We start from the raw sequence: 46,653 nt of genomic DNA, 5'->3' as shown, positions 1-46,653 counted from the left end.
GTGGTCGCGGCGTTGGCGGTGTTGCCGCGAGCCAGGTTGCGGTTGTCGGCGTTGATGTAGAAGTTGCGCAGACCCAGAGTGGCCTTGCTGTCTTCAACGAAACCGGCGGCGCCAGCTTGCTGAGCGATCAGGCCCAGAAGTACGGCGGCGGCCAAAGGAGATTTGGTCATGGTGCTTGCTCCAGATGCAGTTCTTTTAGTTTTCCGACACTGCAAGGGAGACCACGAGCGGGGGACGCGGATCGAGGATTCAGCTGCCTTGGTGCGGGTCGTCCCGGGGGGCCCGTTTACGACCGCGCAACAGTAATAAAAAAGGCATAAATCTAAAAAGACTTATTAGTTTGTTTTTAATGCTTTTTAAGAATATTAGACACATTTCGCAAAACAAGGCCCCGGTGCCGGTCACGCGCAACACCAGATTGCGCGCGCGGCACCGCTTCGTGACCTCAAAAAGCCCTGATGGTCACGCCAGAAAGTCCGCCGTAGACACCACCGGCGTGTAACCGAAGGCCAGCGCGGCCATAAATGCAGCATGCACGTGAGCGGCCGGTACCTTCACCCCGTTGAACTCCAGATCCAGGGTGGCACAGGCATCGTGGATAACCGTGGTGTCGTAACCCAGATCCACGGCGGCGCGGGCAATGCCATGGGTGCACATGTGGCTCATGCTGCCGACGATGATCAGCTTGTCGATGCCATGTTGGTCGAGCACGGCTTTCAGTTCGGTATCGCGGAACGAGTTGATGTGGTGTTTGACGATTACCGGCTCGTCGCCACGGTTGGCGACACTCGGGTGGATCTGCGCGCCTTCGGAACCGGCGACGAAAAATGGCGCGTCCTTGTCGGTGGCTTCGTGGCGGATGTGCACGACCAGGTCACCAGCATCACGAAACGCCTTGATCACCTGCGCGGCTTTTTCAGCGGCGGCTTCGGCGCCAACCAACGGCCACTTGCCGGCGGCGAAGTAGTCGTTCTGAATGTCGACGACGATAAGTGCTTGCTTGGACATGGTGTGTTCCTCGTTTCAGGTAGGTAATGTTCGGTTGCTTGCGTGGGGTGCAGTATTGGCCGACACCACACGGCCGAGGATTAGCCGGAACGACAATAGCGGTGGAAAAAATGACAAAGCTTGCAAACAGACCGGTGCTGGAAATTGGTCTGCTGGTTTACCCCGGCGCGCAAACCGCTGCCGTGCATGGCCTGACCGATCTGTTCGCGCTGGCCAACCGGATTGCCGGCGAGCAACAGTCCGAGCAGTTGCCGCAGCTGCGCATCAGCCACTGGAGCGCCGAGCGCCCGGACGCGGCGCCGCAACGTGGTTTTGACAGCCTGCCCAACAGCACCAGCCGACTTGGCGCCATTGTCATTCCACCCTCGCTGGCCGACATGCCCAGCGCCGAGGAGGCGCAGCAACTCGCCGCCTGGATCAAGCGTAGCCATGAACAGGGCGCCATCGTCGGCTCGATCTGCCTGGGCGCGTTTCTGCTGGCCATCACCGGCTTGCTCGACGGGCGTAAAGCCACCACCCACTGGACCCATGGCGAGGAGCTGGCCAGCCAGTTCCCCAAGCTGAAGGTGGATGTGGACAAACCCATCATCGATGACGGCGACATCATTACCACCGGCGGCCTGATGGCCTGGGCGGAAATCGGCCTGCGCCTGGTCGACCGCCTGCTTGGCCCGAGCATTGCCACCCGCACGGCGCGTTACCTGATGATCGAACACAGCGACAGTGCCCGCGAATGCGGCAGCAATTTCGCCCCGATCCTCGCCCATGGCGACCCGGCGGTGCTCAAGGTGCAGCACTGGTTGCAGGGCAATGGCGCGGTGGATGTCAGCCTGGCCGCGATGGCCGACTGTGCCGGCCTGGAAGCGCGGACGTTTCTGCGTCGGTTCCGTGCTGCCACCGGGCTGAAACCGACCGAGTACTGCCAGCATGTGAAAGTCGGCAAGGCGCGGGAACTGCTCGAATTCACCAATGGCACGGTCGACCATATCGCCTGGACCGTGGGCTATCAGGACCCCGGCGCGTTCCGCAGCGCGTTCAAGAAGATCACCAATCTGTCGCCGAGCGAGTACCGCAACAAGTTTGGGGTTAAACCCAAAGCCTTCGCCGTCTCGTAGGAGCGGCTTCAGCCGCGATGCTCTTGAAGATAAGAAGCATCGCGGCTAACCGGAGCGCCGGACCGGCCGCTCCTACCGATAATGGTCATCCTTCACGAAACCCTTAAGCCGCCATGCCCCTATCCCCCGAGCAACTCACCCAGATCACCGCCCTCACCCTGCAGCACTACAACCAGAGTGCCGACAGCTTTCGCGAGGGCACCCGCGACCACGACGTCAGCCAGAACATTGCCGCCCTGCTGCGCCATATCCAGGCGCCAGCGCCGTTGCAGATTCTCGATTTCGGCTGCGGCCCGGGCCGCGATCTGAAGGTGTTCCGCGATATGGGCCACGTACCGGTGGGCCTCGATGGCTCGGCGAGCTTTGCCCGGATGGCTCGCGACGACAGCGGCTGTGAGGTGTGGCAGCAAGATTTCCTGAGCCTGGACTTACCCACCGAACGCTTCGACGGGGTGTTCGCCAATGCCGTGCTGTTCCATGTTCCGAGCCAGGAATTACCGCGGGTGTTAAGCGAGCTGCACGCCACCCTGAAACCCGGCGGCGTGCTGTTCAGTTCCAACCCGCGTGGTGATAACCAGGAAGGCTGGAACGGCCCGCGTTATGGCAGTTACCACGACCTGGCGGCCTGGCAGCAGTTTCTAACCGCGACCGGTTTCATCGAACTGGAGCACTACTACCGCCCCACTGGCCTGCCCCGCGAGCAACAGCCATGGCTGGCCAGCGTGTGGCGCAAAGCCTAGCCAATCACCCGCGAAACCAGTTGCTGCAGCTGCACGGCACCATCGGCACCCGCACGCGCTAACCACTGGCGCAGCTGCTGTTCGATGGCCGGCAACGGCGCGCGTACGCCGGCCAGCTCCAGATGCTCGGGCAGAATCTCCTCGCCGCTGCTGACCAGCAGGGCAAAGTGAATGACATTTTCCAGCTCACGCGTATTGCCCGGCCACGGGTGCCACTCCAGCACCTGCTGGGCCGCCGCGCCAATCAGCGGCATCGGCAGGCCCAGGCGCTGGGTGTAGATGCCAAGAAAATATTCGGCCATCGGCAGGATGTCGCCGATTCGCTCACGCAGCGGCGGCAGTGCCAGGCGCCCTTCATTCAGGTACAGGTACAGGCGCGGGTGAAACTTGCCGGCCTCCACTGCCTGGCCAAGGTCGATGCTGGTGGCGGCCACCAGGCGCACGTCCACCGGGCTGGCCTGGCCGGCACCGACGCGGGTGACTTCGCGGTTTTCCAGGGCGGCCAGCAGCTTGTCCTGCAGCGCCAGCGGCAGGTCACCGATTTCATCCAGGTACAGGGTGCCGCCATTGGCCGAGCCGAACCAGCCGGCGCGGCTGCTGGCAGCGCCGCTGTGGGCGCCGGCGGCATAGCCGAACAATTCCGCCTCGGCGTGGTTCTGGCTCAGGCTGCTGCAACTCAGGGCGACGAACAGCCCGGCGCGGTCGCTTTCGCGGTGAATGTGGCGCGCCAACAATTCCTTACCGGTGCCCATTTCGCCCTGAATCAACACCGGCAAATGGCTCGGCGCCAGCTGGCTGACGTCCGCGCGCAACTGCCGCGAGCGGGCGTCAATAAACACCAGCGCCTTGGCGCGGATGCTCAGCGGGCTTTTATCGGCGTCGGGAAAGGTCAGCAACGGCTGGCCGGGGTGTTCGGTGCGGGACATGACGACTCCAGACCAAGCCGGCTGCTGATACAGCGGCTTGGGTAACGAAAAAATCAGCGGGGTGCGACGAATCAGGCGCTGCGGCGGGCGTGCTGTTCGATGCGGTTCTGCAGGCGGTAGAGGTAGGAAAAACCGCGTTCCCAACGCTGGTGGCCGGACTTCACGTTGATATGCCCGACGCCGCTGAGAATCGCCGCCTCGGCGCCCCAGTCACGGGCCAGCTCGATAGCCCGAGCGGCGCTGGCCGCGTGGTCGTTATCGGAGCCCACCAGTTGCGCTGGAAACGGCAGCAGCTCTCGGGGAATCGGTGCAAACCCTTGCAGCGCCTCCGGGCAGGCCGGACGTTCGACGTCGGCCGGCGCCACCAACAATGCACCTTGCACCCGACGCAGCAATTCCACCGGCGCGCTGGCCGCCCAATGGGCAACGGTGACGCAACCCAGGCTGTGGGCGATCAGGATTACCGGGGTTGTCTGCGCGGCCACGGCGCGGTTGAGTTCGCTGACCCAGGCCGCGCGGTCGGGATTCAGCCAATCGGCCTGCTCGACGCGCTGGCTGTTGGGCAGGCTGCGTTGCCAATGGCTTTGCCAATGCTCGTCGGCCGAGCCTTGCCAGCCCGGCACTATCAGATAGCGGATGGATTCGCTGCGCATGGGAAACGCCTCCTGCGAAATACGTGTGGAGGCCAGTATAGGGAGGGGTCATATACTCGTTAAGGAATAAGAAATTATTTACTTATGCTTTTAAAGCAATTTCTATCATGGCAAAAAGCCGCCTCCGGTTTGCCTCGAACGCCCTTGCAGCCCTCTATTTCCAGGCCCTGCAGGCATTTATGCACAGCCCCCGCGCCCGCGCGCGTCGCGATATAGAGATGGCTCGCCGCCATAAATCAAAATGGTTATATAAAAATTCTTAAATAGTATTTTTAAGAATATTAGGCACCCCCTACTATCCGCTCCACGCCCACTGACCACGCCCACTTTCCCCAAACAGGCCAGGGCATTTTTTCAAGGAGCAGATAGATGAGCGCACCCCTTCGTAGCGTTGAGGGCCAGGACGAAGCCGGCATCCTCCGCGAAATTTCCGCTGCCCTGCAGGGCCTGCGTTTTGGCTCGGTGGAGATCACCGTGCACAACGGCCAGGTCGTACAGATCGAGCGCAAAGAGAAATTCCGCCTGCAGCCACCGGCTGCCGGTAAGCAGGCCTGAGCCGAGCGACAACCGAATTGAACCACCGCCTACTGGACGACCGGAGGGCAACCCAGATGAACACCCAGCAGCAACGTAATACCCGCCAGCCACGACCACGCTGGCAGCCGCGAATGCGGCCAACCTCATAAGAAACTCAGCCATAACACTTGAACAAAATTTGAAATCTTAGGAGTTACACCATGTCCATTCGCCGTTTCGCTTTGGCAGCTTTGACCAGCGCCCTCTTCGCCGGTACCGCCGTCGCCAAGGATTACGAGCTGCTGAACGTTTCGTACGACCCGACTCGCGAGCTGTACCAGGAGTACAACGCCGAGTTCATCAAATTCTGGCAACAAAGCCACAAAGACGACAAAGTCGTTATTCAGCAATCCCACGGTGGCTCGGGCAAACAAGGCCGCGCCGTGATCGACGGCCTGCGTGCCGACGTCGTGACCCTGGCCCTGGCCGGTGACATCGACGAAATCGCCAAGCTGGGCAAAACCCTGCCGGAAAACTGGCAGACCCGCCTGCCGCAATCGAGCACCCCTTACACCTCGACCATCGTGTTCCTGGTGCGCAAGGGCAACCCCAAAGGCATCAAGGATTGGGGCGACCTGATCAAGAAAGACGTTTCAGTCATCACCCCGAACCCGAAAACCTCCGGCGGTGCGCGCTGGAACTTCCTCGCCGCCTGGGCCTATGGCCTGAAAGCCGGTGGCAGCGAAGCCAAAGCCAAAGACTACGTTGAGCAGCTGTACAAGCACGTGCCGATTCTGGACACCGGCGCCCGTGGCTCAACCATCACCTTCGTCAACAACGGTCAGGGCGACGTGCTGCTGGCGTGGGAAAACGAAGCCTTCCTGGCGCTGAAAGAAGATGGCGGCGCCGACAAGTTCGACATCATCGTGCCGTCCCTGTCGATCCTGGCCGAACCGCCGGTGGCTGTAGTCGACAAGAACGCCGAGAAAAAAGGCACTACCGAAATCGCTACCGAGTACCTGAAACACCTGTACAGCCCGGCGGGTCAGGAAATCGCCGCGAAGAACTTCTACCGCCCACGTGACGAGAAGGTCGCGGCCAAGTACGCCAGCCAATTCCCGAAACTGGACTTGGTCACTATCGACAAGGACTTCGGCGGCTGGAAAACTGCGCAACCGAAATTCTTTAACGATGGCGGCGTGTTCGACCAGATCTACCAAGCCCAGTAATCGTCAAAGCACTACGTAGGATGGGTAGAGGCACAGCCGAAACCCATCAATACGCGTAACGATGGGTTTCGCTAACGCTCTACCCATCCTACGAAGCCAAAAGCCCGGAGTTACATCCGGGCTTTCGTGCGTCAAACAAAGGATACCTATGTCACGCAAGATCTCCCCCGTCATACCCGGCTTCGGGCTGACGCTGGGCTACACCTTGGTGTACCTCAGTCTGATTGTGCTGATTCCGCTGGCGGCCATGTTCGTCCACGCCGCTCAACTGACCTGGGACCAATTCTGGGCCATCATCACCGCTCCCCGCGTGATCGCCGCGCTCAAGTTGAGCTTTGGCACGGCGCTGTATGCCGCGCTGATCAATGGCGTGATCGGTACGCTGCTGGCCTGGGTGCTGGTGCGGTACACCTTTCCCGGGCGCAAGGTCATCGACGCGATGATCGACCTGCCGTTCGCCCTGCCCACCGCCGTCGCCGGTATTGCCCTGACCGCGCTGTACACGCCCACCGGGCTGGTCGGCCAGTTTGCCGCTGACCTCGGTTTCAAAATTGCCTACACCCCGCTGGGGATCACCCTGGCGCTCACCTTCGTGACCCTGCCCTTCGTGGTGCGCACGGTGCAGCCGGTGTTGGCCGATATCCCCCGCGAGATCGAAGAAGCTGCCGCGTGCCTTGGCGCCAAGCCGTTTCAGGTGTTCCGCTACATTCTTGCCCCGGCGCTGCTACCGGCCTGGCTGACCGGCTTTGCCCTGGCCTTTGCCCGTGGCGTCGGCGAGTACGGCTCGGTGATTTTCATCGCCGGCAACATGCCGATGAAAACCGAGATTCTGCCGCTGCTGATCATGGTCAAGCTCGACCAGTACGACTACCGCGGCGCTACGTCCATTGGCGTGTTGATGCTGGTGGTGTCTTTCATTCTGCTGCTGCTGATCAACTTGCTGCAGCGGCGCATCGAAAAACCTTAAGGAGCGCGCCATGTCTTCACCAACGCTAAGCGCGGCCGCTTCCGCCAACGCCGCCCGCCGCGGCAGCGTCAACGCCCGCCGCGTGTTGATCGGCCTGTGCTGGCTGGTCTTCGCCCTGTTTTTGCTGTTGCCGTTGTTCATCGTGGTCTCACAGGGTTTGAAGAACGGCCTGGGTGCCTTCTTCACCGCGATCTTCGAACCCGATGCACTGTCAGCCCTCAAGCTGACGGTATTTGCCGTGTTGATTTCGGTGCCGCTCAACCTGGTGTTTGGCGTCAGCGCCGCCTGGTGCGTGAGCAAGTACTCGTTCAAGGGCAAAAGCATTCTGGTGACCCTGATCGACCTGCCGTTCTCGGTGTCGCCCGTGATCGCCGGTTTGGTCTACGTGCTGATGTTCGGCGCCCAGGGCCTGTTCGGGCCGTGGCTGCAGGAGCATGACATCCAGATCGTTTTCGCCCTGCCGGGCATCGTGCTGGCGACCATCTTCGTCACCGTGCCGTTCGTGGCCCGTGAGCTGATTCCGCTGATGCAGGAGCAAGGTACTCAGGAAGAAGAAGCTGCGCGCCTGCTGGGCGCCAACGGCTGGCAGATGTTCTGGCACGTGACCGTGCCGAACATCAAATGGGGCCTGATCTATGGCGTGGTGCTGTGTACCGCACGGGCCATGGGCGAGTTCGGCGCGGTGTCGGTGGTGTCCGGGCATATCCGTGGCGTAACCAACACCTTGCCGCTGCACGTTGAAATTCTCTACAACGAATACAACCACGTCGCTGCCTTTGCTGTGGCCAGCCTGTTGCTGATCCTGGCGCTGTTCATCCTTCTGCTCAAGCAGTGGAGCGAGTCCCGTATCAACCGCCTTAAAGCCAAAGCGGACGAGGAATAAACCATGAGTATCGAAGTCCGTAACGTCAGCAAGAACTTCAACGCCTTCAAGGCGCTCAACCAGATCAACCTGGATATCCACAGCGGCGAACTGGTGGCCCTGCTCGGCCCGTCGGGCTGCGGCAAGACCACCCTGCTGCGCATTATTGCCGGTCTGGAAACCCCGGATGCCGGCAGCATCGTGTTCCATGGCGAAGACGTATCCGGCCACGACGTGCGCGATCGCAACGTCGGTTTTGTGTTCCAGCACTACGCCCTGTTCCGTCACATGACGGTGTTCGACAACGTCGCCTTCGGCCTGCGCATGAAGCCCAAAGGCGAGCGCCCGACCGAAACCCGCATCGCCGAGAAAGTCCACGAACTGCTGAACATGGTGCAGCTCGACTGGCTCGCCGACCGCTACCCGGAGCAACTCTCCGGTGGCCAGCGCCAGCGTATCGCCCTGGCCCGCGCCCTGGCGGTAGAACCGAAAGTGCTGCTGCTCGACGAACCCTTCGGCGCCCTCGATGCCAAGGTGCGTAAAGAACTGCGCCGCTGGCTGGCGCGCCTGCACGAAGACATCAACCTGACCTCGGTGTTCGTGACCCACGACCAGGAAGAAGCCATGGAAGTGGCCGACCGTATCGTGGTGATGAACAAGGGCGTGATCGAGCAGATCGGCTCGCCAGGCGAGGTGTACGAAAACCCGGCCAGCGATTTCGTCTATCACTTCCTCGGCGACTCCAACCGCCTGCACCTGGGTGGCGAAGAGCACGTGCTGTTCCGCCCGCACGAAATCTCCCTGTCGCGCCATGAAACCGAAGGCCACCAGGCCGCCGAAGTGCGCGACATCCGCCCACTCGGCGCGATCACCCGGGTGACCCTGAAGGTGCCCGCACAGGACGAGCTGATCGAAGCCGAAGTGGTCAAAGACCACGACAGCCTGACCGGCCTGGCCAAAGGCGAAACCCTGTTCTTCAAACCCAAGGTTTGGCAAAAGCAGCTCTAGCCACACCCCCGCCCCCACGCCGAACCTCGACGTAGGGTGTGCTCCGCGCACCAGGCGATTGACCTGATATCGCTCGGTGCGCGTAGCACACCCTACCGGTCAGCGCTCGTGGCTCATATGCCGGGTGGCCGCAAACCGGTTGAATAATCGGTGCAGGGCAAACACCGCCAGCAGCGTGATAAACACCGAAACGCACACCGAACTCAGGCGGTAGGCCAGGCTGAACATCATGTCCTGGCTGGGCGTCAGGTACTGGCCAAAGACGATGGCGATGGTGGTCAATGCGCCAAAGCCCACTCCCTGAGCGCCTTCGCGGGTATGAATGCGCGCGCAGCAAAAGGTCGCGATCCAGTACAGCAGGGTCACCAGCGGCAGCACGTCATAGTGGTCATACAGCACCAGCTGCAACAGCAGCCCCACCGCACAACCGAGCAAGGTACCCAGCGCGCGAATGCGTCCGGCGAAACGGATGCCGGTCCAGTGCATGGGGAACAGCACCAGAATCGAGGCGATCTGCGCCGACAGTGAGTCTTTTAAATCGAAGGTCTGGAACAGCATGAACGACAGGGTCGCGATGCACGCACCAAGCAGCGCTTCATGGCGTTGGCTGGGCAGGTCTTTGATCACCGGCGGCCGCGCCGGGCGCGGTTCGGCATCGGGGAACAGGTAGAACATCAGCCAGGCGATCAGCACAGTCTGCACGGCGGCCACCAGGTTACTGGTGACCAGGTCGTACAGGTGGGTTTCCGGGTAGCTGGCGAAGTGCAGCAGCATCGACAGAAACACGCAGCCCAGGGCGCCGAACATAAACAGCGGCCCCTGCGCCATCAGGCGAAACCGCCAGAAGAACGAGGCGAACACTAGCGGCACGATCAGCAGCGGCCGGTCACCGAACAGGCCATAGATCAGCAGCACTTCCAGGCAGGCCAGCAGCGCCTGGGCAAGGAACTGGCGAATCACATGGGCGTTGATCACCGGCGTCAGGCCGAGTAGCAGCATCGGGTAGACGGCGAAAAACGAGCCGTTGTCCCAGTCCATCAATTTGCAGATGAACAGCCCCAGGGTGCCGCCCGTGGCGATGCGCAGGCACTGGCGCAGGCCGTTGTCGGTGAGGGCGGGCAGGCTCATGACAGGCCTAGTAGATGTAGTGCAGCAAGCTGATCAGACGGATCTGCACGCGGCCGAAAAACGCCGCCAGCGGCGCATCGTGCGGGTACAGCTGCACGGTCGCCTTGGCGCCGCTGGGCAGCGCTTGCGGCAGTGCCTGGTCCAGCACCACATGCAAACGCTGGCGCTGAGCATCGCGCACCCAGCGGTCGGACGTAGCCGGCGCGGCGAGGTCACCATTGGCTTCCAACTGCCCCTCTTTCACCCCGGCATCGATGGCGCTGACGGTGGCGGCAAACACCTGCCCGGGCAGACCGTCGAACACCACCGAGGCGGGGTCTTGCAGGCTGACATAACGCAGGGCTTTTTCGCGGAAGTCGGCGCTGATATCCGCCTCGTCCGCCACCAACGCCGCCACCGCACTGCCGGCCGCCACATAGGCGCCTGGGGATAACTGCAGGTTGCTCAGGGTGCCGCTGCGTTCGGCGCGCACTTCGCTATAGGCCAGTTGCAGCGTGGCCTGCTCCAGCGCATTGCGGGCCAGGCGCAGGGCCAGGTTGCCGTTACCTGATTCACCACGCTCCACCAACAGCTCGCGGATACGAGCATTGGCCGACGAAACCTTGGCCTGGGCCGCCGCCGTTTGCGCAGTGGTTTGCTCGTACAACTGACGCGACACATGCTCAGTGGCCAACAGCTTGGCCAGGCGCGCGCCTTCACGTTGCAGCTCGGAGGCAGTGGCCAACGCAGCCTGGTGATCGGCGCGGGCGGCGGCGAGGGTGGCGTCCAGTTGCTGATTGTTTTGCTCGGCCTGTTCCTCGGCAAGCTCGGCGGCATGCACGGCCAAGCGGAACGGCTGCGGGTCGAGGCGGAACAGCACCTGCCCGGCTTGAACATGGGCGTTGTTGGTTACCGCAATTTCCAGCACCTGGCCACTCACCCGCGGGGCGATGCGCAGCACCGGGCGGGTCAGTTGCGCCTGTGGGGTGATCGGCATCCACAGATCGGCCGCCAGAAAGTAGCCAAACAACAGCACGAAGGCCGCAATCGCGACCCGCACGCGGCGAGCAAAGCGCTGCTCCGCAGTCATGCGCACCTCGAAAAATTGAGTAGAAAAGACAAAAGGACCGGCAACGGCGAAGCCTGCGCGGTGACAGCTCAGGGCAGGCAGTATATTTTGCCGCCAGGGCCAGATAATCAGCGCCTGGCGTTAAGCAGCCTTACGCCGCGTGCAACAATTGCCAGGCAGATATGGGAGTTGCGATGGACACCTTACAAAGCATGCGGGTGTTCGCCCGGGTGATCGACACCGGTAGCTTCACCGCCGCCGCGCAGGCCCTGGGTCTGTCTACCGCGCAGGTGTCGCGGCTGGTCTCGGAGCTTGAGCAGCAACTGCAGGCGCGCCTGCTGCACCGCACCACCCGCCGCCTGGCGCTGACCGAAACCGGCGAGCGCTACCTGCAGCGTTGCCGGCAGATTCTCAGTGAAGTCGACGAAGCCGCCGCCGAAGCACGCGGCGCCCACCTGATTCCCAGCGGTCGCCTGCGGGTGCATACGATGACCGGCCTGGGCCTGCAGCACATCACTGGCTTGGTGGCGAAATACGCCGAGCGTTACCCGCAGGTGGTGGTCGACCTGACCCTGTCGCAACGCAACCCCGACCCGATCGAAGACGGCCACGACGTGATCATCGCCTTCGCCCGCGAGCTGCCGGACTCGCAGCTGGTGGCGCAGAACCTCGGCACCATGTACAGCGTGCTCTGTGCCGCGCCGAGCTACCTGGCCAGACACGGCACCCCGCAAGGCCCGGCCGACCTGCGCCAGCACCGTTACCTGCGCCTGCTCGACCCGCTGTATGTGGATAACTGGTTGCTCGACGATGCCAACGGCAGCTACGAAGTGCTGCCCAGCGAAGCCTTTCAGGTGAACATTGCCGAGTCGCTGGCCAAGGCCGCACAGGCCGGCATGGGCTTTTGCCTGCTGCCTTCGTTTGTTGCCTGCCCTTCCCTGCTCGACGGCAGCCTGGTGCGCCTGTTGCCGCAATACCGCCTGCGCGAGCGCAATATCTATGCGCTGTATCCGTCGCGGCGCTTCCTCGATGCCAAGATCAAAACCTGGGTGGAATTCCTCAAGGCCGAGCTGCCGCCGTTGTTTGCCCAGGACGAGGCAATTCTCGACAACCCGGCGCACTGGGCGCCCTGACTACTGTTGCATTTCAGGTAATAGCTCATCTCCAAAACCGTGGTTTTTCCGGGTTTTGCTCCTCATTAGACTGGCCAGGCTTTCACCGATGAGCCCAGATGAGGATCACACCATGCAACGCACTTTGATGTTTACTGCCCTGTTCGCCACCAGTTCGCTGTTTTTCTCCCAAGTTAGCCTGGCTGAAGAGTCGCCAGCCTTTGTTGCGCGTAATGCGGCCATTGCCCAGCAGCAACACAGCACCATCGCCGAATCCGTCGCCGCCCAGAAGGCTGCCGAGAAGGCCGCGCAAGACAGTTAATGTTCCCGCACGCCCCCGCTCCGGGCGCGTGCTGCAGTTCTCCTGACGTTGATGGCGGTAGCTCCTCAGTCAACGTTACTTCCCGACCGCTCCGCCTCTGGTTGAGCGGTTTTTTTTCACCTGCGATTTGTCGATTCGTCACCCCGGGTACTGCGCTGCAGCCTACGCATTGCAACGGCGGTAGCACTTTTGAGCCACGGCAGCGGCAAAAAACGACCACTTGGTCACGCATCGCCGCATAAATCACTCTTTGGGGCTAATTTCCATATCGCAGCGGTGCAGTACCCTACTGCGCGGGGAAGAACACAAAAATAATAAGGAGCACCTCGGTATGCGTTGTACGTCCATGCTTCATGTTCTGCTCGCCTGTCTGTTGACCGGGCTGGCGACACTCTCGACGGCGGCGGTGCAAGCCCAGACGCCACAGGAGCAAATGCAGGTGCAGGCCTGCCGCGCCGTGGGCAGCTTGCTGCTGTACCGCGGTGAAGGTTTCCAGGCCAGCTACGCCGAACGGGTCGACAGTGACCTCGCTGCCCTCGCCGCAGCCGTACAAAGCAGCCCGCAAGCCAACAGCGAGTTGCGCGCCGCTCAACAGAACCTTGTTACCCAGATCAAACGCGGTGTTTCCTTCGGCCCCAACGAAGAGGATGTGCCGTGGGGTTACCAGAAGGAGTTGAGCAAAGCCCTGCGCGACTTCCTCATCAGTGCCCACGGCCTGGCACAGGCCACTCCGGTGGACGAGCTGCCGGTAAAGCTCGAGTACCTGTCAGTGCAGTACCTGTTCCGCTCCTACGTCGGCAGCCTGGAACTGGCGCGCGAACATGCGGACCAGTACATCGGCCAGGACGAGCGTTTGCTGGTGCCGGACATCGATGGCGAGATGAACAAGCTGCCGCAGCAGGACGCGGCAGTGAAGAAGAAGCTCGATACCCGCTGGAGCTACTTGCGAGTGGCGCTGGCAGACATGAACAGCGGCGTGACGGCGATGACCAGCCTGTCCGGCCGGCCCTTCGCGCCGACCATCGTCGACCGCCACGCGCGGGCGATGAGTGACCAGTTGATGAGTTCGAACTGAGAGCAGAAGGCAGCTACCGCTTGGGCGGCATTCGCCCTAGGCCAACTCGTCGTCGCGTTGCGCCACAAACAATAGGATCAACCCCAGGCAGCCGGCAAAACGGAACGCCGCCTGCTGCCCATTCCAGGTGGGCGATTGCCACATCTGGAACCACTCGCCGCCCACCACCATGAAACCGAAAAACCACAGCGTAAAGCCCGTCAGCAGCCCAAGCAGAGCAATGCTCTTGGCGGCGTTGAAGCGCCGTGCCAGCTCGCCGCGAGCACTCGCCAGGCGTAACGCGCCGACCATACAGAGCATCCCGGCGGCCAGCTCCAAGGCGATGATCAGCGCATAAGCCAGGTGGTGCACAGCGGGGTTGCTGATCGCCCGCCAGCCGAGCGCCGATGGTGCACGCAATGTGTCCATCGCCAGCACATGCTGCACGTAGGCGAAGTTGGTGCCGTAGTCGAGCAAGTTATCCACCCCGACCAACAACGAAAACAGACCGGTCATGGCCACCAACGCGGCCTTGGCGATACGCACGAGCATGTTCATCTCCCTGGCAAAAAGAGATGAGTGTCTGGCGCAAAGGGACGTTGGGCTGCCAGCTACGGCTCAGGACCTGGCAGCCATTGCTGCCAGGTGAGCCTGAAGGGGAACGGTTGGTTGTGGGAAACCGAGCGGTTTTTTCTGCAAACCGGAAAACTCAAACCAACGCGTCTTTACCGCGAATGTGCGTCGGGCCGGCGCGTTCTTCGATGGCTACCCGCACGTCATCACGAATGCCCACCAGGAACAGCAGCTCGGCGACCACGAACAGCGGGCCGACGATCAACCCGGAGAGGTCATCGACAAAGGCCGGCTTGCGCCCTTCGTAGTAGTGGCCGATGAACTGGATGATCCAGCCCACCACAAACAGACCCAGACCGGCGCTGAGCCAGACCATGGTGCCTTGTGCGGCGAGGTTGGCGGCGCCCCACAGACTCAGGCCGAGCAAGGCGCTCATCAACAGGCCCAGGCGCAGATCCAGACGCAGGTAGAACACGGCCGAGGCCAACGCGCAAAGCGTGGCCGGCGACAGCCACAGGCCGAAGGCGCTGAAGCCAGGACGCGACAACAGCACCGTGACGGCGAAGGCAATCATCGGCACGCCAATGAAGTGGGTGAAGATATTGCGCCGGTCACGGTGGTAGGTGGCGTATTGGGCAAGGTGATCAATCAGGGTTTTCATCTTATGTCCTCAGAGGCTGCCTCTATTCGGGCTGGATGAATCATGCAGGTTGGGTAAGCTGCAACTCTGTCAGGTAGCTGACAAACCTTAGAGCGCACCCGGAAACACCCATGGACCATTCTCTGCCCTACCTCCCCCTGCTGCGCACCGGCCATTGGTTCAGCACCCTGCCCGCGACGCTGCAGGAAGTATTGCTGAACAGCGCCAGCCTGCGCCGTCTGCAAGGTGGCGAGCGCTTGTTCCACCGGGGCGATCAACCCTGCGGCCTATATGCAGTGGTCGAAGGCGCGATGCGCGTCGGCGCGGTCAGTGTAAGCGGCAAGGAAGCCTTGCTGACGCTGGTGGAGCCGCCCTACTGGTTTGGCGAGATTTCCCTGTTCGACGGCCAGCCACGCACCCATGACGCCTTTGCCGAAGGCCCGACCGTGTTGCTGCACGTGTCGCAAAGCGCACTGACCAGCCTGCTGGATCAGCACCCCACCTACTGGCGCGACTTCGCCCTGCTGATGAGCCAGAAACTGCGCCTGGCGTTTATCGCCCTGGAGCAGATCAGCCTGCTGCCCGCCGCGCCACGCCTGGCCCAGCGGCTGCTGATGATTGCCGACAACTATGGCGAAGGTGACCCGCGGCGAGTGCTGCACTTGGCACAGGAGCAACTGGCGTTGATGCTGGCGATCTCGCGGCAGACCACCAACCAGATCCTCAAGGAGCTGCAGGCCCAGGGCATCGTGCGCCTGACCTATGGGGAGATTGAGATTGTGGATTTGCAGCGGTTGCGGGAAGTCGCGCAGGTACCTTGAACAACGCTGGACGTAGGAGCGGCTTTAGCCGCGATTTCCTGCAAACGGCAAGATCAAAAGCATCGCGGCTGAAGCCGCTCCTACAGATTCAGGCCCTAGCGCCGTCAAGCCTGCGGCCGATACCCCAGCCGCAACCCACCCCAATGCCGCCCCTGCACGGTGATCGGCACCGACAGGTCATGCATCAGCTCACCGGTGTCACGGCTGTAGGTCTGCAACAACAACGCCTGCTGATGACTGCCACAGCGAATGCCGGTGGGGTCGTTGAACAGGCGTTTGCTGCGGCTCTTCAGGGTGTCGACGGCGCGGTCGCCGGTTTGCGCATGGTTGAACGCCCGGTTGTGGGTCGGCACATAGCCTTCCGGGGTGCTGGCGATAGCGAACACCAGGCCTTCATGGCGGGCCAGTAACGGCTCCTGAATCGCCGGCAGCACCTGATCGGCGTAGGCGTCGAAACGGGTGCGGTACTTCGCTGGATAGCTGTTGGCGATCGGCTGGTAGCTGCGGTCGAACAGGTCACTGAGGCTGACACGGCCGGCCTGGATATCAGCGTCGAACTGCGCGCCAATGGCGGCGGCGCCTTCACGGGCAAGGTCGTAGATGCGTTGGTGATAGTCGTCCAGGCCCACTTCAGCCAGTTGCTCACTGACGCTTTCGGCCTGGCCCACCAAGCGCTGCGCCGCCTGCGCCAGCTCGCGGGTTTGCGCTTCGCTGCCATGCACGTCGCTGCGCAATTGCTCGAGGGCGACGAACAGCGCCGACAGTTGCTGATGATTGCTCTCGGTGCCGCGGTTGATCGCGTCCACTTGGCTTTCCACTTCGCTGGCCAGCTCGGTGATGCCCTGCAGTTGCCCGCCACTGGCTTCGACCTGGGCCGCAGCCTGGTCGAGTTCGCTGGCTTGCTGCTGGATATGGCTGACCACCGCGCTGCTCTGCTGGCGGATGTCGGTGACGATCTGCGCCACCTCTTCGGTGGCCTCGGCGGTGCGCCCGGCGAGCTTGCGCACCTCGTCGGCGACCACGGCAAAACCGCGGCCCTGATCACCCGCGCGGGCGGCCTCGATGGCAGCGTTGAGGGCGAGCAGATTGGTCTGGCTGGCGATGGACTGGATTACCTGGGTAACTTGCTGGATCTGTTCGGTACGGCTGCTCAGGCCATCCATCAGCTCGCGGCTGTCGGCGGCCTGCACGCTCAGTTGCTGCATACGGGCGATGGCCTGTTGCAGCGCCTTTTGGCCCTCGTCGCTGCGCTCGCGCACGGCATGGGCGGCGCTCAGGGTTTGTTCGGCGCGTTGGGCACTGGCCTGCTCGGTGTCAGTCATCGCCTGGGCGCCGACGCTGACCTGCTCGACCACCTGCAACTGCGATTGCAGCTTGTCGGCCATCTGCTTCACGCCAAACGCCACCTGCGCCGCTGACAGGGCGTTATGGCAAGTGCTGCGCGACAGGTTCTGGCTAAGTTCGTTGAAAGCGGCTGGCGTCTGCGCCGGGCCGATGGCCGCCAACTCGGGGGTTTCCCAGGGGCCCAACCAGGGCCACAACGCCAGCAGCAAATACGCCGGAATGCTCAGGTACAGCGGCAGCTGCATCTGCTGGTAAACCACCATCAGCACAGCGAGCCCGGCAGCGTGCAGCAGGCAGACCCAAGGGCGGCGGGAGTAGGCGGGGCGCATCGGCAAACCTCTTGTTCTTATGGTGCGGCGTGGCGGCATAACGGTCGGGTAGGAGCGGCTTCAGCCGCGATGCTCCCGGCCTGAAAACATCGCGGCTAAAGCCGCTCCTACGGGACGAGTAAGCGTCACGGTCGCGTATTCGAGCATGTCATCGGCCGCGCTGCCAGTGCGCTTTAGTCCTATGTGGCCTATCCCTTGGACAGCAGGCTGTCGCGGTATTGGCTGGGGGCCTGGCCGGTCCAGCGTTTGAACGCGCGGCTGAAGCTGCTGCTGTCGGCAAAGCCTAGCAAATAGGCGATCTCGCTGATCGAGCAATGCGGGTCGCGCATGTGTTGCAGAGCGAGGTTCTGGCGGGTTTCGCTGAGCAGGTTTTCATAGCTGCAGCCCTCGTCTGCCAGGTGCCGCTGCAAACTGCGCAGGCTCAGGTGCAAGCTGCTGGCGATGCGCTCGGCCGACGGCTCGCCGTTGGGCAACTGGCTTTCCAGGCAGGTGCACACACGGCGGCGCCAGGTCAGCGGGTGCAGTTGTTCGAGGGTGCGTTTGAGCACGGTTTCGTTGTGTTCGGCGAGCTCCTGGTTACCGTCTTCGAGGGTGCTGTCGAAGGCCTCGCGAGGGAACTGCAGCAGGTCTTCGGCGGCGCCGAAATGGATCGGTGCGCGCAGGGCATCGTGCCAGGGTGCAGGGTCGGCCGGCTGCGGGCGACGCAGGTGCACGGCCAGTGGTGCGAAGTCGCGACCGAGGCGATTGCGGCAGGTGCGCACGTAGATGGCGATAAACGCGTCCACCGCTTCCGCCGCCGGCGCCGGGCTGTCCAGCGGCACTTTCAGGCGAAACTCGTAGCGGTCCGGCAGGGCTTTCAATTCCAGGCTCAGGGCGTCGCTGACCACCTGGTGGTAACGCACGATGCGCTCGAACACTTCGCGCAGGCTGCTGCTGGCCACCAGCGCATAACCCAGGGCATGGAAGCTGGTGGGGCTGACGTATTGCGAGGTCTTCAGGCCCAGCGCCGGGTCACCGCTGGCTTCGACCGCCAGGCGCCACAAGCGGGTGGTGGCCGACAGCGGGTAGCGGGCATTGGGGTGCTCCATCAGCGTCGGGTCGAGGCCGGCATCCAGGCACAGCTGCGCGCTGTCCAGGCCCAGTGCATCGAGCTGCTTGCGCAGGGCACGGGTCCAGCTGGCGAGCGAAGTGGGTTCAGCAGTCATGCAGATTGGCGCATCCGGTCAACAGGTTGGCGTTCGAGGTCAGGCCGGCGCGCGTCCGGCCCGGCACAGTAGCGTCACGTTAAATAGAGGATGTAAGCATGTCCCACTCTCCTGCAAGCCCCGTGAGCCAGAATGCGCAACAGCGTGCTGCACATATTCGCGAAGTGGTGATGGCGCATGGCGTCGAACTGCGCCAGCGTTTCCCCATTCTCAAGCATCAGGACGCCCTCGGCGCCGGCATCCTCGCCTTCGCCCTGGCCGGCATGATCGGCAGCGCCGCGCTGTACATCGAAGGCTACATGGCCTGGTGGGCGTGCCTGCTGCTCAACGCCTTCTTCGCCTCGCTGACCCACGAGCTGGAGCATGACCTGATCCACTCGATGTACTTTCGCAAAAAGCGCGTGCCGCACAACCTGATGATGGCCTTGGTCTGGCTGGCCCGCCCGAGCACCATCAACCCCTGGGTACGTCGCCACCTGCACCTCAATCACCACAAGGTATCGGGCACCGAAACCGATATGGAAGAGCGCGCCATCACCAATGGCGAGCCGTGGGGTATCGCGCGCCTGCTGATGGTGGGCGACAACATGATGTCCTCGTTTATCCGCTTTCTGCGCGCCAAGACCTGGAGCCACAAGTGGATGATCGTCAGCCGCACCGTGAAGGTTTACTCGCCGCTGGGTCTGATGAACTGGGGCACTTGGTACGTGTTCCTCGGTTTCCATATCAGCACCTTCGTCAGCACCCTGCTGGGCTCGCCGATCGAGTGGTCGGCCAGCACTCTGGAAGTGATGAACCTGGTCAACATTGCGGTGGTGGTGCTGGTCGGCCCCAACGTGCTGCGCACCTTCAGCCTGCACTTTGTCAGCTCGAACATGCACTACTACGGCGACATCGAGCCGGGCAACGTGATCCAACAGTGCCAGGTGCTGAACCCGGTGTGGCTGTGGCCGCTGCAGGCGTTCTGCTTCAACTTCGGCAGCAGCCATGCGATCCACCACTTTGTGGTGAAAGAACCCTTCTACATTCGCCAGCTCACCGTGCCGTTCGCCCACAAGGTGATGCGCGAAGCCGGTGTGCGCTTCAACGACTTCGGCACCTTTACCCGTGCCAATCGCTGGACCCGCACCACCGAGAGCAAGCCCGTGGAGCAACAAACACAAACGGCCTGACAGGTTTTTAGACCCACAAAAAACGGCGCTTGGGCGCCGTTTTTTTTACTGTTAGTTACCGGCGCCGGGCGCCATTTGACGCATAGCCGTGCAAAACCAGCGGGCAAAAAAAGACCCGCCGAAGCGGGTCTCAAACTTGCCGAGCTGGTGAGCCCTAGGCGAGTTCGTCGAAGCACTCAGCGACAATGGCCAGGCCTTTGTCCAGTTGTGCCTCAGGAATGGTAACCGGCATCAGGAAGCGGATGACGTTGTAGTAGGTGCCGCAAGACAGCAGGATCAGGCCTTTCTCGCGAGCACGAGCGACGATCTTGCCAACCAGCTCAGCCGCCGGCTTGTGGGTGTCGCCGCCTTCGAACAGCTCGATGGCGATCATCGAGCCCAGGCCACGCACGTCACCAATCACGTTGTGCTTGGCTTGAATGTCACGCAGACCAGCCTTCAGGCGTTCGCCCAGGGCTTGCGAGCGTTCCAGCAGTTTCTCTTCGTCGAACACTTTCAGCACGGCCAGGGCCGCGGCGCAGGCGATCGGGCTACCGGCGTAGGTGCCGCCCAGGCCACCCGGAGCGATGGCGTCCATGATTTCGGCTTTACCGCTGACGCCGGAAATCGGGAAACCGCCGCCGACGGATTTGGCGAAGGTGGTCAGGTCCGGGATCACACCCAACTGCTCGGTGGCGAAGAAGGTGCCGGTACGGCCAGCGCCGGTTTGCACTTCGTCAGCGATCAGCAAGATGCCGTGCTGGTCGCACAGGGCGCGCAGACGCTGCATGAAAGCTTTGGAGTTGGTGTAGAAACCACCTTCGCCCTGCACCGGCTCGATGATGATGGCGGCGATGTCCGACGGCTGTGCGTCGTTCTTGAAGATGCGCTCGATGCTGGCGATCGACTCGTCTTCGCTCACCCCGTGCAGCTCGCACGGCGACTGGGCGCGGTATACACCGGCAGGCATCAGGCCCATGCCAGCGGAGTACGGCACCACTTTGCCGGTGAGACTGAGGGTCATCATGGTGCGGCCGTGGTAAGCGCCAGTGAAGGCGATTACGCCGACACGGCCAGTGGCAGCGCGGGCAATTTTCACGGCGTTTTCTACGGCTTCGGAACCGGAGGTCACCAGCAGGGTTTTCTTGGCGAAGTTACCCGGCACGCGCTTGGCGATTTCTTCGCACAGCTCGACATAGGGTTCATAGGCCAGCACCTGGAAGCAGGTGTGCGACAGCTTGGTCAGTTGCTCTTGCACCGCGGCAACCACTTTCGGGTGCAGGTGACCTGTGTTGAGCACGGCGATACCGCCGGCGAAGTCGATGAACTCACGGCCTTCGACGTCCCACACGGTGGCGTTCTCGGCACGCTCAGCGAAAATCGGGTGGATCTGGCCCACACCGCGCGGTACAGCGGCCATGCGGCGTTGCATCAGGGATTCGTTAGTCTTGCTCATGGTGCAGTCCTCATTCGCCGCTCATCGGGCGGCGCAGCTCAAGGATGAACGCAACCGGGGAAAGGCGCGTGCAGCATTCGATGATCGACTGCCACGCCCTGCCGGTTGCTCAGGTTCTTTATTACGGTGCTGCATGCCCGGGTGGGCCGGCTCGTGGGTTCCACCCCGGGGTACTACAAAGCTGCATTAGACGCCTAAGCACAAATACTTAATTTCGAGGTAATCCTCGATGCCGTATTTCGAGCCTTCGCGGCCAAGACCAGAAGCCTTGATACCACCAAACGGCGCTACCTCGTTGGAGATCAGACCGGTGTTGATACCCACCATGCCGTATTCCAGGGCTTCAGCCACACGGAACACACGACCCAGGTCGCGAGCATAGAAGTACGAAGCCAGACCGAACTCGGTGTCGTTCGCCTGGGCGATAACATCGGCTTCGTCTTTAAAGCGGAACAGCGGCGCCAGCGGGCCGAAGGTTTCTTCTTTGGCAACTGCAGCGTTTTTCGGCACGTCGACCAGAATGGTCGGTTCGAAGAAGCTGCCGCCCAGGCTGTGGGCCTTGCCGCCGAACACAATTTTCGCGCCTTTGCTCAGGGCGTCGGCAATGTGCTCTTCAACTTTGGCCACGGCCTTGTTGTCGATCAGCGGGCCGGTGGTGGTGCCGTCTTCCAGACCGTTACCGATCTTGAGTTTGGCGACGGCCACTTTCAGTTTCTCCACAAACGCGTCGTACACGCTGTCTTGAATGTACAGACGGTTGGCGCAAACGCAGGTCTGGCCATTGTTGCGGTACTTGGAGATCAGCGCGCCTTCGACGGCGGCGTCCAGATCAGCATCGTCGAACACAATGAACGGCGCGTTGCCGCCCAGTTCCAGCGAGACTTTCTTGATGTCGTGGGCGCATTCAGCCATCAGCTGACGACCGATTTCGGTCGAGCCGGTGAACGACAGCTTGCGCACGATCGGGTTGCTGGTCAGCTCGCTGCCGATGTCGCCGGCGCTACCGGTAACCACGCTGAACACGCCTTTCGGAATGCCGGCACGCTGCGCCAGTTCGGCCAGGGCCAGAGCGGAATAAGGGGTTTGGCTGGCAGGCTTGAGCACCATGGTGCAGCCAGCGGCCAGGGCCGGGCCGGCTTTACGGGTGATCATCGCGGCCGGGAAGTTCCACGGGGTGATCGCGGCGGTTACCCCGATTGGCTGCTTGAGCACCAGCAGGCGTTTGTCTGGCTGGTGGCCCGGAATCACGTCGCCGTAAACACGCTTGGCTTCTTCCGCGAACCACTCCAGGAAGGAAGCGGCGTAAGCGATTTCGCCCTTGGCTTCGGCCAATGGCTTGCCCTGCTCGAGGGTCATCAGGCGACCGAGGTCGTCCTGGTTTTCGATCATCAACTCAAACCAGCGACGCAGCTTGTTCGCGCGCTCTTTAGCGGTCAGCGAACGCCAGCCCGGCAGGGCCTTTTCAGCAGCTTCGATGGCACGCTTGGTTTCAGCGCCGCCCATTTTCGGCACGGTGCCGAGAATCTCGTTGGTGGCCGGGTTGTTGACCTTGATGGTCTGGCCACTGTCTGCGTCCACCCAGGCGCCGTCGATAAAGGCTTGCTGGCGAAACAATTGAGCGTCTTTGAGTTGCATAGCCGTCTCCTTTAGCCCACCGCCATGGCGGCAGGCAAAATTGTTGTAAGCCGCCGCAGCGGTTAAAGGCTGCAGCGAAGAATAGTGGATGACACGTAGAACGGATTGAGCGCTGATGACGGGCTTTTTGAACAGCCTCAGATCGCTTGGTTCGGTCTGTGGCTATGAGCGTCGAGGGCGTTTGAAATCTCAAACGAATCCTAGGGAGGTCACCGCTAAAGGGCAATAGCCTGTTCGAAAAAATGTACGAAAACCCACAAAAGTTGCTGCTTTTCTGATCAGCCACCCTCAGGGATTAGTACTTTCGTTTGATAAAGCGAACAAAACGCCCCGCCATGGACGCCCGCGAGCGACATGCGTATCATGGCGCCGCGCTGCACCAGTAGCTCAGCTGGATAGAGTACTGCCCTCCGAAGGCAGGGGTCGTGGGTTCGAATCCCGCCTGGTGCACCATATAAATGAGAAAGCCCCGGGTGAATGCCTGGGGCTTTTTCGTTTCTGGCGCACAAGCAGCGCTCAACTTGCCATTTCCTATGGCTTATCCAACGGGTCCGGAATGAAACCTTGGTCACGGAGCGCTTTGATCACGCCGCGAATCAGGAAATTGCTGGAAAAGCCGATGGTGTACTGACGGGCGCCTGGGGCGATGGGCAGCAGCATGCCCTGATCCACTAGCTTGCGGATCTGATAGGTGCGCTGCCCGGCGCTCAGCGTCGGTAAAACGGCAGCGATATCGCCAGACTTCACCACCTTCGCGTCGATAGCCGCCCCTAACACCAATCGCTCTGCATCCGTGATCCACTCCCGCTCTCTGGCCATGGTGACGGCCGGGCCGAGAATGTGCTTGGTCAGGTAGCTGTAGTGAGTCAACCTGTCGACCTTTTCCAGCTCTACGCGAATGCCATCGAGTACGTAGGTACACCAGGCCTCCAGACCGGTATGGGTGCCTTGATCGGCAGTTGCCAGCATGGCGTAGTAACGCTCGCGGTCATTGCAAAAAATTGCCGTCGGGTTGAGCACCCGGCCACCCGTGCTGACATTAAAACCGTACTTGATCATCAGCGCATAAGTAAGCAGCCGCACAACGCGACCGTTGCCATTGCTAAATGGGTGGATCCAGCCGAAGCGATGGTGCGCAAGCGCGACCTTCATCAGGTCGTATTTGGGCGGATCCTTTTTATTCACAAACGCGACCAGTTCCTCCATATAGCCGGGAACCATCATGGCTTCTGGTGGCAGATGGTCTGATTGGGCGATACGCACCCCAGCAGTCCGATAGGCGCCCGGCGTACGATCACCCTCTCGCTCCAACCCTTGCACAGCAACGCTGTGCAGCTCCCGAATGGTTCGCTCAGTCAATGGTTCGCCGGGGGCCATGACGGTCTCGACGAAATCCATGGCTTTTTCAATATTGGCTACTTCGCGCAGTTGATCAGTTCCCTCGGCTTCGCCTTCAACCTTGCTATCGATGTAATCGGCCAGTGTGGTGTGGTTTCCCTCGATTCGGGCAGAACCGAGACTTTCCAAGGTATGGAATAGCGACTTCAACTGAAAGAAAACCGCAGGCGGTGTATCACCTTCAAGACGCAGTCGACGAAGTTGCTCAAGCTCCATCAGCACATCAGCCAGCTCGGAATCGAACGACGGATTCAGCAGTTCAAGCTGGTGATGAGAAAATTCAGCCATCGTTAAATATCTCGAAAGGGCTTAGACGTTATCTTAAAAAAATTGAGTGAGACCTCGATAAATAGGGGCTGTAGCAAGACTCACGAAATCAAACATCTCAAAAACACAGTTAAACTAAGTTAAAAGAACCAAATGGGGAAGTGGAAATAGGCGGGTTACTGCCTCCCTCGCCTGGCTCTGCACTGCCCCCATCGCAAAAAAGCCGCCCACACCCTTCAACCACAACGCTCACACATCATGGCCAGCAGGCTGGGGCGGCAAAAAACGCCTCTCGCGTGGCGTTCTACAGGCGACTGGCACGGGGAGCGCAAGCCGCAAGAGTCGGTCAGGGTTTCAACCCGTCGAACAGGGTCTGGGTGAGTTGGCGGATGCGTTGCGCGTGGCCGTCGAAGTCGGGGACGTCGGCTTGCACCAGACGCATGAACAGCATGGAGCTGTAGTCGTTGAGGAAGTAGGCGACGAAGTCGACGTCCACTGTGGTGCTGAGCATTTTTCGGTCTTGCAGTTCGCGCAGCAGGCTGGCGATTTCGCCGACCAGGCCGGCGTTGAGGGTGGAGACTTGTTCCGGTGGCGCGGTGAGCATGCTCAGGGGCAGCAGCTCGCGCCAGATCGCGGGGGGCAGCACGCTGAGTTCGTGGCGCACGATCAGCGATTCGAGGTGGCACATGGCGTCCACGGCGTTATCGAAGTCGGGGATCTGCGAGCGTGCGTCGATGATGGCTTGTTTGTCGGCGTGCTCCACCAGGGCCAGGAGAATCTCCTGTTTGTTGCCGAAGTAGTTGAACACCGTGGGCGTCGACACCCCGGCCTGCACGGCGATCTGCTCCACGGTGGTGGCGGCGAAGCCCTGTGTTTCGAAGAGCCCCAGCGCTGCCGCGACTATGGCTTCCCTGCGCTGTTCCTTTTGCCGCTGGCGTAAACCGGTCACGCGATGCCTCCTCAAACCGCTTTTATAAGTGGCTGATTCTAGGCAAATTTAGATTACGGTCAATATTTTTAGTTGACCATAAGTTTTTATATGAATAAAACATGTCATCGCCAACGACGAGACATGCCCATGACCAGCGATTTCGCCCAGGCCCTGCTGGGTGCCTATGAAGAAGGTGCAGCACCCACCCCGCCGTTGATGCAGGGTTTCCCGCCTGCCTCTGAGCACCGGGTGACCTGGCACAACTTCATGAGCCCGCCGCACAACCGCTGGGCCTTTCATAACCTGGGGCGCATTCGCCCGAGCATCAGCGTGGAACGCGGCGCCAAGCCGAGCTCGCCTTTGGCCAGCGCCAGCCAATCGCTGACTGACTTCAGTTTCGAGAGCGCCGCTGGCCACACCGTCACGCTGCAACAGCATCTGCAGGCCAGCTACACCGATGGCTGGCTGGTGATGAAAAACGGCGCGGTGGTGCAGGAGGACTACTTCAACGGCCACCAGGCGCACAAACGTCACATCATGTTTTCAGTGACCAAATCGCTGATTGGTGTGCTGGCCGAAGCCATGCTCGGCAGCGGCCAACTGCGTGCGGAGGCACTGGCTAGTGAGTATGTCGCCGAGCTCAGTGGCAGTGCCTTTGGCGATGCCACTGTGCGCCAGTTGCTGGATATGGCGGTGGCTATCGATTACGACGAGGTCTACGACGACCCGCTCTCCGGCAGCTCCCAGTTCGGCTATGCCTGCGGTCTGACCGTGCCGCCACCTGGCATCAGCGCCAGCCAGTCGCTGTACGAATACCTGCCGGCCACTCGCAAGAATGGCGAACACGGCGGTTTCTTCCATTACGTGACGGCCACCACCGAAGCGCTGGCCTGGGTGATGGAGCGCGCCAGCGGCCGCAGCTGCGCCGAGCACCTGCGTGAGGTGTGGCAGGGCCTGGGTTGCGAGCGCGATGGCTTTTTTGTTGCCGACCCCTGGGGCCGCAACGTCGCCGGCGCCGGCTTCAATGCCACGCTGCGCGACATGGCGCGCTTCGGCTCACTGCTGTTGGCCAAGGGCGACGCCCACGGCCAGCAACTGATTCCGGCGGCGGCCATCGATTCGGTGCTGCAAGGCGGCGACCCGGCCATCTACGCCGCCAACGAAAACTTTGCCCTGTGGAGCCCCGGCGCCACCTACAAAAGCCAATGGTATGTGTACCCGGGCGAGGCGCTGCTGGCGGTGGGTATCCACGGCCAGATTCTGTATATCGACTTCGCTCAGCAGGTGGTGATCGTCAAACAGTCGTCCCTGCCGATTGCCGAAAGTGTGCTGGATATCGATACCTTGCGGTTGGTGCGTTCCCTGGCCAGCGCGATCTGACTACCTCTTTCAGGAGCTGTTATGAAACACGTGCTGAAACACTGCTTGCTCGGGCTGCTGATCGGTAGCGCCAGCCTGGCCGCGCACGCCGAAAAAATCGGCGGCGAGCTGCGCATTTACAACTGGATCGAGTACCTGCCCAAAGACGTGCTGGACGACTTCAAAGCGCAGACCGGCATCAACCTGGTCTACGACGTGTTCGACAGCCCACAGACCCTCGAAGCCAAGTTGCTGACCGGTTCGGCCGGCTATGACGTGGCGTTCCCCAGCAGCAGCCAGGTGCCCAACCTGGTAGCCGCCAAAGCCTTGCAGCCGCTGGACCGCGAGCAATTGCCGCACTGGAACCAGCTCGACCCGGCCTTCATGGCCCAGCGTCAGCAACTGGACCCGGGCAACCGCTATGCCGTGCCGTACCTGTGGGGCAGCACCTTGCTGGGCTACAACAAAGCCAAGGTGGAAGCGGTGTTGGGCAAGGACGTCGACATGCGCGACTACGACCTGCTGTTCAAGCCCGAGAACATCGCCAAGCTCAGCCAGTGCGGGGTGGCGATTCTCGACAGCCCGGATGAAGTGGTGCCCATCGCCCTGCACTACCTGGGCCTGAACCCCAGCAGCGCCAAAACCGAGGACTACGCCAAGGCCGAAGCACTGATCAAATCCATCCGCCCCTACGTGCGTTACTTCAACTCGGCCAAGTACCCGCAGGACCTCGCCAACGGCGACATCTGCGTGGCCCTGGGTTGGTCCGGCGGCATGCTGGCGGCGCGCAACATGGCGCTGGCGGCCAACAACGGCATCGACATCCGCATGGCCTTGCCGCGTCAGGGCACGCTGCAGTGGTCCGACGATATGGTGATTCCCAAAGGCGCGAAAAACCTCAAACAGGCCCACGCCTTTATCGACTACTTGCTACAGCCAGAGGTGATCGCGCGCATCACCAACCAGATCGGCTACCCCAACCCCAACCCGGCCAGTACCGCACTGATCAACCCGGAGCTGCTGAGCGAGAAAAACCTGTTCGTGCCTGAGGCCGATCGCCACCTGCTGTTCCAGATCGAGCCGCCGAAAATGGCTGCGCAACGGTTGCTCACACGCCTTTGGAACCGGATCCGTTCCGATGCCTGAGCCAACGCTGCAACTGGCCATGTACCTAAGCGTACAGATCGGCTCGGGCATCAGCCGCGGCCGCACTGAGCTGGGTGAGCGTATCGATTACCCGATTCTCGGTGGCCGTTTCGCCGGCCCGGGCCTGGAGGGCGTTGTCCCCGGCGGCGGCGCGGATTACTACCTGGAACTCGACGACGGCACCGGCGTGCTGGACGCCAACTACCAACTGCACTGTGACGACGGTGCGGTGATTGGCGTGCGCAACCGAGGGCTGTTGAGGCTGACTGAAAAAGGTCAACGTCTGGCACAGAGCCAGTGGCCTATACCGGAGCACGAATACCGCTGCCGCTGCACACCGCAGTTCACCACCGACAGCCCGCGCTACCAGTGGCTGACACAGCACCTGTTCTTGGGGGTCGTCACCTATCCCGCCGAGCACGGGGTATGGATCGAGTGCTACCGAGTCGACTAACCCAGCAAGGAGAACCACGCACAACCAGAATCGTTCTAGCCAACCACCTCACCAGCACCTGACAACACCAAGCCTCAGCCACTTTTCGGTTCGCCTGCGCACGAGCCAGGGCCTTGTCATGCCCGGAAAAGTGAGCAGGCAAATAACAAGAAAAAGCAGATCGACCTCTTCTCTGCCAAATAAATCAGAACAACGGAGCAGAAGTACATGAACAAGATTGCAACCCGGGGGTTGGCCGGCAGCCTGCTCGCCCTCTCCCTCTGTGCTCAGGCCGTCGACTTGACCCCGGAGACCATGCTGGACATCAACCTTGGTATCGCCAGCGACTGGCGCGTGGGAGGTCTCTCACTGAACATGGGCGGCGCCCCCGTCTACCAAGGCAACGCTACCCTGGTGCACAAGCCGAGCGGCCTGTACTTAGGCGCCTACGGTGTATCCGTCGACATGGACACCGAGGCCAACCGCGAGATGGGCTACTACGTCGGCATTGGCCGGCCGATCACCGAGGACACCCGTTACTCGCTGACCTACATCCGCTACGAGTACCCCGGCGACAGCTGGATCAACTTCGACGAGTTCATCGGCACCCTCAGCTACCGCCAGGCCACCGTCGGCGTGAAGTACGCCTGGGACCTGCAGACACCCAAACCGGTCGACGATGCCAACAAGGACATTGCTGCTGCACATGCGGCCCAGGCAGCCGGCCAGATCCCGCCATGGGTACAACTGCCAGGCCTCATTCCCGAGCGTGACCCGCACCGCACCATCGGCTGGGCTGAGTACGACTTCTACCTGCCCTATGCCACCAAACTGAACGTGCGCTACGGCCACACCTGGACGCCTGACGAAAACGCCTGGCGCTCGGGCAGTGGCAACACCCGTAGTGGCTACAGCGACTGGGGCGTATCCCTGACCAAGCGCATGTGGGACTTGGAGTGGAAGGCCGCCTACATCGACACCGACCTGTCCAAGGCCGAGTGCCAGAACAACTTCGGCAAGGGCGGCGACTGCCAGGCCACCGTCGTGTTCTCGGCGATGAAGAATTTCTGACTCGTAGCGGCAGACATTTCTGCCGTCCAGACCTAGAGAATACCTAGCCAATACTGAGGTTCAGTTATGCAGATCCCCCCTATCAAGCATGCCCTTGGCCTATGCGCCCTCTGCGCCGCGTTGCTGATGGCCGGCTGTAACACCCAACCACCGATGGAAGGTCCGCCGCCTGCCGATCGCAGCTTCCAGGCCTTCTGGAGCAAGCGCGTTACCGGCTATATCACCGCAGCCGATGGCACCGAGTTGCGCTACTCGGTACTGCTGCCCAAGGGCGCAGGCAAATTCCCCGTCTTGATCCGCTACAGCGGCTACGACTCCGGCAGCATCGGTGGCTCGGCTTACCTGGCCGACAACGAGACCTTCTCGGTCGCAATGGACAAGGACCTGGTCGAGCGCGGCTACGCCGTGATGGGCGTACAGGCCCGTGGCACCGGCTGTTCACAGGGCACCTTCGACTTCCTCGGGCCACAGTACGGCACCGACGGTCGCAGTGCCGTGGAGTTCGCAGCGCAGCAGAGTTGGTCCAACGGTAGTGTCGGCATGTTCGGCTGGTCCTGGGCCGGCATGTCGCAGCTGATGACCGCCACCGAACGCCCCAAAGGGCTCAAGGCCATTGCTCCAGGCATGATCCTCGGTGACCCGCGTAGCGACAGCTGGGCCCCGGGTGGCGTGCCCAACCAGGAGTTCACCACGACCTGGCACTGGTTCGTCGACATGCGCTGGGACGCGGTCAAGGCCAGCGCCGAAACAGAGAAGGACAAACGCTGCCTGGCCCAGGTCGAAGCGAACAAGGCGAAAGTGGTCAGCTCCTCGCTGATGTACAACCTGATTCGCCACCCGCTGCGCGATGAGTGGACCAAGCAACGCGAGCCGCGCAATCGTGCCAACGAGGTGCAGGTGCCGGTGCTGTCCATGCAGAGCTGGCAGGACGAAGCGGTACTGGCCCGCGAAGGCTACTACCAGGAACGCCTTGACCCGAAACTGTTGTGGATGGTGCAGTCGAGCGGCGGCCACAACCTCTACGAGTCGGAGCACTTCCGCAAGGAGAAGCTGTATCCCTTCCTCGACCATTTCGTGAAAGGTGAGCAGAACGGTTTCGAGAGCACCAAGCGTCTGGAAATTTGGCAAGAGACGGTGGCTGATGTCCGCGAAGGTCGCCATCAACCGAACGAGACGGCGAACCCTGGCTGGACCATCGAGCGCGACCACTACCCGCTTGCGGTCAAGCCGGTGAGCTTCGCCTTGAGCGAAGACGGCGAGCTGATCGAGGGCGGCCAAGGCAGCGGCAAGCCGGACGCCTACCTCTACCCGATCCCCGGCCCGGACGTGAACACCTACCTCAAGGACAACGCCTGGGGCTGGCAGCATCCGCTGTGGAAACAGGGCAGCCTGGCCTACACCAGCGCGCCGTTTGAGCGTGACTTCCTCAGCTACGGCACCGCCAGCGCAGATATCTGGCTGTCCACCTTCCTGGCGCCTGATACGGACGTGCAGGTGACCATCACCGAGGTGCGCCCGGACGACAAGGAAGTATTCGTCCAACGTGGCTGGCTGCGCATGTCCAATCGCAAGCTGGACGAGAGCAAGTCCACCGAACTGCGCCCTTGGCTGGTCGACGAGCCGGATGCCATCCAGCCGATGCTGCCGAACGTACCAGCCCTGGGCCGCGTGGAAATTCCACCGTTCTCCCACCCGTTCCGCAAGGGGTCCAAGCTGCGCATCTGGATCGACGCGCCTTCGCGCACCGGTGGCTACGGTTTCGCCTACTACTCGCTGCAGAGCCGCAACAGTGTGTACCACGACGCGCAGCACCCCTCGCGCCTGGTACTGGGCGAGCTGACCGGTGTAACCGCGCCGCAAGCGCTGCCAGCCTGCGACACGCTGCTCAAGCAGCCCTGTCGCCACAACCCGCTGTCGGCCTTCAGCCGCCCGCTCTGATGCGTTAATACAACGCCACCCCCGCCTGGCGCGGGGTGGCTTCCCATCGAGATTCGAGACTGCACGAATGAATGTACTAAACACCCACCGCAACACCCTGCGCCTGTTCGGCGCTCTCTGCCTGGCCATGACTACAGCCTGGTTGCCGCCAACCCAGGCCAACGAGCTGAAGGAGAAGATCCCCAACCGCCTGACCGACGACCTGGTTTTGCAAATCAACGTGCAGCTCGGCCAACGTGAAGAGATGGGCAAAGGCCCGGATGGCCTGCGCCTGAACTACCCGATTGTCGGCGGCACCTTTGTTGGCAAAGACATCGACGGCAGCGCCATGAAAGGCACCGTGGTGCCCGGCGGTGCGGACATGTCGGTGATGCGCGAGGACGGCGTTACCCGCATCAACGCCCTGTATCGGCTGAAGACCGATGACGGTCAGATCATCATCATCGACAACGCCGGCATCTGGCGCCTGAACGAATCCGGCCTGGCGAAAAAAGCCAAAGGCCTGGAGCTCAAGGACATGAAAGAAACCGACTTCTACTGCCGCACCGTGCCTGCGTTCAAGACTCAACCGGGTAAGCATGCGTGGATGAACGACTACATCTTCGTCGGCACCATTGATGGGGTGAGCGAGCATGAAGTGTTGATCAGCGTGTACCGCATGGACGGAGTGTAACCCGCGTACCGGGCACACCCTTGCGGTGTGCCCTTTTCCCCCAAAGCATCGCGGCTGAAGCCGCTCCCACAAGGATCGAGTTGTTTGTGGGAGCGGCTTCAGCCGCGATGCTTTTTGCTGTACCCATCAGATACTCAGGAATCAGGCGTTGTGGTCACGCTTGAGCAAAACCGCAGCAGCACAGGCGGCAATCGCCACCAGGGGTGAGGCCGCCAGCAGCAAACCGCTGACCCCTGCCCCCGCCGCTAGCAATTGCCCGGCGGCCAACGGCCCACTCATGGAGCCCAAGCGCCCGACCGCGACCGCCACACCCACGCCGGTGGCGCGCACCTGGGCGGGGTAAAGACGTGGCGCCAGCGCATACAAAATCAACTGCCCACCAACGGCGCAGGCACCCGCCGCCAGGCCGGCGGCGTACAAACCCTGAAGCTGCTCGGTGGTGCCCAGCGCCAGCAACGCCGCTAGCATGCCGGCGTAGGCCAGGAGCACCGCCAACAGCGCTTTGCCCTGGTCCATCAACCGCCCGGCCAGCAACGAGCCGGCGACGCCACCGATGTTGAACAGCACCTGAATGGTGGCGGTATCCAGACGGCTCAAACCGCGTTGGATCAGCAAGGTCGGCAGCCAGTTGAGCAGCATGTAGAGAATGGTCAGGGTGCAGAAACAGGCGCCCCACAACAGCAGGGTAGACAGGCCTCGACGTTGGCCCAGCAGCTCCTGGGCGATGCTGCCCAATGGCACCGCCTGCCCCTGGCGCACCGCGGGAGTGGGCAGCCAGCGCAGCAACAACAGGGCAATCACCAGGGGCGCCACGCCGCCGACGTAGAACACCAAACGCCAATCGCCGCTGACCGAAAAGATCCCGATCAAGGCCGCGACGGCGCCTCCCAGCGGCACCCCGCAGTAGGTCAGGCTGACGGCCAGGTTGCGCAAACCTGGGCTGGCCACTTCCGACGACAAGGCGATCAGAATCGGCAACGCCGCGCCCATGCCCAGGCCGGTGACCAGCCGCGCGGCCAGCAGCTGTTCATAACTCGCGCTATGGGCGGTGAGCAGGGAGAACGCGCCGAACAACACCACGGCGGCAATCAGCACGCTCTTGCGGCCAAAGCGGTCGGCCAGCCAGCCGCCAAACACCGCACCGGGCAACAGGCCGAACAGTCCGGCACTGAACACCCAGCCCAGGGAGGCTGAACTCAGGTTGAAGCTCTGCGCCATGGCTGGCGCGGCGACGCCGACCGCTTGCAAGTCCAGGCCTTCGAGCATGGCGACGATAAAACACAGGGCGATGGTGCGCAGCGACGCGTCGGTCTGCGCGTAGGAAGTGGGCATGTGAACCTCGATTGTTATTGTTGTGTGCCGCGCCCCTGCGTTGGCGCAGGGGCGGGAATAGCTCAGGCCTGGGCGCGAATGATCTGGATCGCCTGGCCGCGGTACAGCGCTTCCACCAGCGCGCTGCGGTGCTGCAACACCGCCCGCTGGTTGATCGAGCCTTTGTCAGTGATTTCGCCACGGTCGATCGACGGCGGCTCGCTCAACAGGCAGATCCATTCCAGGCGCGTGGCATTGCCGGTGGCCTGACGGTTGAGGCGCTGCAGCCAGGCGGCGAACCAGCCGCGCACCCGCTCATGGGCCAGCACCTGGGCATCGCCCGCTGCCGCCGGCAAACCGGCCAGTGCCCGGCAATCCGCCAGGCGCGGAAACACCAGCAGGCCCAGGCACTCGCGGTCCGGCCCAGCCACCACCACGTCCTGCACATAGGGCGCACCATCCAGCACCGCGCGGTTGCGCAGCGGGCCGACGCTGACGAACACCCCCGAGGACAATTTGAAGTCCTCGGCAATTCGCCCGTCGAACATCAACCCCAAATGCGGCTGCTGCGGGTCGGCAAATTTCAGCGCATCACCGGAGCGGTAGTAGCCCTCGGCGTCGAACGCCTCCAGGGTTTGCTGCGGCGAACCCCAATAGCCGGCCATGATGTGCGGGCCACGGAAACGCGCTTCCAGCTTGCCGTCCACCGGCACCAGTTTGATCTCGCAGCCGGGCGCCGGTAGGCCGACGTAACCGGCCACGGCTAGCGGCCCGGTGGTGAAGGTGCAGGACGGCGACGCCTCGGTCATGCCCAAGCCCGCCATCATGCGGATGCGCTCGCCGCAGTGCTGCTCGGCGACCTTGTCGAGGCGGTCCCAGATGCTTTGCGAGAGGCCGGCGGCGGCAAAGAAAAACAGCGTGACCTTGGCAAAAAAGCGCGCACGCAATTCGCCGTCCTGCTCCAACGCCGACACCAATTCTTCCCAGCCTTTGGGCACGGTGAGGTAGGCGGTGGGCGAGATGTCCTTGAGGTTGCGCAACGTTTCGGCCATGCCTTGTGGCGTCGGCTTGCCGTTGTCGATGTACAGGCTGCCGCCGTTGTAGAGCACGATGCCAACGTTATGGCTGCCGCCAAAGGTGTGGTTCCACGGCAGCCAGTCGACCAGCACCGGCGGCTGGCGGGCGAACTCGGGAAAGGTCTGCAATAGCATCTGCTGGTTGGCGCAGAGCATGCGTTGGGTGGTGGGCACCGCCTTCGGCAACTTGGTGGAGCCGGAGGTGAACAGGAACTTGGCGATGGTGTCCGGGCCGGTGGCCTCGAACGCCAGATCGGCGGCCTCGACGCTGGCCGTATCGAGCAGCTCGGCCAACGCACGGCTGTGGCGACCGGGCAGCTCGCCACGGCTGAACAGCAGGGGCACGTCCGCCGGTAGCAGCTGCTCGATGGCGCGCTGAAACGGCTGCGCGTCAGCGGCAAACACCAGGCCGGGCTGCAGCAGGCTGAAAATATGCCGGAGCTTTTCCAGGTCTTGCGAGAGCAGCGCATAGGCCGGCGACACCGGGCAATACGGCACGCCGACATACTGCGCGGCGAACGCCAGTTGCAGGTGGTCCAGGTCGTTGCCGGAAAGAATCACCAGCGGCCGCTGCGCGCTCAGGTCGTAGCTCAACAAGGCCTGACCGATGGCGCGCACGCTGGCCAACATCGCGCCATAACTCAGGGTTTGCCACTGGCCGTCGGCGCCACGCTGGGCGGCAAAAACTGCCTGCGGTTTAACCTGTGCCCAGTGCACCAGGCGGTCGAGTAACCGCGCGGGCAAGGGTTGCAGGGGTTCCTGCGGGCTCAGGTAAATCGTGCCGTCGGCGCGCGGGGTGATGGCCACCCCCGGGCTGCCGACAGCCACTTCGCGATAGCGCACCACGGGGTCAGCGTGGCTTGCTACTTGATCTCCATTCACGTGCCTTTCCTCTGTCCGGCGCCCGCATGGGGGCGCTGCATTGTTCTTGTTATGCCGGGTGCTGCTGTCAGATCGGATGCGATTTAAATCGGGTAATGGCGGGGGCCGTTCTGCACCGTAATCCAACGCAATTGGGTGAAGTGTTCGATGGAAGCGCGGCTGCCAAAGCTGCCGTACCCGCTGGACTTCACCCCGCCAAACGGCATCTGTGCTTCGTCATGCACGGTGGGCCCGTTGATATGGCAAATGCCCGATTCCAGCCGCTGCGCCAGCGCCAGAGCGCGCGACACGTCGCGGCTGAAAATCGCCGCCGCGAGGCCGAACTCGGAGTCATTGGCCAGGCGCAGCAGCGCCTCATCGCCCTCACCGCGCAGCACCACGGCCACCGGCCCGAACGACTCTTCCCGGTACAAACGCATGCTGGTGGTGACACCATCGAGCAGCACCGGCTGCATGATGCTGCCCTGCAAACCGCCGCCCGCAGCCAGACGTGCGCCCTTGCCGAGGGCATCGTCGACCAGGGCTTGAATACGCTCGCCAGCGGCGGCATCGATCAGCGAACCGAGCACTGCGTTGGCATCCTCCGCCGGGCCGGCGCGCAGCTCAGCGACCTTGGCCGCCAGCTTGCTGACAAAGGCATCGGCCACCTTGGCATCGACAATCAGGCGCTCGGTGGACATGCAGATCTGCCCCTGATTGAAGTACGCGCCAAAGGCCGCAGCAGCGACGGCGGCATCCAGGTCGGCGTCCTCCAGCACCAGCAGCGGCGCCTTGCCACCCAGCTCCAGCAACGCCGGTTTCAACTGCCGCGCACACAGCTCGGCAACGATGCGGCCGACATGGGTGGAGCCGGTGAAATTCACCCGCCGTACCGCCGAGTTGGCGATCAACCGGGCGACGATGGCGGGGGCGTCCTCGGGGGCATTGCAGATCACGTTGACCACCCCGTCGCCCAGCCCGGCGTCGTGCAACACCTGGCCGATCAGGCGGTGGGTAAACGGGCTGGCTTCGGAGGCTTTGAGCACCACGGTGTTGCCGCACGCCAGGGGCATGGCCAGGGCGCGCACGCCGAGAATCACTGGCGCATTCCACGGCGCAATACCAAGCACCACGCCGCAGGGCTGGCGCAGGCCCATGGAAAAACTGCCAGGCACATTGGAGGGAATCACCTCGCCGAGAATCTGCGTGGTCATCGCCGCCGCCTCGCGCAACATGCCGGCGGCCAACTGCACATTGAATCCATACCAGTTGGCCGCAGCGCCGGTTTCACTGGCCGCGGCCATGAATTGCGGCGCGCGTGCTTCCAGCAGTTCGGCGGCCTTGAGCAAGCGCAAACGCCGCTCACCCGGGGCCAGTGCAGCCCAGGCCGGGAACGCGGCGTGCGCGGCAGCGACGGCCGCGTCAGCATCGTCCAGAGTGGCTGCCGCGACCCGCGACACCACCTCGCCGGTGAACGGGCTGAGGCGGTCAAACGTACGGCCATCGGCCGCAGGCTGCGCATTACCGGCAATCAACAACGGCACGTCGAACATGGAACACCTCCTGACGTATTGGCGAGATCAGCGTTTATAGGTTTGCAGGCCCGGCTTGATGCTCTTGTCGTCGAGGAACTGTTTCATGCCCTCTTCGCGGCCCCCTTCGGTGTCCAGCAGGCGCGACTGGTCGAGCTTGGCGTACAGGTAGTCTTCGTTCTGTTCCCAGGTCAGTTCGCGGCAGCGCTTGAAACCGATCTTCGCCGCGCGCAGCACCACCGGGTTTTTCTCCAGCAGGTTTCTCGCCAACTCGACGGTGGTTTCGCGCAGCTGCGCCAATGGCACGCTCTGGTTGACCAGGCCCATGGCCGCGGCTTTCTGCCCGCCGAAGGTCTTGCCGGTCATGATGTAGTACAGCGATTCGCGGTGGCCGCAGGTGTCGGCCATGGCCTTGCTCACCAGGTTGCCCGGCGGAATGCCCCAGTTGATTTCCGACAGGCCAAAGGTCGCCTCGTCGGCGCAGATCGCCAGGTCGCAGGCCACCAGCGGGCTGAAACCGCCCCCAAAACACCAGCCGTTGACCATGGCGATGGTCGGCTTGCTGTACATGCGCAGCAGCTTCCACTGCCAGTACGAGGCTTCACGACGGATTTTCTCCTGGAGAATTTCCGGGCCGGCGTCCACTTCGCGGAAGTATTCCTTGAGGTCCATGCCGGCTGTCCACGACTCACCGGCGCCAGTCAGCACCAGCACGCGGGCATCGGCGTCCTGCTCGAGGGTTTCCAGCACGTCGGCCATTTCGCGGTTGAGGGTGGGGCTCATGGCGTTGCGCTTTTCCGGCCGATTGAGAATGACCCAGGCAATGCCCTCGTCCAATTCCACTTTCACGGTCTGCCAACGGCCTTCATAGGTACTCATCTCACTGCCTCATGTCTGGGTTAGATGAGGCGAAATTAAGCCGCTTTTTTAGTTATGTCAATTAACTATATTTTCATTATGACCCGGATTTTATTAGCTTCTATTGGCCTTAAATTGCGATAAACCCCAATAAATGCTGGGCCTAACTGTTAACACAGATAACCAAATAGCAAAATCCGCGGTGCAGCCCAGCGAAAAAATTATTAACATGCCTAACCAGTTTTCCCGCCCAGGACCTTTTCATGCCCCGCAACGCCAAAACCCAGGCACAGCCCGCCGACCCGGCCACGCTCGATAGCGGCCTGGAAAATCTGGTGGGGTATGTGATGCGGCGGGTGCAATTGAAGATCTCCCAGCACCTGGCTACTCGCCTGGAAGAACACGCCATTCGCCCGGCGCAGTTCACCGCGCTGAGCATCATCGAACAATCGCCTGGGCTCATGCAGGCCGATCTGGCCAAAGCGCTGGCCATCGAGCCGCCGCAAGCGGTGCTGATGGTGAACAAACTGGAAGAGCGCGGCCTGGCCATGCGCGTGCGCAGTAATCCGGACAAACGCTCCTACGGTCTGTTTCTCAGCAAGGCCGGCGAGCAACTGCTGAAAACCCTCAAAGACGTGGTGGTGCAAAGCGACCTGGACGCCACCGCTGCCCTCAACCCCGACGAACGCCAACAGCTGTTGGGCTTGCTCAACCGCCTGTACCGGGAGGGCTGAGGCCGTGCTCCGCGGGGTGCTGCTCCTGCTGGTAATCGCCTCCGGGTTCGCCAGCGCCCAGCCGGTGGCCAAGCCAGTAATGACCTGCGCCGCGCTGGCCGGTGCCGACCTCAGTGCCATCGGCGGCCCTGGCAGCCAGGTGCGCACGGCCGTCGAAAGCAGCGCCAAGGACATTGCCGTGTGCGACGTCGAAGGCGTGCTCGCCCCTCACATCGGCTTTCGCCTGCAACTGCCGCTTCACAGCTGGACCGGACGCTACCTGCAGTTGGGCTGTGGCGGTTTTTGCGGGCAGATCTCGCTCAACCCGTTCGTTGCCGACGGTTGCGCGCCGTTGGCCACTGGCGGCTTTGCCCTGGCCTCCACCGACATGGGCCACCAAAGCGCCGGCGGTGCGTTTGGCCAGGACCCACAGCAGCGCATCGACTTCGCCTACCGCGGCGTGCACCTCACCGCCCTGGCGGCGAAGCAGTTGATCGCACGTTTCTACGGGCAGGCGCCGCAGTTTTCCTATTTCAGCGGCTGCTCGGACGGCGGCCGCGAAGCGCTGATGGAAGCGCAACGTTACCCGCACGATTTCGACGGCATTCTCGCGGGCGCGCCGTCGCTGATCTTTGTCGTGCAGAACGGCCTGTACCACCCGTGGCAAGCCACCGCCAATCTGGACGGCAACGGCCAGCCGGTGCTGCTGGCGGCGAAATTGCCGCTGCTGCACCAGGCGGTGCTCACCCAATGCGATGGCCTGGATGGTCAGGTCGATGGTCTGCTCAATGACCCACGCGCCTGTCAGGTCGACCTCAGCGTGCTGCTGTGCAAGCCTGGTGAGCCGCCGTCGACGTGCCTGAGCAGCGCCGAAATCGCCGCTGCTCAACGCCTGTACGACGGCCCGCATGACCAAAAGAGCGGCGAACGCCTGACCCTCGGCGGCCCGCAGCCGGGTTCAGAATTGGCCTGGGCCGGGCTGTTCGTGCCCTACCAGGCCGAGCAACCCACCGGCAGCCAATTAGTGGCCAAAGAAGCGTTGCGCAACGTGGTGTTCGAGCCCAACCCCGCCACTGACTTTAGCCCCGGCGACCTGCACTTTGCTGCCGCCACCCTCGACAGACTGCGCATCACCCACCCGCTGTACGACGCCAGCAATCCCGACCTTTCCACCTTCGCTGGCGCCGGCCACAAGCTGCTGCTCTGGCACGGCTGGTCGGACCAGCACATCACCCCGCTGAACAGCATCGCCTACCACGAAGCGCTGCAAAACCAGCTGGGCAAGGCCACCACCGAATCGTTCGAACGCCTGTTTATGTTGCCCGGCATGTACCACTGCGGCGGCGGCGAAGGCTTGGCGCAGATCGACCTGCTCACCCCGTTGATCAACTGGGTGGAACAGGGTCAGGCGCCCGAGGTGATCCTCACCCGCAATCCCGCCACCGGCGCCAGTCGCCCCGTTTTTCCGTATCCCGCGCTGGCCACGTACGACGGCAGCGGCGATCCGCAGCACGCCAGCAGCTACCACGCCGGCCCGCCGCTGGTGACTCCAGCGCCGGTGCGTTGGCTGGGTTCGGATTTGCTTACGCCCTATACGCCACGGCAACGTTGAGGCGGCGCGTGGCCGGGTAATGCCTGAGTGCGGCAAACGGCCGATTGCCAGAATCGGGCGACAAATGCGATAGTTGCAGTTGTGAAATATTCTCATCTAGACCACCCTGCCCCCACACCTCGCCTGCTGCTGGTCGAAGACGACCCACGCCTGCGCGAAGACCTGGACCAGCATTTCCGCCAGCGCGGCTTTGCCGTCACCACGTGCGGCAACGGCTTGCAGGGCCTGGCCGCCGCGCAACAACAGCCCTTCGACCTGGTGCTGCTGGACATCATGCTGCCCGGCATGGACGGCCTGCAGGTGCTCGACAGCCTGCGCCATCAGCACGGCACCCCGGTAATGCTGATGTCGGCCCTCGGCGCCGAGCAGGACCGCATTACCGGTTTTACCCGGGGCGCCGATGACTACCTGCCCAAGCCCTTCAGCCTGGCTGAACTGGATGCGCGTACCAACGCCCTGCTGCGCCGCGTGCACCTCGACCAACGCCAGCCGGCACCCCGTGTGGATGCCCGGCTGCAGTTCGACGACCAGGCCCAGGACGTCAGCCAGGACGGCCGCACCGCCGGCCTGACGCCCTCCGAATACCGCCTGCTCGCCACCCTGCATACCCATGCCGGCGAAGCGCTGAGCAAGGTGTTTCTGTACCAGAGCGTGCTGCACCGCAACTACACCCGGCTGGACCGTGGCCTCGATGTGCACGTGTGCAACGTGCGTCGCAAGCTGGCCGACATAGGCGTTCAGCATCTGCAGATTCAGGCGGTGCGTGGCCAGGGCTATTTGCTCGTCGAAGCCGCAACCGCCTGATGCGCCGTCACCCGCTGCTGTGGAAGCTGGCACTGGTGCAGATTGCTTTCTGTGTGCTGCTGACCTGGCTGATCTACATCTGGGGCCTGTCGGTGGAACGCAGCACCTACTTCCTCGCCCCGCCGGATCGCGACTACCTGGCCCAGTACGCACAGCAGGCCGAAGCCGTTTGGCAGCTGCAGGGCGCCGCCGGCGTGGAGCGTTTTCGCACGCAACTGGCAGACAAGGAAAACACCTGGGTGGCGGTGCTCGGCGATCACCTGCAAAGCCTCGGCAGCACGCCGCTCACCAGCGCGGAATATAGCCACCTCACCTATATGCGCCGCCTCGATTGGCCGATGAGCCGGCGCCTGCAAAACGAGCTGCCCTTCGTCAGCATCGATTTTCCCGAACACCCCGAGCAGGGCCGCCTGGTGATTCAGTTGCCGGAACGTCTGCTGCCCAGTGGCCTCACGCCCTGGACCCACCTGATCACCCATGGCGTGGTGCCGGCATTGCTCGCGGCGTTGCTCGGCTTGCTGATTTACCGCCACCTGGTGGTGCCGCTCAACCGCCTGCGCGACCGCGCCGATGCGTTGCGCGCCGATGAGCTGGATAACGCGCCGCTGAGCATGCCGCTAGCCAACCGCCGCGATGAGCTGGGCGAGTTGGCCCAGGCCCTGGAACACATGGCCGAGCGCCAACGGCAAAGCCTGAGCCAGCAGCGCTTGCTGCTGCGCACGTTGTCCCACGAACTGCGCACGCCGCTGGCAAGGTTGCGCATCGCTCATGACAGCGCCCTGGCACCGGAGCAATTGCGCCAGCGCCTGGACCGCGAAATCGATGACATGCAGCGCCTGTTGGAAGACACCCTATACCTGGCCTGGATGGACACCGAACGCCCACAGCTGGAGACCGAGCCGGTGTTGGCGCTGTCGGTGTGGGAAGCGCTGCGCGAAGACGCCTGCTTCGAAAGTGGCTGGGCGGCCGAACGCCTGCCCTGCTTGCTGGGGGTCGAGTGCCGGGTGCAGGTGCACCTCGACAGCCTGGCACAGGCGCTGGAAAACCTGCTGCGCAATGCCATCCGCCATTCCCCCGCCGGCGGCACCGTGACCTTCGGTGGTGAGCGTGATGGTGACTTCTGGCACCTGTGGGTGCGCGATCAGGGCAGCGGCGTGGCCGAAGCCGATCTGGAGAAAATCTTCCAGCCTTACCAGCGCCTGGAGAGCAGCGCAGGTGAAGGTTTTGGCCTTGGCCTGGCCATCGCCCGCCGCGCCATCGAGATGCAAAACGGCAGGTTGTGGGCGAGCAATGCGGCGCCCGGTCTGTGTTTGCACCTGCACTTGCCGGCGGCACCAGCGGTTAACTGACAAGCCGAAGTGTTTAGAAAGTTAATGCGCTTGCCTCTTAATTGCGAGCTCTTATCATCTGCGATCTTCCGCTACCCGCCGTATTGCCCGGAGATCCCCGATGTCGTCACGCGCGCTCACTGCTGCCCCCTTCCTGCTATTGTCCAGCTACCTGCTGGCCGCCAGCGTGCACGCTGCCACTGCGGCGCCGAACGACACAGCGCTGGAGCTACAAAGCACCTCGGTGGTCGCCACGGCGGAAGAAGAAACCAAGCAGGCGCCCGGCGTGTCGGTGATCACCGCCGAGGACATCAAGAAGCGCCCGCCGGCCAACGATCTGTCGCAGATCATCCGCACCATGCCTGGCGTCAACCTCACCGGTAACTCCACCAGCGGCCAGCGCGGCAACAGCCGGCAGATCGACATCCGCGGCATGGGCCCGGAAAACACCCTGATTCTGGTCGACGGCAAACCGGTCGGCAGCCGCAACTCGGTGCGTTACGGCTGGCGCGGCGAGCGCGACAGCCGCGGCGACACCAACTGGGTGCCGGCCGATCAGGTCGAGCGCATCGAAGTGATCCGCGGCCCGGCCGCCGCCCGTTATGGCAACGGTGCCGCCGGCGGCGTGGTGAACATCATCACCAAAAAAGCCAGCGCCGAAACCCACGGCAACGTCACGGTCTACAACTCCTTCCCGCAGCACGGCGATGAAGGCGCCACCAAACGCATGAGTTTTGGTCTCAATGGCCCACTCACCGACAGCCTCAGCTACCGCGTGTACGGCAACGTGGCCAAGACCGACTCGGACGACTGGGACATCAATCAGGGCCACGAATCCACCCGCATCGGCAACCAGGCCGGCACCCTGCCGGCTGGTCGTGAAGGCGTGCGCAACAAAGACGTCAACGCCCTGCTCAGCTGGCAGCTCACCCCCGAGCAGAGCGTGGAGCTGGAAACAGGCTTCAGCCGCCAGGGCAACATCTACACCGGCGATACCCAGAACACCAACAGCAATGCCACGGTGAAAAGCCTTTTGGGCGAGGAAACCAACCGCACCTACCGCGAAACCTATGCCCTCACCCACCGCGGCGAATGGGACTTCGGCAGCTCGATGGCCTACCTTCAATACGAAAAAACCCGCAACAAGCGCATCAACGAAGGCCTGGCCGGCGGCACCGAAGGCATCTTCTCCAACAGCGACTTCTACGAGTCCGTACTGCGCGATCTTTCTGCCCATGGCGAAGTGAACCTGCCGCTACAGACGGGTGGCCTCGACCAGACCCTGACCCTGGGCAGCGAATGGACCCAGCAGAAACTCGACGACCCCAGTTCCAATACCCAGTCCACCAGCGAAGGCGGCGCCGTCAGCGGGTTGACCAGCAGCGGCCGCAGCACCGATTCGCAAGCACAGATCTTCTCGCTGTTCGCCGAAGACAACATCGAGCTGCTGCCCGGCACCATGCTCACCCCCGGCCTGCGTTTCGATCACCACAATGTGGTGGGCGACAACTGGAGCCCGTCGCTGAACCTGTCGCAGGTGCTCACCGACACCCTCACCCTGAAAGCCGGTATCGCCCGTGCCTACAAAGCGCCGAACCTCTACCAGCTCAATGAGGACTACCTGCTGTATAGCCGTGGCCAGGGTTGCTACGGGCAGACCACCAGTTGCTACCTGCAAGGCAACGATGACCTCAAGGCCGAAACCAGCATCAACAAAGAGCTGGGCATCGAATACAAACTCGACGGGGTGGTGGCGGGCCTGACCTACTTCCGCAACGACTACAAAAACAAGATCGAGTCCGGCCTGTCGCCGGTCGGCTCGGCCAGCGGTGGCACCGGCAGCTACCGCAACGCTGCGGTGTACCAGTGGGAAAACGTGCCCAAGGCCCTGGTCGAAGGCCTGGAAGGCAACCTGAGCCTGCCGCTGGCCGAAGACCTGAACTGGACCAACAACTTCACCTACATGCTGCAATCGAAAAACAAGCAAACCGGCGACGTGCTCTCGGTAACGCCGAAGTACACCCTCAACTCCATGCTCGATTGGCAGGTGCGCGAGGACCTGTCGCTGCAGCTCAGCGTGGCCTGGTACGGCAAGCAGGAGCCGAAGAAATACGACTACCACGGCGACCCGGTCACCGGCACTTCCAGCCAGTCGCTGTCGCCCTATGCCATCGCTGGCGCCAGCGGCACCTATGCGCTGAGCAAAAACCTCAGCGTGACCGCCGGCGTCGACAACCTGTTCGACAAACGCCTGTACCGCGAAGGCAACGCCCAGGGCGTGACCAACATCGAAGGCGCCGGTGCGGCCACTTACAACGAGCCGGGGCGCACGGTCTACACCAGCCTGACTGCTTCGTTCTAAACCGAACAACACCTCGCGCCAGGTGTTTTCCCGGCGCGGGCAGCCCAACAAAAAAAAGAGATTGCCCTGATGAAAGCCTTCACCTTTTGCGCCGCGCTGGCCTGGCTGCTCAGCGCTGCACTACCGGCCTTGGCGCGCCCCGAGCCGGATGCGGCGATGGACCTCAGCCTGATCCAGCGCGAGGATCTGCCCTACCGTTTCAGCAGCCAGCTACTGGATTCCGCTGACGGCCAACGCCACTACCAGATCTGGATCGGCACCCCGCGAACAGCCGTACCCGCCAAGGGTTACCCGGCGGTGTGGATGCTCGATGGCAACGCCGCCCTCGGCGTGCTCGATGAAGCCCTGCTGCAAAAACTCGCCAACGGCAAGGCACCCTTGCTGGTGGCCGTCGGTTACCAGACCCCGCTGCGCATCGAGCGCGCTGGCCGCACCCTCGACTACACACCGCAGCGTGCCGGCAGCGTCGCTCAGCCCGATCCGTTTACCGGTTTTCCCAGCGGCGGCGCCGATGTCTTTCTCGACCTGCTGCAGACGCAGATCAAACCACGGGTTGCCGCCCAGGCGCCGCTGGACCCGGACCAGCAAACGCTCTGGGGCCACTCCTACGGGGGCCTGCTGGTGTTGCATACCTTGCTGACCCGACCGACCAGTTTCAGCCACTACGCCGCGGCCAGCCCGTCGCTGTGGTGGGATGACGGCAAGGCCGTGCCGGTGCCCAACAACCTGGCCCGGCGCCTAGGTGGCGATTCGGCAGACCTGCTGCTGCTGCGCGGCGGCGAAGAACCCTTCGCCCCGCGTGGCCCGGCACAGGAACACCCGGAGCGGGCCGCGCAGCAGTTGGTGGCTGAGCTGAAACAGGTGCCCGGTCTCAGCGCCGAGCTGCATATCTTCGCGGGCCTGAGCCATGGGCAGACGTTGCCGGCGTCGCTGCGCTATGTGCTGGAATCATTCACTCAGCCATAACCGCTTCGCGCACCAAGCGATCTTGGCCGGCCCTCACTTCTGCGCGCGAAAATCCGCCCAGGCGCGGGTGCGTTCACGCAGCACTTTGGCCGGCAGCATCTCTTCACTGAACAACTTGGCCCGCACTTCCTGTGGCGGGTAAATGTTCGGGTCTTCACTCACGGCCTTGTCCACCAAGGGCGTCGACGCCTGGTTGGCGTTGGCGTAGTACAGGCTGTTGGTCAGCTCGGCCATCGATGCCGGGCGCATCATGAATTCGATAAACGCCTTGGCCGCTTCCGGGTGCGGGGCGTTGGCCGGCATCGCCATGGAGTCAGCCCATAGCAGGGTGCCTTCGCGGGGAATGCGGTAGATCACTTCGAAGTTCTGCTTGGTTTCGGCCACCTGCGCCTGCGCTGTGCTGGCGTCGCCGCTGTAGGTCAGGGCGATGCAGATATTGCCGTTGGCGAGGTCGGTGCTGAGGGTGCCGTAGCCGATATAACGCACGTTGGGGCGCAGCTTGGCCAGCAGCTGTTGCGCCTCTTTGAGGTCAGCCGGGTCATGGCTGTAGGGCGACTTGCCCAGGTAGTTGAGGGCGATGCTGAGCACCTCCTGCGGCGCATCGAGAATGGCGATGCCGCAGTCTTTGAGCTTGCTGGCGTACTCGGGTTTGAACAGCAGGTCGAGGCTGTCGATCGGTGCGTCGGGGATGCGTTTTTGCACGGCTTGCAGGTTCATCGCCAGGCCCGTGGTGCCCCAGGTGTACGGCACGGCATAGCGGTTGCCGGGGTCGACCTGGGCAAACTTGGCGAGAATTTCCGGGTCGATGTTGCTCAGGCCTTTGAGCTTCTGCGGGTCTACCGGCTGCAAGGCCTTGGCCGGCAGCAAGCGGCCGACGATGGTGTTGGTGGGGAACACCACGTCATAACCGGTGCGTCCGGTGAGCAGTTTGCTTTCGAGAATTTCCAGGCTGTCGAAGGTGTCGTAATGCACCTTGATGCCGGTCTCGGCTTCGAAGTCCTTCAGCGCCTGCGGGCCGACGTAGTCGCCCCAGTTGAAGATGTTCACCACTTTCTCTTCGGCGTGCAGCGGCAACGCCATGCCCAACAGCAACCCCAATGCGATCAGTCTCATACCTGCCTACCCCGTTAATGGTTTAGTTGTTGTGTGAAACGGGCAGTACAAATCAGCAA

Annotated in this window: 43 protein-coding genes and 1 tRNA gene; 25 read left to right on the top strand and 19 right to left on the bottom strand. The window is 62.5% G+C overall.

What is annotated here, in order from left to right; translation table 11 throughout:
- Together C8K61_RS26940 and C8K61_RS06510 are read right to left on the bottom strand one after the other, a co-directional pair.
- Window positions 1–170 (bottom strand): OprD family outer membrane porin (locus tag C8K61_RS26940; protein WP_146174272.1); only part of this gene is annotated, 170 nt, incomplete at its 3' end.
- Window positions 171–462: 292 nt separating this feature from the next.
- The gene (locus C8K61_RS06510) at window positions 463–1,008 is read right to left on the bottom strand and encodes a cysteine hydrolase family protein (protein ID WP_108095384.1); all 546 of its coding nucleotides are present in this window, start codon (window positions 1,006–1,008) and stop codon (window positions 463–465) included.
- Between the two features lie 110 nt (window positions 1,009–1,118).
- Here C8K61_RS06510 and C8K61_RS06505 point away from each other — a divergent pair, with 110 nt between their 5' ends.
- Both C8K61_RS06505 and C8K61_RS06500 read left to right on the top strand, forming a co-directional pair.
- Window positions 1,119–2,123 (top strand): GlxA family transcriptional regulator, encoded by a 1,005-nt coding sequence (locus C8K61_RS06505; protein ID WP_108095383.1) that lies wholly within the window; start codon window positions 1,119–1,121, stop codon window positions 2,121–2,123.
- Window positions 2,124–2,236: 113 nt separating this feature from the next.
- Entirely contained in the window at window positions 2,237–2,863 is a 627-nt protein-coding gene (locus C8K61_RS06500) for a bifunctional 2-polyprenyl-6-hydroxyphenol methylase/3-demethylubiquinol 3-O-methyltransferase UbiG (RefSeq protein ID WP_108095382.1), read from the top strand.
- Here C8K61_RS06500 and C8K61_RS06495 read toward each other — a convergent pair.
- Both C8K61_RS06495 and C8K61_RS06490 read right to left on the bottom strand, forming a co-directional pair.
- Window positions 2,860–3,789, bottom strand: coding sequence for a sigma 54-interacting transcriptional regulator (locus C8K61_RS06495; RefSeq protein ID WP_108095381.1), 930 nt, complete (start codon window positions 3,787–3,789; stop codon window positions 2,860–2,862). The two genes, C8K61_RS06500 and C8K61_RS06495, sit on opposite strands and share 4 nt — an antisense overlap.
- 71 nt (window positions 3,790–3,860) lie before the next feature.
- Complete coding sequence (locus C8K61_RS06490; protein ID WP_108095380.1) at window positions 3,861–4,442, bottom strand: alpha/beta hydrolase; 582 nt, start codon at window positions 4,440–4,442, stop codon at window positions 3,861–3,863.
- Window positions 4,443–4,811: 369 nt separating this feature from the next.
- Between C8K61_RS06490 and oscA the strand changes: the two genes are divergently transcribed.
- From oscA to C8K61_RS06465, 5 genes are all read left to right on the top strand, one after another.
- On the top strand, window positions 4,812–4,997 hold the full coding sequence (gene oscA / locus C8K61_RS06485; RefSeq protein WP_108095379.1) for a sulfur starvation response protein OscA: 186 nt from the start codon (window positions 4,812–4,814) through the stop codon (window positions 4,995–4,997).
- A 182-nt stretch (window positions 4,998–5,179) separates the two neighbouring features.
- Window positions 5,180–6,187 (top strand): sulfate ABC transporter substrate-binding protein, encoded by a 1,008-nt coding sequence (locus C8K61_RS06480; RefSeq protein WP_108095378.1) that lies wholly within the window; start codon window positions 5,180–5,182, stop codon window positions 6,185–6,187.
- A 148-nt stretch (window positions 6,188–6,335) separates the two neighbouring features.
- The gene (cysT, locus tag C8K61_RS06475; RefSeq protein ID WP_108095377.1) at window positions 6,336–7,154 is read left to right on the top strand and encodes a sulfate ABC transporter permease subunit CysT; all 819 of its coding nucleotides are present in this window, start codon (window positions 6,336–6,338) and stop codon (window positions 7,152–7,154) included.
- 10 nt (window positions 7,155–7,164) lie between these two features.
- Window positions 7,165–8,037: a sulfate ABC transporter permease subunit CysW gene (gene cysW, locus C8K61_RS06470; RefSeq protein ID WP_108095376.1), complete on the top strand. Its 873-nt coding sequence runs from the start codon at window positions 7,165–7,167 to the stop codon at window positions 8,035–8,037.
- A 3-nt stretch (window positions 8,038–8,040) separates the two neighbouring features.
- A complete protein-coding gene (locus C8K61_RS06465) occupies window positions 8,041–9,024 on the top strand; it encodes a sulfate/molybdate ABC transporter ATP-binding protein (protein WP_108095375.1) in 984 nt (327 codons plus the stop codon).
- 99 nt (window positions 9,025–9,123) lie between these two features.
- On the opposite strand, the gene C8K61_RS06460 is transcribed toward C8K61_RS06465, so the two are convergent.
- The gene (locus C8K61_RS06460; RefSeq protein ID WP_108095374.1) at window positions 9,124–10,152 is read right to left on the bottom strand and encodes a DUF2955 domain-containing protein; all 1,029 of its coding nucleotides are present in this window, start codon (window positions 10,150–10,152) and stop codon (window positions 9,124–9,126) included.
- 7 nt (window positions 10,153–10,159) lie between these two features.
- Window positions 10,160–11,221, bottom strand: a complete 1,062-nt coding sequence (locus C8K61_RS06455) for an HlyD family secretion protein (RefSeq protein WP_108095373.1) — start codon at window positions 11,219–11,221, stop codon at window positions 10,160–10,162.
- Between the two features lie 173 nt (window positions 11,222–11,394).
- On the opposite strand from C8K61_RS06455, the gene C8K61_RS06450 reads away from it, so the two are divergent.
- From C8K61_RS06450 to C8K61_RS06440, 3 genes are all read left to right on the top strand, one after another.
- On the top strand, window positions 11,395–12,333 hold the full coding sequence (locus tag C8K61_RS06450) for a LysR family transcriptional regulator (protein WP_108095372.1): 939 nt from the start codon (window positions 11,395–11,397) through the stop codon (window positions 12,331–12,333).
- A gap of 112 nt (window positions 12,334–12,445) precedes the next feature.
- Complete coding sequence (locus tag C8K61_RS06445; RefSeq protein WP_108095371.1) at window positions 12,446–12,634, top strand: hypothetical protein; 189 nt, start codon at window positions 12,446–12,448, stop codon at window positions 12,632–12,634.
- Window positions 12,635–12,965: 331 nt separating this feature from the next.
- A complete protein-coding gene (locus C8K61_RS06440; protein ID WP_108095370.1) occupies window positions 12,966–13,709 on the top strand; it encodes a hypothetical protein in 744 nt (247 codons plus the stop codon).
- Between the two features lie 36 nt (window positions 13,710–13,745).
- Here C8K61_RS06440 and C8K61_RS06435 read toward each other — a convergent pair whose 3' ends face one another.
- Both C8K61_RS06435 and C8K61_RS06430 read right to left on the bottom strand, forming a co-directional pair.
- Complete coding sequence (locus C8K61_RS06435; protein ID WP_108095369.1) at window positions 13,746–14,240, bottom strand: DUF2165 family protein; 495 nt, start codon at window positions 14,238–14,240, stop codon at window positions 13,746–13,748.
- 157 nt (window positions 14,241–14,397) lie between these two features.
- Entirely contained in the window at window positions 14,398–14,922 is a 525-nt protein-coding gene (locus C8K61_RS06430) for a DUF962 domain-containing protein (protein ID WP_108095368.1), read from the bottom strand.
- Between the two features lie 110 nt (window positions 14,923–15,032).
- Here C8K61_RS06430 and C8K61_RS06425 point away from each other — a divergent pair, with 110 nt between their 5' ends.
- Window positions 15,033–15,722, top strand: coding sequence for a Crp/Fnr family transcriptional regulator (locus C8K61_RS06425; protein WP_108095367.1), 690 nt, complete (start codon window positions 15,033–15,035; stop codon window positions 15,720–15,722).
- A gap of 104 nt (window positions 15,723–15,826) precedes the next feature.
- On the opposite strand, the gene C8K61_RS06420 is transcribed toward C8K61_RS06425, so the two are convergent.
- Window positions 15,827–17,044 (bottom strand): methyl-accepting chemotaxis protein, encoded by a 1,218-nt coding sequence (locus C8K61_RS06420; RefSeq protein ID WP_371919973.1) that lies wholly within the window; start codon window positions 17,042–17,044, stop codon window positions 15,827–15,829.
- Between the two features lie 539 nt (window positions 17,045–17,583).
- Window positions 17,584–18,600: an AraC family transcriptional regulator gene (locus C8K61_RS06415; protein ID WP_108095366.1), complete on the bottom strand. Its 1,017-nt coding sequence runs from the start codon at window positions 18,598–18,600 to the stop codon at window positions 17,584–17,586.
- 98 nt (window positions 18,601–18,698) lie between these two features.
- On the opposite strand from C8K61_RS06415, the gene C8K61_RS06410 reads away from it, so the two are divergent.
- Window positions 18,699–19,772 carry a fatty acid desaturase gene (locus tag C8K61_RS06410; RefSeq protein WP_108095365.1) on the top strand — a complete coding sequence of 358 codons (1,074 nt, stop codon included), beginning with the start codon at window positions 18,699–18,701 and terminating at the stop codon, window positions 19,770–19,772.
- 154 nt (window positions 19,773–19,926) lie between these two features.
- Here C8K61_RS06410 and gabT read toward each other — a convergent pair whose 3' ends face one another.
- Both gabT and gabD read right to left on the bottom strand, forming a co-directional pair.
- A complete protein-coding gene (gene gabT / locus C8K61_RS06405) occupies window positions 19,927–21,207 on the bottom strand; it encodes a 4-aminobutyrate--2-oxoglutarate transaminase (protein WP_108095364.1) in 1,281 nt (426 codons plus the stop codon).
- Window positions 21,208–21,393: 186 nt separating this feature from the next.
- Window positions 21,394–22,842 carry an NADP-dependent succinate-semialdehyde dehydrogenase gene (gene gabD / locus C8K61_RS06400; protein ID WP_108095363.1) on the bottom strand — a complete coding sequence of 483 codons (1,449 nt, stop codon included), beginning with the start codon at window positions 22,840–22,842 and terminating at the stop codon, window positions 21,394–21,396.
- Window positions 22,843–23,218: 376 nt separating this feature from the next.
- Between gabD and C8K61_RS06395 the strand changes: the two genes are divergently transcribed.
- Window positions 23,219–23,295: transfer RNA gene (locus C8K61_RS06395), tRNA-Arg, on the top strand.
- A 78-nt stretch (window positions 23,296–23,373) separates the two neighbouring features.
- Here the strand turns inward: C8K61_RS06395 and C8K61_RS06390 are convergent.
- The gene (locus tag C8K61_RS06390) at window positions 23,374–24,528 is read right to left on the bottom strand and encodes a Fic family protein (RefSeq protein ID WP_108095362.1); all 1,155 of its coding nucleotides are present in this window, start codon (window positions 24,526–24,528) and stop codon (window positions 23,374–23,376) included.
- 325 nt (window positions 24,529–24,853) lie between these two features.
- A complete protein-coding gene (locus tag C8K61_RS06385; protein WP_108095361.1) occupies window positions 24,854–25,456 on the bottom strand; it encodes a TetR/AcrR family transcriptional regulator in 603 nt (200 codons plus the stop codon).
- A 129-nt stretch (window positions 25,457–25,585) separates the two neighbouring features.
- On the opposite strand from C8K61_RS06385, the gene C8K61_RS06380 reads away from it, so the two are divergent.
- The 6 genes from C8K61_RS06380 (at window position 25,586) to C8K61_RS06355 (ending at window position 32,058) form a co-directional block, all read left to right on the top strand.
- Complete coding sequence (locus C8K61_RS06380; RefSeq protein WP_256589369.1) at window positions 25,586–26,818, top strand: serine hydrolase; 1,233 nt, start codon at window positions 25,586–25,588, stop codon at window positions 26,816–26,818.
- Between the two features lie 21 nt (window positions 26,819–26,839).
- On the top strand, window positions 26,840–27,943 hold the full coding sequence (locus tag C8K61_RS06375) for a polyamine ABC transporter substrate-binding protein (protein ID WP_108095359.1): 1,104 nt from the start codon (window positions 26,840–26,842) through the stop codon (window positions 27,941–27,943).
- A complete protein-coding gene (locus C8K61_RS06370) occupies window positions 27,936–28,397 on the top strand; it encodes a DUF3237 domain-containing protein (protein ID WP_108095358.1) in 462 nt (153 codons plus the stop codon). The genes C8K61_RS06375 and C8K61_RS06370 overlap by 8 nt, the downstream gene beginning before the upstream one ends.
- 207 nt (window positions 28,398–28,604) lie before the next feature.
- Window positions 28,605–29,447, top strand: coding sequence for a TorF family putative porin (locus tag C8K61_RS06365; RefSeq protein WP_108095357.1), 843 nt, complete (start codon window positions 28,605–28,607; stop codon window positions 29,445–29,447).
- A gap of 66 nt (window positions 29,448–29,513) precedes the next feature.
- Window positions 29,514–31,385 (top strand): CocE/NonD family hydrolase, encoded by a 1,872-nt coding sequence (locus C8K61_RS06360; protein ID WP_108095356.1) that lies wholly within the window; start codon window positions 29,514–29,516, stop codon window positions 31,383–31,385.
- Between the two features lie 67 nt (window positions 31,386–31,452).
- On the top strand, window positions 31,453–32,058 hold the full coding sequence (locus tag C8K61_RS06355; RefSeq protein ID WP_108095355.1) for a DUF3237 domain-containing protein: 606 nt from the start codon (window positions 31,453–31,455) through the stop codon (window positions 32,056–32,058).
- Window positions 32,059–32,199: 141 nt separating this feature from the next.
- Here the strand turns inward: C8K61_RS06355 and mhpT are convergent, their stop codons facing one another.
- The 4 genes from mhpT to C8K61_RS06335 form a co-directional block, all read right to left on the bottom strand.
- Window positions 32,200–33,390 (bottom strand): 3-(3-hydroxy-phenyl)propionate transporter MhpT, encoded by a 1,191-nt coding sequence (gene mhpT / locus C8K61_RS06350; RefSeq protein WP_108095354.1) that lies wholly within the window; start codon window positions 33,388–33,390, stop codon window positions 32,200–32,202.
- A gap of 62 nt (window positions 33,391–33,452) precedes the next feature.
- Window positions 33,453–35,327: a feruloyl-CoA synthase gene (locus C8K61_RS06345; protein ID WP_108095353.1), complete on the bottom strand. Its 1,875-nt coding sequence runs from the start codon at window positions 35,325–35,327 to the stop codon at window positions 33,453–33,455.
- A gap of 83 nt (window positions 35,328–35,410) precedes the next feature.
- Window positions 35,411–36,859 (bottom strand): aldehyde dehydrogenase, encoded by a 1,449-nt coding sequence (locus C8K61_RS06340; protein ID WP_108095352.1) that lies wholly within the window; start codon window positions 36,857–36,859, stop codon window positions 35,411–35,413.
- A 27-nt stretch (window positions 36,860–36,886) separates the two neighbouring features.
- Entirely contained in the window at window positions 36,887–37,717 is an 831-nt protein-coding gene (locus C8K61_RS06335) for a p-hydroxycinnamoyl CoA hydratase/lyase (protein WP_108095351.1), read from the bottom strand.
- 242 nt (window positions 37,718–37,959) lie between these two features.
- Here C8K61_RS06335 and C8K61_RS06330 point away from each other — a divergent pair, with 242 nt between their 5' ends.
- From C8K61_RS06330 to C8K61_RS06305, 6 genes are all read left to right on the top strand, one after another.
- Complete coding sequence (locus tag C8K61_RS06330) at window positions 37,960–38,430, top strand: MarR family winged helix-turn-helix transcriptional regulator (protein ID WP_108095350.1); 471 nt, start codon at window positions 37,960–37,962, stop codon at window positions 38,428–38,430.
- A gap of 4 nt (window positions 38,431–38,434) precedes the next feature.
- On the top strand, window positions 38,435–40,021 hold the full coding sequence (locus tag C8K61_RS06325) for a tannase/feruloyl esterase family alpha/beta hydrolase (protein ID WP_256589368.1): 1,587 nt from the start codon (window positions 38,435–38,437) through the stop codon (window positions 40,019–40,021).
- Between the two features lie 81 nt (window positions 40,022–40,102).
- Window positions 40,103–40,825, top strand: a complete 723-nt coding sequence (locus tag C8K61_RS06320; RefSeq protein WP_108095349.1) for a response regulator transcription factor — start codon at window positions 40,103–40,105, stop codon at window positions 40,823–40,825.
- Window positions 40,825–42,174 carry a sensor histidine kinase gene (locus C8K61_RS06315; protein ID WP_108095348.1) on the top strand — a complete coding sequence of 450 codons (1,350 nt, stop codon included), beginning with the start codon at window positions 40,825–40,827 and terminating at the stop codon, window positions 42,172–42,174. The genes C8K61_RS06320 and C8K61_RS06315 overlap by 1 nt, the downstream gene beginning before the upstream one ends.
- Before the next feature lie 100 nt (window positions 42,175–42,274).
- Window positions 42,275–44,515, top strand: coding sequence for a TonB-dependent siderophore receptor (locus C8K61_RS06310; RefSeq protein WP_108095347.1), 2,241 nt, complete (start codon window positions 42,275–42,277; stop codon window positions 44,513–44,515).
- 69 nt (window positions 44,516–44,584) lie between these two features.
- Window positions 44,585–45,481, top strand: a complete 897-nt coding sequence (locus C8K61_RS06305) for an alpha/beta hydrolase (protein WP_108095346.1) — start codon at window positions 44,585–44,587, stop codon at window positions 45,479–45,481.
- Window positions 45,482–45,514: 33 nt separating this feature from the next.
- Here C8K61_RS06305 and C8K61_RS06300 read toward each other — a convergent pair whose 3' ends face one another.
- The gene (locus C8K61_RS06300; protein WP_108095345.1) at window positions 45,515–46,594 is read right to left on the bottom strand and encodes a polyamine ABC transporter substrate-binding protein; all 1,080 of its coding nucleotides are present in this window, start codon (window positions 46,592–46,594) and stop codon (window positions 45,515–45,517) included.
- Window positions 46,595–46,653 lie beyond the last annotated feature (59 nt).

It is taken from the genome of Pseudomonas sp. GV071 (genome assembly GCF_003050835.1).
Taxonomy (GTDB): Bacteria; Pseudomonadota; Gammaproteobacteria; order Pseudomonadales; family Pseudomonadaceae; genus Aquipseudomonas.
Note: the sequence above shows the minus strand (reverse complement) of the source record. Positions and strands in the feature narration are given on the sequence as shown.

What these genes read in the sequence shown, in the direction of transcription:
- C8K61_RS06510 (WP_108095384.1), bottom strand. Translation starts at nt 1,008, where the DNA reads ATGTCCAAGCAAGCACTTATCGTCGTCGACATTCAGAACGACTACTTC.
- C8K61_RS06505 (WP_108095383.1), top strand. Translation starts at nt 1,119, where the DNA reads ATGACAAAGCTTGCAAACAGACCGGTGCTGGAAATTGGTCTGCTGGTT.
- C8K61_RS06500 (WP_108095382.1), top strand. Translation starts at nt 2,237, where the DNA reads ATGCCCCTATCCCCCGAGCAACTCACCCAGATCACCGCCCTCACCCTG.
- C8K61_RS06495 (WP_108095381.1), bottom strand. Translation starts at nt 3,789, where the DNA reads ATGTCCCGCACCGAACACCCCGGCCAGCCGTTGCTGACCTTTCCCGAC.
- C8K61_RS06490 (WP_108095380.1), bottom strand. Translation starts at nt 4,442, where the DNA reads ATGCGCAGCGAATCCATCCGCTATCTGATAGTGCCGGGCTGGCAAGGC.
- oscA (WP_108095379.1), top strand. Translation starts at nt 4,812, where the DNA reads ATGAGCGCACCCCTTCGTAGCGTTGAGGGCCAGGACGAAGCCGGCATC.
- C8K61_RS06480 (WP_108095378.1), top strand. Translation starts at nt 5,180, where the DNA reads ATGTCCATTCGCCGTTTCGCTTTGGCAGCTTTGACCAGCGCCCTCTTC.
- cysT (WP_108095377.1), top strand. Translation starts at nt 6,336, where the DNA reads ATGTCACGCAAGATCTCCCCCGTCATACCCGGCTTCGGGCTGACGCTG.
- cysW (WP_108095376.1), top strand. Translation starts at nt 7,165, where the DNA reads ATGTCTTCACCAACGCTAAGCGCGGCCGCTTCCGCCAACGCCGCCCGC.
- C8K61_RS06465 (WP_108095375.1), top strand. Translation starts at nt 8,041, where the DNA reads ATGAGTATCGAAGTCCGTAACGTCAGCAAGAACTTCAACGCCTTCAAG.
- C8K61_RS06460 (WP_108095374.1), bottom strand. Translation starts at nt 10,152, where the DNA reads ATGAGCCTGCCCGCCCTCACCGACAACGGCCTGCGCCAGTGCCTGCGC.
- C8K61_RS06455 (WP_108095373.1), bottom strand. Translation starts at nt 11,221, where the DNA reads ATGACTGCGGAGCAGCGCTTTGCTCGCCGCGTGCGGGTCGCGATTGCG.
- C8K61_RS06450 (WP_108095372.1), top strand. Translation starts at nt 11,395, where the DNA reads ATGGACACCTTACAAAGCATGCGGGTGTTCGCCCGGGTGATCGACACC.
- C8K61_RS06445 (WP_108095371.1), top strand. Translation starts at nt 12,446, where the DNA reads ATGCAACGCACTTTGATGTTTACTGCCCTGTTCGCCACCAGTTCGCTG.
- C8K61_RS06440 (WP_108095370.1), top strand. Translation starts at nt 12,966, where the DNA reads ATGCGTTGTACGTCCATGCTTCATGTTCTGCTCGCCTGTCTGTTGACC.
- C8K61_RS06435 (WP_108095369.1), bottom strand. Translation starts at nt 14,240, where the DNA reads ATGCTCGTGCGTATCGCCAAGGCCGCGTTGGTGGCCATGACCGGTCTG.
- C8K61_RS06430 (WP_108095368.1), bottom strand. Translation starts at nt 14,922, where the DNA reads ATGAAAACCCTGATTGATCACCTTGCCCAATACGCCACCTACCACCGT.
- C8K61_RS06425 (WP_108095367.1), top strand. Translation starts at nt 15,033, where the DNA reads ATGGACCATTCTCTGCCCTACCTCCCCCTGCTGCGCACCGGCCATTGG.
- C8K61_RS06420 (WP_371919973.1), bottom strand. Translation starts at nt 17,044, where the DNA reads ATGACTGACACCGAGCAGGCCAGTGCCCAACGCGCCGAACAAACCCTG.
- C8K61_RS06415 (WP_108095366.1), bottom strand. Translation starts at nt 18,600, where the DNA reads ATGACTGCTGAACCCACTTCGCTCGCCAGCTGGACCCGTGCCCTGCGC.
- C8K61_RS06410 (WP_108095365.1), top strand. Translation starts at nt 18,699, where the DNA reads ATGTCCCACTCTCCTGCAAGCCCCGTGAGCCAGAATGCGCAACAGCGT.
- gabT (WP_108095364.1), bottom strand. Translation starts at nt 21,207, where the DNA reads ATGAGCAAGACTAACGAATCCCTGATGCAACGCCGCATGGCCGCTGTA.
- gabD (WP_108095363.1), bottom strand. Translation starts at nt 22,842, where the DNA reads ATGCAACTCAAAGACGCTCAATTGTTTCGCCAGCAAGCCTTTATCGAC.
- C8K61_RS06390 (WP_108095362.1), bottom strand. Translation starts at nt 24,528, where the DNA reads ATGGCTGAATTTTCTCATCACCAGCTTGAACTGCTGAATCCGTCGTTC.
- C8K61_RS06380 (WP_256589369.1), top strand. Translation starts at nt 25,586, where the DNA reads ATGACCAGCGATTTCGCCCAGGCCCTGCTGGGTGCCTATGAAGAAGGT.
- C8K61_RS06375 (WP_108095359.1), top strand. Translation starts at nt 26,840, where the DNA reads ATGAAACACGTGCTGAAACACTGCTTGCTCGGGCTGCTGATCGGTAGC.
- C8K61_RS06370 (WP_108095358.1), top strand. Translation starts at nt 27,936, where the DNA reads ATGCCTGAGCCAACGCTGCAACTGGCCATGTACCTAAGCGTACAGATC.
- C8K61_RS06365 (WP_108095357.1), top strand. Translation starts at nt 28,605, where the DNA reads ATGAACAAGATTGCAACCCGGGGGTTGGCCGGCAGCCTGCTCGCCCTC.
- C8K61_RS06360 (WP_108095356.1), top strand. Translation starts at nt 29,514, where the DNA reads ATGCAGATCCCCCCTATCAAGCATGCCCTTGGCCTATGCGCCCTCTGC.
- C8K61_RS06355 (WP_108095355.1), top strand. Translation starts at nt 31,453, where the DNA reads ATGAATGTACTAAACACCCACCGCAACACCCTGCGCCTGTTCGGCGCT.
- mhpT (WP_108095354.1), bottom strand. Translation starts at nt 33,390, where the DNA reads ATGCCCACTTCCTACGCGCAGACCGACGCGTCGCTGCGCACCATCGCC.
- C8K61_RS06340 (WP_108095352.1), bottom strand. Translation starts at nt 36,859, where the DNA reads ATGTTCGACGTGCCGTTGTTGATTGCCGGTAATGCGCAGCCTGCGGCC.
- C8K61_RS06335 (WP_108095351.1), bottom strand. Translation starts at nt 37,717, where the DNA reads ATGAGTACCTATGAAGGCCGTTGGCAGACCGTGAAAGTGGAATTGGAC.
- C8K61_RS06330 (WP_108095350.1), top strand. Translation starts at nt 37,960, where the DNA reads ATGCCCCGCAACGCCAAAACCCAGGCACAGCCCGCCGACCCGGCCACG.
- C8K61_RS06315 (WP_108095348.1), top strand. Translation starts at nt 40,825, where the DNA reads ATGCGCCGTCACCCGCTGCTGTGGAAGCTGGCACTGGTGCAGATTGCT.
- C8K61_RS06310 (WP_108095347.1), top strand. Translation starts at nt 42,275, where the DNA reads ATGTCGTCACGCGCGCTCACTGCTGCCCCCTTCCTGCTATTGTCCAGC.
- C8K61_RS06305 (WP_108095346.1), top strand. Translation starts at nt 44,585, where the DNA reads ATGAAAGCCTTCACCTTTTGCGCCGCGCTGGCCTGGCTGCTCAGCGCT.
- C8K61_RS06300 (WP_108095345.1), bottom strand. Translation starts at nt 46,594, where the DNA reads ATGAGACTGATCGCATTGGGGTTGCTGTTGGGCATGGCGTTGCCGCTG.